Annotated in this window: 55 protein-coding genes (1 of these 55 running past the window's edge); 20 read left to right on the top strand and 35 right to left on the bottom strand. The window is 64.1% G+C overall.

What is annotated here, in order from left to right; genetic code table 11:
* The 5 genes in view from OU426_RS14605 to OU426_RS14585 are tightly spaced (at most 24 nt apart) and all read left to right on the top strand, a layout consistent with a single transcriptional unit that may run on beyond the window.
* Positions 1 to 734 carry the 3' portion of an ABC transporter ATP-binding protein gene (locus tag OU426_RS14605; RefSeq protein ID WP_267634775.1) on the top strand. It extends 406 nt beyond the left edge of the window, so only the last 734 of its 1,140 coding nucleotides appear in the window; its start codon lies beyond the left edge, outside the window; its stop codon occupies positions 732 to 734.
* Between the two features lie 8 nt (positions 735 to 742).
* On the top strand, positions 743 to 1,708 hold the full coding sequence (locus tag OU426_RS14600; RefSeq protein ID WP_267634774.1) for an ABC transporter permease: 966 nt from the start codon (positions 743 to 745) through the stop codon (positions 1,706 to 1,708).
* Positions 1,705 to 2,556 (top strand): ABC transporter permease subunit, encoded by an 852-nt coding sequence (locus tag OU426_RS14595; protein ID WP_267634773.1) that lies wholly within the window; start codon positions 1,705 to 1,707, stop codon positions 2,554 to 2,556. The genes OU426_RS14600 and OU426_RS14595 overlap by 4 nt, the downstream gene beginning before the upstream one ends.
* A 4-nt stretch (positions 2,557 to 2,560) precedes the next feature.
* Complete coding sequence (locus OU426_RS14590; protein ID WP_267634772.1) at positions 2,561 to 3,454, top strand: dimethylsulfonioproprionate lyase family protein; 894 nt, start codon at positions 2,561 to 2,563, stop codon at positions 3,452 to 3,454.
* A 24-nt stretch (positions 3,455 to 3,478) separates the two neighbouring features.
* Positions 3,479 to 4,264, top strand: a complete 786-nt coding sequence (locus OU426_RS14585) for a methyltransferase domain-containing protein (RefSeq protein ID WP_267634771.1) — start codon at positions 3,479 to 3,481, stop codon at positions 4,262 to 4,264.
* Between the two features lie 10 nt (positions 4,265 to 4,274).
* Here the strand turns inward: OU426_RS14585 and OU426_RS14580 are convergent, their stop codons facing one another.
* From OU426_RS14580 to pncA, 7 genes are all read right to left on the bottom strand, one after another.
* Positions 4,275 to 5,372, bottom strand: a complete 1,098-nt coding sequence (locus tag OU426_RS14580; RefSeq protein ID WP_267634770.1) for a flagellar basal body P-ring protein FlgI — start codon at positions 5,370 to 5,372, stop codon at positions 4,275 to 4,277.
* Positions 5,369 to 6,385: a flagellin gene (locus tag OU426_RS14575; RefSeq protein WP_267634769.1), complete on the bottom strand. Its 1,017-nt coding sequence runs from the start codon at positions 6,383 to 6,385 to the stop codon at positions 5,369 to 5,371. The genes OU426_RS14580 and OU426_RS14575 overlap by 4 nt, the downstream gene beginning before the upstream one ends.
* Before the next feature lie 3 nt (positions 6,386 to 6,388).
* On the bottom strand, positions 6,389 to 7,843 hold the full coding sequence (gene flgK / locus OU426_RS14570; RefSeq protein ID WP_267634768.1) for a flagellar hook-associated protein FlgK: 1,455 nt from the start codon (positions 7,841 to 7,843) through the stop codon (positions 6,389 to 6,391).
* 43 nt (positions 7,844 to 7,886) lie between these two features.
* Positions 7,887 to 9,194 carry a flagellar hook protein FlgE gene (locus tag OU426_RS14565; RefSeq protein WP_267634767.1) on the bottom strand — a complete coding sequence of 436 codons (1,308 nt, stop codon included), beginning with the start codon at positions 9,192 to 9,194 and terminating at the stop codon, positions 7,887 to 7,889.
* A 111-nt stretch (positions 9,195 to 9,305) separates the two neighbouring features.
* Positions 9,306 to 10,157: a flagellar motor protein MotB gene (locus tag OU426_RS14560; protein ID WP_267634766.1), complete on the bottom strand. Its 852-nt coding sequence runs from the start codon at positions 10,155 to 10,157 to the stop codon at positions 9,306 to 9,308.
* 68 nt (positions 10,158 to 10,225) lie between these two features.
* Entirely contained in the window at positions 10,226 to 11,518 is a 1,293-nt protein-coding gene (gene pncB, locus OU426_RS14555) for a nicotinate phosphoribosyltransferase (protein ID WP_267634765.1), read from the bottom strand.
* A gap of 1 nt (position 11,519) precedes the next feature.
* Positions 11,520 to 12,128, bottom strand: coding sequence for a bifunctional nicotinamidase/pyrazinamidase (pncA, locus tag OU426_RS14550; protein WP_267634764.1), 609 nt, complete (start codon positions 12,126 to 12,128; stop codon positions 11,520 to 11,522).
* 117 nt (positions 12,129 to 12,245) lie between these two features.
* Here pncA and OU426_RS14545 point away from each other — a divergent pair, with 117 nt between their 5' ends.
* A complete protein-coding gene (locus OU426_RS14545; RefSeq protein WP_267634763.1) occupies positions 12,246 to 13,478 on the top strand; it encodes an Hsp70 family protein in 1,233 nt (410 codons plus the stop codon).
* Between the two features lie 42 nt (positions 13,479 to 13,520).
* The gene (gene trhO, locus OU426_RS14540; protein ID WP_267634762.1) at positions 13,521 to 14,426 is read left to right on the top strand and encodes an oxygen-dependent tRNA uridine(34) hydroxylase TrhO; all 906 of its coding nucleotides are present in this window, start codon (positions 13,521 to 13,523) and stop codon (positions 14,424 to 14,426) included.
* On the opposite strand, the gene OU426_RS14535 is transcribed toward trhO, so the two are convergent.
* Positions 14,423 to 15,610 carry a glycosyltransferase family 4 protein gene (locus OU426_RS14535; RefSeq protein ID WP_267634761.1) on the bottom strand — a complete coding sequence of 396 codons (1,188 nt, stop codon included), beginning with the start codon at positions 15,608 to 15,610 and terminating at the stop codon, positions 14,423 to 14,425. The genes trhO and OU426_RS14535 overlap by 4 nt on opposite strands.
* 820 nt (positions 15,611 to 16,430) lie before the next feature.
* Between OU426_RS14535 and OU426_RS14530 the strand changes: the two genes are divergently transcribed.
* Positions 16,431 to 16,775, top strand: coding sequence for a hypothetical protein (locus OU426_RS14530; protein WP_267634760.1), 345 nt, complete (start codon positions 16,431 to 16,433; stop codon positions 16,773 to 16,775).
* A 198-nt stretch (positions 16,776 to 16,973) separates the two neighbouring features.
* Positions 16,974 to 18,104, top strand: coding sequence for a hypothetical protein (locus OU426_RS14525; RefSeq protein ID WP_267634759.1), 1,131 nt, complete (start codon positions 16,974 to 16,976; stop codon positions 18,102 to 18,104).
* Between the two features lie 214 nt (positions 18,105 to 18,318).
* On the opposite strand, the gene OU426_RS14520 is transcribed toward OU426_RS14525, so the two are convergent.
* Positions 18,319 to 18,579, bottom strand: a complete 261-nt coding sequence (locus OU426_RS14520; RefSeq protein WP_267634758.1) for a spike base protein, RCAP_Rcc01079 family — start codon at positions 18,577 to 18,579, stop codon at positions 18,319 to 18,321.
* A 313-nt stretch (positions 18,580 to 18,892) separates the two neighbouring features.
* Here OU426_RS14520 and OU426_RS14515 point away from each other — a divergent pair, with 313 nt between their 5' ends.
* Together OU426_RS14515 and OU426_RS14510 are read left to right on the top strand one after the other, a co-directional pair.
* Positions 18,893 to 20,452 (top strand): right-handed parallel beta-helix repeat-containing protein, encoded by a 1,560-nt coding sequence (locus OU426_RS14515; RefSeq protein WP_267634757.1) that lies wholly within the window; start codon positions 18,893 to 18,895, stop codon positions 20,450 to 20,452.
* 452 nt (positions 20,453 to 20,904) lie between these two features.
* Complete coding sequence (locus tag OU426_RS14510; protein ID WP_267634756.1) at positions 20,905 to 21,516, top strand: VPLPA-CTERM sorting domain-containing protein; 612 nt, start codon at positions 20,905 to 20,907, stop codon at positions 21,514 to 21,516.
* 95 nt (positions 21,517 to 21,611) lie between these two features.
* Here the strand turns inward: OU426_RS14510 and OU426_RS14505 are convergent, their stop codons facing one another.
* From OU426_RS14505 to OU426_RS14495, 3 genes are read right to left on the bottom strand one after another with little or no spacing between them, the layout of a single operon-like run.
* Positions 21,612 to 22,445, bottom strand: coding sequence for a CpsD/CapB family tyrosine-protein kinase (locus OU426_RS14505; RefSeq protein WP_267634755.1), 834 nt, complete (start codon positions 22,443 to 22,445; stop codon positions 21,612 to 21,614).
* Between the two features lie 38 nt (positions 22,446 to 22,483).
* Positions 22,484 to 24,019 carry a GumC family protein gene (locus OU426_RS14500; RefSeq protein ID WP_267634754.1) on the bottom strand — a complete coding sequence of 512 codons (1,536 nt, stop codon included), beginning with the start codon at positions 24,017 to 24,019 and terminating at the stop codon, positions 22,484 to 22,486.
* Entirely contained in the window at positions 24,016 to 24,906 is an 891-nt protein-coding gene (locus OU426_RS14495) for an ExeA family protein (RefSeq protein WP_267634753.1), read from the bottom strand. Before OU426_RS14495 ends, OU426_RS14500 begins: the two co-directional genes overlap by 4 nt.
* A 479-nt stretch (positions 24,907 to 25,385) precedes the next feature.
* Between OU426_RS14495 and OU426_RS14490 the strand changes: the two genes are divergently transcribed.
* The 6 genes from OU426_RS14490 (at position 25,386) to OU426_RS14465 (ending at position 33,192) form a co-directional block, all read left to right on the top strand.
* Complete coding sequence (locus OU426_RS14490; protein ID WP_267634752.1) at positions 25,386 to 26,054, top strand: sugar transferase; 669 nt, start codon at positions 25,386 to 25,388, stop codon at positions 26,052 to 26,054.
* Between the two features lie 104 nt (positions 26,055 to 26,158).
* On the top strand, positions 26,159 to 28,609 hold the full coding sequence (locus tag OU426_RS14485) for a tetratricopeptide repeat protein (protein WP_267634751.1): 2,451 nt from the start codon (positions 26,159 to 26,161) through the stop codon (positions 28,607 to 28,609).
* Positions 28,610 to 28,732: 123 nt separating this feature from the next.
* Positions 28,733 to 29,365, top strand: coding sequence for a polysaccharide biosynthesis/export family protein (locus OU426_RS14480; protein WP_267634750.1), 633 nt, complete (start codon positions 28,733 to 28,735; stop codon positions 29,363 to 29,365).
* Positions 29,366 to 29,380: 15 nt separating this feature from the next.
* Positions 29,381 to 30,778, top strand: coding sequence for a putative outer membrane beta-barrel protein (locus OU426_RS14475; protein ID WP_267634749.1), 1,398 nt, complete (start codon positions 29,381 to 29,383; stop codon positions 30,776 to 30,778).
* A gap of 133 nt (positions 30,779 to 30,911) precedes the next feature.
* Entirely contained in the window at positions 30,912 to 32,519 is a 1,608-nt protein-coding gene (gene xrtD / locus OU426_RS14470) for a VPLPA-CTERM-specific exosortase XrtD (protein WP_267634748.1), read from the top strand.
* A gap of 61 nt (positions 32,520 to 32,580) precedes the next feature.
* The gene (locus OU426_RS14465) at positions 32,581 to 33,192 is read left to right on the top strand and encodes a rhomboid family intramembrane serine protease (RefSeq protein ID WP_267634747.1); all 612 of its coding nucleotides are present in this window, start codon (positions 32,581 to 32,583) and stop codon (positions 33,190 to 33,192) included.
* On the opposite strand, the gene OU426_RS14460 is transcribed toward OU426_RS14465, so the two are convergent.
* The 19 genes from OU426_RS14460 to OU426_RS14370 form a co-directional block, all read right to left on the bottom strand.
* Positions 33,159 to 34,367, bottom strand: coding sequence for a glycosyltransferase family 4 protein (locus OU426_RS14460; RefSeq protein ID WP_267634746.1), 1,209 nt, complete (start codon positions 34,365 to 34,367; stop codon positions 33,159 to 33,161). The two genes, OU426_RS14465 and OU426_RS14460, sit on opposite strands and share 34 nt — an antisense overlap.
* A gap of 37 nt (positions 34,368 to 34,404) precedes the next feature.
* On the bottom strand, positions 34,405 to 35,229 hold the full coding sequence (locus OU426_RS14455; RefSeq protein WP_267634745.1) for an esterase-like activity of phytase family protein: 825 nt from the start codon (positions 35,227 to 35,229) through the stop codon (positions 34,405 to 34,407).
* A gap of 76 nt (positions 35,230 to 35,305) precedes the next feature.
* Positions 35,306 to 35,473: a hypothetical protein gene (locus OU426_RS14450; RefSeq protein ID WP_267634744.1), complete on the bottom strand. Its 168-nt coding sequence runs from the start codon at positions 35,471 to 35,473 to the stop codon at positions 35,306 to 35,308.
* Complete coding sequence (locus OU426_RS14445) at positions 35,470 to 36,882, bottom strand: oligosaccharide flippase family protein (RefSeq protein ID WP_267634743.1); 1,413 nt, start codon at positions 36,880 to 36,882, stop codon at positions 35,470 to 35,472. Before OU426_RS14445 ends, OU426_RS14450 begins: the two co-directional genes overlap by 4 nt.
* A gap of 160 nt (positions 36,883 to 37,042) precedes the next feature.
* On the bottom strand, positions 37,043 to 38,023 hold the full coding sequence (locus tag OU426_RS14440) for a phosphotransferase enzyme family protein (protein WP_267634742.1): 981 nt from the start codon (positions 38,021 to 38,023) through the stop codon (positions 37,043 to 37,045).
* Complete coding sequence (locus tag OU426_RS14435) at positions 38,020 to 39,270, bottom strand: aspartate aminotransferase family protein (protein ID WP_267634741.1); 1,251 nt, start codon at positions 39,268 to 39,270, stop codon at positions 38,020 to 38,022. Before OU426_RS14435 ends, OU426_RS14440 begins: the two co-directional genes overlap by 4 nt.
* Positions 39,263 to 39,682, bottom strand: a complete 420-nt coding sequence (arfB, locus tag OU426_RS14430; protein ID WP_267634740.1) for an alternative ribosome rescue aminoacyl-tRNA hydrolase ArfB — start codon at positions 39,680 to 39,682, stop codon at positions 39,263 to 39,265. Before arfB ends, OU426_RS14435 begins: the two co-directional genes overlap by 8 nt.
* Positions 39,683 to 39,808: 126 nt before the next feature.
* Complete coding sequence (trmD, locus tag OU426_RS14425) at positions 39,809 to 40,615, bottom strand: tRNA (guanosine(37)-N1)-methyltransferase TrmD (protein WP_267634739.1); 807 nt, start codon at positions 40,613 to 40,615, stop codon at positions 39,809 to 39,811.
* Positions 40,608 to 41,126 (bottom strand): ribosome maturation factor RimM, encoded by a 519-nt coding sequence (gene rimM, locus OU426_RS14420; RefSeq protein ID WP_267634738.1) that lies wholly within the window; start codon positions 41,124 to 41,126, stop codon positions 40,608 to 40,610. Before rimM ends, trmD begins: the two co-directional genes overlap by 8 nt.
* Before the next feature lies 1 nt (position 41,127).
* A complete protein-coding gene (locus OU426_RS14415; RefSeq protein ID WP_267634737.1) occupies positions 41,128 to 41,259 on the bottom strand; it encodes a hypothetical protein in 132 nt (43 codons plus the stop codon).
* Positions 41,260 to 41,265: 6 nt separating this feature from the next.
* Positions 41,266 to 41,616, bottom strand: a complete 351-nt coding sequence (rpsP, locus tag OU426_RS14410; protein ID WP_267634736.1) for a 30S ribosomal protein S16 — start codon at positions 41,614 to 41,616, stop codon at positions 41,266 to 41,268.
* Between the two features lie 45 nt (positions 41,617 to 41,661).
* Complete coding sequence (locus tag OU426_RS14405; RefSeq protein WP_267634735.1) at positions 41,662 to 41,955, bottom strand: chorismate mutase; 294 nt, start codon at positions 41,953 to 41,955, stop codon at positions 41,662 to 41,664.
* An 85-nt stretch (positions 41,956 to 42,040) separates the two neighbouring features.
* Positions 42,041 to 42,619, bottom strand: a complete 579-nt coding sequence (locus OU426_RS14400; protein ID WP_267634734.1) for a GNAT family N-acetyltransferase — start codon at positions 42,617 to 42,619, stop codon at positions 42,041 to 42,043.
* Positions 42,616 to 43,155, bottom strand: a complete 540-nt coding sequence (locus tag OU426_RS14395; RefSeq protein WP_267634733.1) for a GNAT family N-acetyltransferase — start codon at positions 43,153 to 43,155, stop codon at positions 42,616 to 42,618. The genes OU426_RS14400 and OU426_RS14395 overlap by 4 nt, the downstream gene beginning before the upstream one ends.
* Entirely contained in the window at positions 43,152 to 43,661 is a 510-nt protein-coding gene (locus OU426_RS14390; protein WP_267634732.1) for a GNAT family N-acetyltransferase, read from the bottom strand. The genes OU426_RS14395 and OU426_RS14390 overlap by 4 nt, the downstream gene beginning before the upstream one ends.
* Positions 43,658 to 44,203: a GNAT family N-acetyltransferase gene (locus OU426_RS14385; protein ID WP_267634731.1), complete on the bottom strand. Its 546-nt coding sequence runs from the start codon at positions 44,201 to 44,203 to the stop codon at positions 43,658 to 43,660. The genes OU426_RS14390 and OU426_RS14385 overlap by 4 nt, the downstream gene beginning before the upstream one ends.
* The gene (gene ffh, locus OU426_RS14380) at positions 44,200 to 45,723 is read right to left on the bottom strand and encodes a signal recognition particle protein (RefSeq protein ID WP_267634730.1); all 1,524 of its coding nucleotides are present in this window, start codon (positions 45,721 to 45,723) and stop codon (positions 44,200 to 44,202) included. The genes OU426_RS14385 and ffh overlap by 4 nt, the downstream gene beginning before the upstream one ends.
* A 203-nt stretch (positions 45,724 to 45,926) precedes the next feature.
* Positions 45,927 to 46,355, bottom strand: a complete 429-nt coding sequence (locus OU426_RS14375) for a hypothetical protein (protein ID WP_267634729.1) — start codon at positions 46,353 to 46,355, stop codon at positions 45,927 to 45,929.
* 278 nt (positions 46,356 to 46,633) lie between these two features.
* Positions 46,634 to 47,218, bottom strand: coding sequence for an FMN-dependent NADH-azoreductase (locus OU426_RS14370; RefSeq protein WP_267634728.1), 585 nt, complete (start codon positions 47,216 to 47,218; stop codon positions 46,634 to 46,636).
* Between the two features lie 102 nt (positions 47,219 to 47,320).
* Here OU426_RS14370 and OU426_RS14365 point away from each other — a divergent pair, with 102 nt between their 5' ends.
* Together OU426_RS14365 and OU426_RS14360 are read left to right on the top strand one after the other, a co-directional pair.
* Positions 47,321 to 48,208, top strand: coding sequence for a LysR family transcriptional regulator (locus OU426_RS14365; RefSeq protein ID WP_267634727.1), 888 nt, complete (start codon positions 47,321 to 47,323; stop codon positions 48,206 to 48,208).
* On the top strand, positions 48,205 to 49,104 hold the full coding sequence (locus OU426_RS14360) for a DMT family transporter (RefSeq protein ID WP_267634726.1): 900 nt from the start codon (positions 48,205 to 48,207) through the stop codon (positions 49,102 to 49,104). Before OU426_RS14365 ends, OU426_RS14360 begins: the two co-directional genes overlap by 4 nt.
* A gap of 27 nt (positions 49,105 to 49,131) precedes the next feature.
* On the opposite strand, the gene OU426_RS14355 is transcribed toward OU426_RS14360, so the two are convergent.
* The 4 genes from OU426_RS14355 to OU426_RS14340 form a co-directional block, all read right to left on the bottom strand.
* A complete protein-coding gene (locus OU426_RS14355) occupies positions 49,132 to 51,084 on the bottom strand; it encodes a glycoside hydrolase family 99-like domain-containing protein (RefSeq protein WP_267634725.1) in 1,953 nt (650 codons plus the stop codon).
* A gap of 309 nt (positions 51,085 to 51,393) precedes the next feature.
* Complete coding sequence (gene metG / locus OU426_RS14350) at positions 51,394 to 53,112, bottom strand: methionine--tRNA ligase (protein WP_267634724.1); 1,719 nt, start codon at positions 53,110 to 53,112, stop codon at positions 51,394 to 51,396.
* Between the two features lie 75 nt (positions 53,113 to 53,187).
* Positions 53,188 to 54,408, bottom strand: coding sequence for an MFS transporter (locus OU426_RS14345; RefSeq protein ID WP_267634723.1), 1,221 nt, complete (start codon positions 54,406 to 54,408; stop codon positions 53,188 to 53,190).
* A 75-nt stretch (positions 54,409 to 54,483) separates the two neighbouring features.
* Positions 54,484 to 55,056, bottom strand: a complete 573-nt coding sequence (locus OU426_RS14340; protein WP_267634722.1) for a YceI family protein — start codon at positions 55,054 to 55,056, stop codon at positions 54,484 to 54,486.
* A 125-nt stretch (positions 55,057 to 55,181) separates the two neighbouring features.
* On the opposite strand from OU426_RS14340, the gene OU426_RS14335 reads away from it, so the two are divergent.
* Complete coding sequence (locus OU426_RS14335) at positions 55,182 to 56,222, top strand: aldo/keto reductase (RefSeq protein ID WP_267634721.1); 1,041 nt, start codon at positions 55,182 to 55,184, stop codon at positions 56,220 to 56,222.
* Positions 56,223 to 56,333: the final 111 nt, after the last annotated feature.

Below are 56,333 nucleotides of genomic sequence, written 5' to 3'. Positions count from 1 at the left end.
AACTGGTGCAGCTTTCGCAGTTCGCCCATCGCAAGCCGCACCAGATTTCCGGCGGCCAGCGGCAGCGCGTGGCGCTGGCCCGCGCGCTGGCGCGGCAGCCGAAGCTTCTGCTCTTGGACGAACCGCTGGCCGCACTCGACAAGAAACTGCGCGAACATACCCAATTTGAGCTGATGGACATCCAGCACAAGACCGGCACGACTTTCATCGTCGTCACCCACGACCAGGAAGAGGCAATGATCCTGTCGGACCGGATGGCGGTGATGGACAAGGGCGAGGTCAAGCAGGTCGGATCGCCGACCGAGGTCTATGAATATCCGACCAATCGCTTTGTTGCGGGCTTCATCGGCTCGATCAATTTCGCCGAGGCGTCAGTGGTTTCGGTCGCGGGCGATCTGGCCCAGGTCGAGGTTCCGGCCTTTGGCGGGCGGATGAGCGCGCGTGCCGTGCCGGGGCTGGCGGCAGGACAGGCGCTGACGCTTGCCGTGCGCCCCGAGAAACTAACCATCAGCCGTGGCCGCCCCGATTTGCCCAATGCGGTGCAGGGGGTGGTCAGCGACGTGGGCTATTTCGGTAAGGATTCGCTTTACAAGGTGCGCTTGCCGTCCGGTGCCGTCCTGACCGCCCATTCCGCCAACGCCCGCCGCGCCGCCGAGGCCGAACGTGTTGCCACCTGGGAGGACGACGTCTGGCTCAGCTTCGACCCGTCGGCCGCCATCCTTCTGACGGCGTGAGACAGACGATGACCGAGATTTCCGCCGCCAACACCGCACCGCCCAAGCCACGCACCGCGCGCCTCCGGCGTTGGTTCCACCGCCGGGGCTGGGCGGATCTTACGATCGCCACGCCCTATGTCTGGTTGACGATCTTCTTCCTCCTGCCGTTCATGATCGTCACTGCGATGAGCTTTGCCTCGCGCACCCCGACCTCGCCGCCCTTTTCCTTCGGGGTCGATGGCAGCTTCCTCAATTTCGAGAATTTCGCCCGGCTCTTGGAAGACGACCTCTATCGCCGCGCCTTCCTGATCTCGATCCGGAACGCGGCGCTGGCGACGCTTCTGTGCCTCCTGATCGGCTATCCGATGGCACTCGGCCTCACGCGCGTATCGCGGTCGGCGCGCAATGTCCTTCTGATGTTGGTGATCCTGCCGTTCTGGACCTCGTTCCTGCTGCGCGTCTATGCCTGGATGGGGCTCATGGGCACCAACAGCTGGTTCAACCGGCTTCTGACCTCGATCTACAACGGCCTCGTGCCCGACGACTGGGCGATCCGGTCGATCCAGATGATGCACACCAATTTCGCGGTCGTGCTGGTCACGGTCTATTCCTATCTGCCCTTCATGATCCTGCCGCTCTACGCGAACCTCGAGAAACTTGACCTGACGCTTGACGAGGCCGCGATGGACCTCGGCTCTCGCCCCTTCCGGGTCTTTCTCGACGTGACCTTGCCGCTGTCGATCCCGGGGATCATTGCGGGCGCAATGCTGGTTTTCATCCCGGCCTGTGGCGAACTGATCATTCCTGGCCTTGTCGGAAACCCGTCGCAACCGATGATCGGGCGGGTAATCTCAGACGAATTCGCCTCGGCGCGCGACTGGCCGATGGCGTCGGCCGTGTCGGTGGCGCTGCTCTTCCTCATGGTCGGGCCGATGATGCTCTACACCCATTTCGAGGCGAAGGCGCAGGAGAAGAAGGCGATGGAGCCATGAACCGCCGCCCCGTCTTCCTGATGTCGGTCCTCGCCTTCGGCTTTGCCTTCTTCTACGTGCCGATCCTTTCGATGATCGTCTTCTCCTTCAACAACGCGCGTCTTGCGACGGTCTGGGGCGGCTTTTCGACGAAATGGTACGCGAAGCTTTTCGCGAACGATCAGGTGCTCGATGCCGCCTGGCTTTCGGTCAGGATCGCGTTGACGAGCGCGACTGTGGCGACGATCCTCGGCACGATGGCCGGGATCGCGCTTGCCCGCTTCAGGCGCTTTCGCGGACGCACCTTCTTTTCCGGTCTGGTGACGGCGCCGCTCATCATGCCCGAGGTCATCACCGGCATTTCGACTCTGATCTTCTTCATCCTCATCTCGAACCTGCTGGAGGCCGCTTTCGGCTGGAAGACCCAGCGCGGCTTCACCACGATCACGCTGGCCCATATCACCTTCTCGCTCACCTTCGTGACAGCCATCATCCAGTCGCGGCTGCGCGACGCCGACATCGCGGTCGAGGAGGCGGCGATGGATCTCGGCTCACGCCCCTGGCAGGTGATGAAGGACATCACCTTGCCCATCATCTCGCCAGCGATCCTGTCGGGCTGGCTCTTGGCCTTCACCATCTCGCTTGATGATGTGGTGATCACCAGCTTCACCACCGGCCCGGGATCGACGACCTTGCCGATCCTCATCTGGTCGAAGGTCAAGCTCGGCGTTACGCCAGACATCAACGCGCTCGCCACGATCACCGTCTGTGTCGTGGGCCTCGGCGTGATCATCGCAGGCATTCTCCTCAACCGGGCCGAGCGGCGGCGCGATCTCGATGCGCAGATGGCCTACCGGGCGAATGAGTGAGGCGATGAGCGACGCGGAGGAGGATCAGCGGCAGTTCCTGCATCTGACGGCTACACTGGGCGAGCCCGGGTCGGGCCGCCGCCGCTATGCAGCCGCAATGCATTTCAACCGGCGGGGCCTTCTGTCGGACGGGGCGCTGGAGGTCTACCGCATCTGTTCGGCGCGAGACGGTGAGGATCCGGGCGCGCTCCTGAAGGCGCGCGGGCTCCTGGGCGAGGTTCCGGTTCAAAGCCGTTCAGATGGCGCTTTGGCAATCCGTCGCCTGATCGCCGAGGCTGATCACTACCTCGCGGGTCTCGATGGCCCGGGCCTCGCGGAAGTGCGCCAAGGCCTAGCTCATTGGCGCGATTATGTGCCCCGCGCCCGACCGGGGCCCGCCAATAAGATCGTCGATCGTTGGCTGGCGCCGGCACTCGGTTCCCTGACGGCAGACTTTCCCGGCCTGTCGGCGGCGATTGCCGCTGCCGCGCCGCATCTCGATTGGATCACTTATGACCTCTACGACCCGGAACTGATCGGCGCGGACTTCATGCAAGGCCATGCCTTTGCCTCGCTGGTGGGCGAGGCGGCGCCGGTCAAGGCGGAGGACTGGGATATGGGTCTCTTCCTCATCGCACCGCATGTCCTTTACCGCGATCATAGGCACCGGGCGCCCGAACTCTACGCGCCGCTGACCGGCCCGCATGGCTGGCGCTTCGGGGTGGATCGCCCCTTGACGATCCTGCCCGCCCACCGACCGGTCTGGAACGAACCTTTCCGCCCGCATCTGACCAAGGTCGGGCCGGAGCCGTTCCTCTGTCTCTTCGTCTGGACGCGCGATGTGAACGACCCGGCCGAAGTTCTTGCCGCAAGCGACTGGCCGGAGCTTGAGGCGGTCAGGATCAAGGCGACCGAGTAGAGGCTGGAGAGGGGGGCGGAAACAATGGAAGCGGAAGGCGGCGAACTTTATCACGCGCGGATGATTGGCATGCTTGAGGCGATCTGGGGCGAAGGGTTCCTGTCGCCGGGCGGGCCTGCCGAGGTGGCGCGGGTGCTTGAAGGCGCAGATATCGCGGGTATGTCCGTCCTCGACATCGGTTGTGGGGCAGGGGGGATCGACCTTGCGCTCGTGCGTTCCCATGGGGCGGGTTATGTCACCGGCATCGACGTCGAGGACAGCGTTCTGGCCCGGGCCCGGTCGCTGGTCGCGGCGGCGGGGCTTCAGGGCCGGATCGGCTGCGTTAAGGTGGCGCCAGGGCCCTTGCCCTTTCCGCCCGGGACGTTCGATGTGGTCTTTTCCAAGGATTCCATCGTCCATATTCCCGACAAGCACGCCCTGATGCGCGAGGTTTTCCGAGTGCTTAAGCCCGGCGGCTGGTTCATGGCCTCCGACTGGCTGATCGGCCGCGAGGGGCCCCCGTCAGCGGAAATGGCCGCCTATATCGCCGCCGAAGGGCTCGATTTCGGCATGGCCTCGCCCGCGCGCTATCGCGAGGCGATGGCGGAGGCGGGTTTTACTGACATTTCGGTGAAAAGCCGTAACGACTGGTACAAGCAGGTGGCGCGGACCGAGCTTGCGCGTTTGCAGGGCGAGATGGGGGCAGAGGCGGCCCGAATCGTCGGTCAGGGCTTCGTCGACGAGAATATCGGCATCTGGTCGCGGATGATCCCGGTTCTGGACAGCGGCGAACATTGCCCCTCGCATCTGAGGGCACGCAAGCCGGGGTGAGGCGCCCTTTCTATTGCACCACAAACTCCGCATGTAGCGCACCCGCGGCATTGATGCTTTTCAATATGTCGATCATGTCGCGCGGCGAGACGCCAAGCGCGTTAAGTCCTGCGACAACCTCCGACAGCGAGGCCCCGTCCCGGATCTCCGCCATGCCAATCCCCGGCTCTTCGGTGATCGAAGCCGAGGTGCGCGGCACGACCACGGTTTCGCCTTCGGCGAACGGGTTGGGTTGCACCGCGTTCGGCTCTTCCTCCACCCGCAAGGTCAGGTTGCCCTGGCTGACCGCGACCCGGCTGATCCGCACGTCCTGGCCCATCACGATCGTGCCAGAGCGCTGGTCGATCACCACCCGAGCGCGCTGTTCGGGTTCGACCACGATATTTTCGATCTTGCCCAGCACATGGGCGGGCGAGCGGACGCCCGTCGCGGTGATCGACAGGGCAACGGTCCCCGGATCGGTCATCAGCGCGACCGGCTTGCGGAACTCCTTGTTGATTGCCTCTTCTATCCGCGCCGCCGTGGTAAAATCCGGCGTCCGCAGCGCCAGCCGCACCGTGTCGAGGCTGCGCAGGTCGAAGGCGATCTCGCGTTCCACGCGCGCGCCCGAGGGGATGGTGCCTGCCGTGGGCACGCCCTGTGTCACGCTCGCAGCGTCGCCCTGGGCCGAGACGCCACCCGCGATGATCGTGCCCTGCGCGACAGCATAGATTTCACCGTCGGCGGCGTTCAAAGGCGTCATCACCAAAGTTCCGCCGAGCAGGCTCTTCGCGTCGCCGATGGCCGAGACCGTAACATCAATCTGGCTGCCCGCCCGCGCGAACGGCGGTAATGTCGCCGTAACGAACACGGCCGCCACGTTCTTCGGCCGGAACGTCTCGCCGGTCACGTTCACGCCCAGCCGTTCGAGGAGGTTCGACATGATCTCTTCGGTAAAAGGCGCATTCCGGATGCCGTCGCCGGTGCCGTTAAGCCCCACGACAAGCCCGTAGCCCACCAGATCGTTGCCGCGCACCCCGTCGAATTCGACGAGATCCTTGATGCGGATCGGTCCTGCGGCGGCGCCTGCCGCCCAAAGTGCGATCAGGCAGGCCAATAGATATCTCATCTGAGGTAATCCGCGAGCGAAAGGCGCGACAGCCGCGCGGTGATGGCGTAAAGCGTCTCAAGCTGGGTCTGCACTGCCTGTAAGTCGTTCGCCGTCTCGTAAGGGTCGGCGGCGACGATGCGGTTGCGGGCAATCTCCAGCGCCGAGGTTTCGTTTTCGTTCTTCGTCGAGACCGTGGCGATCTGCGCCTCGACCGCGCCGAGGTTGGCGCGGAGCGTGGCAAGATCGGTGCCCGAGCCCATCAGCCTTTGCCCGGCGGTCTTCATCAGCACCCCCTGGCCCACCAGATCGCCCGGCAGCGCGCCTTCCTCGATGATGGCGGCAAGGGCGAGGCCCTTCAGCGTGCCGCGCAATGTATCGTCGGTCGCGGTCAGGGTAAGGCTCGCCTCTTCCCCCTCGCCGATCCGGAAAGGTTGCAGCGGCGTGGCGGCTCCGCCGTAGATCGTGTCGACATAGCCGCCACCGCCCGGCGGCGCGTCGAACCAGGCATCGACCGCGCCGATCACGCCGGTCGCGGTGACCTGGCCGGTAATGGCGATGGCAAGCTCGTCAAGGATGTCCTGTGCGCCGAGGATCGGTTTCTGGTCGGTTGCGGTGCCCGACAGGGCATAGCGGTCGCCGACGCGGAAATTGAGAGCGGAGACGGCCGAGAAAAGCTTTTGCCGCGCGTCATAGGCGGCGGTTGCGATATGGGTGGCGCCGCCGGTCGTGCCAGCCGAATTGAGCGAGGGCGCAAGATCGGTGGTGATCGTCTGCACCGTCTCCAATGCCGTCCGCAGGTTTTCGGTCAGCGTGCCAGCCTCGCGCGCCGCGGTGCGGAATGACGAGAGCACCGATAGGCTGTGTTCGAGCCCCGCGAGTACCTTGAAATCGCCGCCCACGGCCTTCGACAGGTCCTGCTGACGCCCGGAACTCATCTCATAAGTCAGCCGGCTCAGCGCCGTTTTCAGATCGGCATTCTGGCGGCGGAGCAGGAAGGCCTGTGCCATGTCGCCCTGGCTGATGCTGGTCATGGCTTAAAGTCCGATCAGTTTGTTGATGAGGTCATCGACGGTCTGGATCACACGGGCATTGGCCGAAAAGGCCTGCTCGATCAGGAGGAGGTTCTGCAGTTCGGCGTCGGTGTCGACGCCATCCTTCAGTTGCAGGTCGGTGAGGCTGGTCTGGCGCGCGGTCGTGTAGGCCTCGCGCGATTCCGCGTTCTGCCTGTTGCTTGCCACCTGCGACAGGACGTCGGTCGCGAGGCCTCCGGCCGAGCGGCCGGTGCCGATGAAGGGGCCCGAGGCGGGAATGCGTTGGGCAGTTAGCGCGTCGCGCAGGCTGTTGAGCAGCGTGGCATCGCCCACCTGCCCGGGCGTGGCGGCGCCAAGCCCGTCGCGCAAGTGCCAGAGCGCGCCTCCCAGGGCGGGATCAACCAGCGCATTGAGGCGGAGGCGTCCGGCAAGACCTTCCTCGATCAACGGGTCGAAGGGCAATCCTGCGTCGGTAAAAAGCCCAGGCTGGCCCGGTGTCAGCGTGGGATCGACCCCCGGTGCCTCGAACCGTTCCATCAGGTCGCGGGCCAGCGCGTCGATCTGCATCTGGATCTCGGGCGCGAGCTCGTCACGGACCGAGAACTGCGCGCCAAGCGCGCCGCCGCCAAGAACTCCGGTCGGGCCCGAGGGCACTGGCTGGCCGTTGATCGTCAGGCCCGACAGCGCGCCGGACGCGAGCGTCATGTCGGCGGTGATGACGCCAACCGGCGAAAAGCCGATGGTGGCGGGGTTGCCTTCCAGAAGGATCGCACCGCCGGTGGTGAAAAGCGCGATCTGGTCATGGTCGCGCGCGACCTCGCGCACCGGAACGATCTGCGAGATCCGGTCGACAAGGCCCTGCCGCTGGTCCATCAGCGCCGTCGCATCGCGCCCTGAGGCGCGAGTGGCGAGGATGTCGGCATTCAGCTCGTCTGTCTGGATCAGAAGCTTGTTCAGCTCGCCCACCTTGGTCGCGATCGCATCATCGGCGTCCATCCGTGCCTGTTGCAGCGTGCGGGTTAGGCCGTTGAACTTCGTCGCCAGATCGTTTGCGGCATCGACGACCTCCTGCAGCCGCGCCTGCGAATCCGGGCGGCTTGCTGCCTGCACAAGCGCCGCGTCGAACGCGGCGTAAAGCCCGCCGAGCGATCCGGAATCGCCGGGCTGGCCAAGCGCCTGTTCGGCCGCCGTCAGAAATGCAGTGCGTGTGCCCGCCGCCGCCACATCGGCATCGGCAAGGCGGCGGTCGGTCAGAAGCGTCTGGTTGAGCGAGCGGGTCACGCCGTCGATCCAGACGCCCGCGCCCTGGCCGCCGAGCGAGAGCGCCGAGAGGTTCAGCTCGCGCCGCGCATAACCGGGCGTCCGCGCGTTCGAGATGTTCTGTGATACGACATCAGCGCCGCGCGAGGCGGCGTTGAGACCGGAGAGGGCATTCGCAAGCGTTGTCGTCAGGCCCATTTTAAGCCTTTCCGCGCGGGGTCAGCCCCGCCCTGGTTCAGGGTCAGCGTTTGATGTTGGTGGTTTCCTGCAGCATCTCGTCGACGGTCTGGATCACCTTGGCATTCGAGGAATAGGCGCGCTGGGTCTGGATGAGCGCGGTCAGTTCCGCGGCCACGTCGGTCGCAGAGCCCTCGCGCGCATAGCCCTGGATCGGCCCGGTCGGCCCGTCGCCCGCATTCCACAGGAAGAAGGAACCGGAATCGGGCGAGACCTGGAAAGTCTGGTTGTTGAGCGAGATGAGCCCGTTGGGGTTCGGCACATCCACCACCGGGATTTGATAGATGCGGCGGGTAAAGCCCGTGTCATAGGTCGCGGTGATATAGCCGTTGTCATCGACCTCGACGGCGGTGAGGTTGCCCACAGGGGAGCCATCCTTGGTGATCGAGGTCGGCGCGAAACTGTCTGAAAGCTGCGTCAGCCCGTTTGCGTCGCCGAGGGCGCCGATGTGCATGGTGATCGGGCCGCCTGCGACGGTCAGGTCGAGATTGCCGGTCGTGGCGTTATAGGTACCGCCCGCATTCACCGTGACCGAAGCCAACGTGCCGCCGTTGGCGCGGGTGCTGTCAAACACCAGAGTATAGTCCCCAATGACAGCGCCCCCTTGAGCGGAATCACGGATGACCATCGTCCATGTATTCGACGAGCCGGTCGCCGGGATCGTAGGTGTGAAGGAAATGTCGAGCGTTTCGGACGTGCCGAGATTGCCGAAATATTCGATGGAGAGCGGCAATGTGCTGCCGGAGCGCCCCGTCTCGGTCTCGGTCGCCGGCAGGTTCAGGCCGAGGTTCATGGCCGTGGTCGGGTCGCCCGCCGTCTGGTTGGCGTTGATCACCACCGGCTGCAATCCGGCGATCGTGTCGCGCGGCAGGATCGGGATCGAGCCATCCGCATTGGCGGGCCAGCCGAGAAGTACAAGGCCCGATTCCGTCCGCAGGATTCCGTCGGCATCCGGGCGGAAGGCGCCGGTCGTCGTCATCATCAATGGCCGTTCGCCGGTGGTGGCGTTCAGCGACACAGCCGTCGTCACTGGCAGCATGCCGCGCCCTGCTACAGCGATATCAAGCGCATTGCCGGTTCCGACGAGTGGCCCGTGTTCATCGATCAGGCGCGAGGTCGAGGCGCGCACGCCGCCGGCCGAGTAGACACCGGAACCGCGCGCCTGGTTGATCACGAAACTCTCGAAATCGGTCGAGACGCGCTTGTAGCCGTAGGTGCCTGAGTTGGCGATATTGTCGGAAATGGTTGCAAGCCGGGTCGCGTTCGCGCTGAGCCCGGCCACCCCTGCATTGAGGGAGGAAGAGATGGACATCGGTTCGCCGCCTTTCTGCTGCTCAGTCCGTCGATTGGCGGCCAAGTTGCAGCACGGCGGCTTAACATCGCCCTAACGGTTAAAATCCTCAGCGCTTTATCGCGCCTTCGCCTATTTGCCTTTGCGCAGGAGGATGATTTCCAACCGGCTGTTGCGGATGGCGAGCGGGTTCTTCAGCGCGGGCCTGCGGTCGGCGAAGCCGGTCACCCGCTGGATGCGGGCGGGCGGAAAACCCGTCGCCTCGATCAGCTTGCGCATCTGCATGGCCCGTTCGGCTGAAAGATCCCAGGCGGGGTTGTTTTTCAGGACCGCAGGCTGGGCACGGATATGGCCGTTGATCGCGACCTGATTGGTCACTAGGCCGAAGACACGGTTCAGAACGCCCGCAAGCTCGGTCACGATGGGGCGGGGGATGGCGGTGCCCTCTTCGAACAGGGGATCGTTCTCGACATCGAAGAACTCGATGATCAGGCCTTCGTCGGTGAGGCGCGTGGTGATGTGGCGCATGACCTCGTCGCTGACCATGCTTTCGCCGCCGATCCCCATCAAGGCCTCTTCGATCTTGCGGACCTCCTCATCGAACTTGCCTTTGTCGGGCGGGTCCTCGAGCGTCTCTGTCCCGGTCTGGCCGAGCGCCTGATCCTCGGTCGTGGGCTTCAGGCTTGAGGCGCCGGTGCCGTTCTGGGCGATCTGATCCTCGGAAAAGACGCTCTCGCCACCGAACGATCCATCGCCGCCGCCCGAGATGCGCGAAAGCGGGATCGTCGGGCTGAAATAGTCCGCGATGCCTTTCCTCTGCTTTTCGGTCGTCGCGTTCAGCAGCCACATCAACATGAAGAAGGCCATCATCGCGGTCACGAAGTCCGCGTAAGCGACTTTCCAGGCGCCGCCATGATGCCCGTCTCCGCCGCTGACCTTCTTGCGTTTGATGATGACCGGCGCGGCATTCGACTGCCTGGCCATTCCACCACCCTGATCTTTCACCCGGGAACCGTCCTAGCAGAGGCGGCTTAACGGAGGGCTAATGCGGGTCAGACGACGACTTCGCTTGCCTGTTGTGCGCCCACCTCGAAGACCCGCATGTAGCGCGCGACCTCGTCCTTCGGACCCATCGCCTTGTTGGGGTTGTCCGAAAGCTTGACGGTCGGCCGCCCGTTCGCCGCGACGGCCTTGCAGACCAGGCTGAACGGGGCGAGCCTGTCGCCGGAGGCAAGGCCGCGGAAGTCGTTGGTCAGAAGCGTGCCCCAGCCGAAGCTGACCTTCACGCGGCCCCGGAAGCGGGCGTGCAGTTCCTCGATCTTTTCCACATCGAGCCCGTCGGAGAAGATCACCAGTTTCTCGCGCGGATCCTCGCCGCGATCCTTCCACCAGGCGATCGCGGTTTCGGCGCCCGCCGCCGGATCGCCGGAATCGATGCGGATGCCGGTCCATTTCGCCAGCCAGTCGGGCGCGCGCTTGAGGAACCCCGCCGTGCCGTAGGTGTCGGGCAGGATGATGCGCAGGTTGCCGTCATGTTCTTCGTGCCAGTCGGCAAGGACGCGGTAAGGCGCCTGCCTGAGTTCCTCGTCATTGTCGGCGAGCGCCGAATAGACCATCGGCAATTCGTGGGCGTTGGTGCCGATGGCCTCGATGTCGCGGCGCATGGCGATGCGGCAGTTCGAGGTGCCGATGAAGGCAGGGCCGAGCCCCTCGATCATCGCCTGCACGCACCAGTCCTGCCAGAGGAAGGAATGCCGCCGCCTTGTACCGAAGTCCGCGATGCGCAGCCCGTCGATCTTCTTCAGCCGCTCGATCTTTTCCCAGAGCCGGGCCATCGCGCGGGCGTAGAGGACCTGCAGTTCAAACTTGCCCATTTCCTGCAGAACCGCGCGCGAGCGCAGCTCCATCAGCACCGCGAGCGCGGGTATTTCCCACATCATCACCTCGGGCCAGCGGCCCTCGAAGGTCAGCTCATACTGGCCGTCGCGTTTTTCGAGGTGATAGGCGGGCAGTCGCAGCCCCTCGAACCATTCCATGAAATCGGAACGGAACATCTGGCGCTTGCCATAGAAGGTGTTGCCGCGCAGCCAGGTGCTTTCTCCGCGGGTGAGTGACAGGGACCGCACATGGTCAAGCTGTTCGCGCAGCTCGCCCTCGTCGATCAGTTCGGCGAGGCGCACCTTGGACGAGCGGTTGATCAGGCTGAAGGCGACGGTCGTATCCGGGCGGTTGCGGAAAATCGACTGGCACATCAGGAGCTTGTAGAAATCGTCGTCCAGCAGCGACCGGACGATCGGGTCGATCTTCCAGTTGTGATTGTGGACGCGGGTGGCGATATCGACCATCTCAGGCCTCCAGCCGCACGCCCGCCGCGCGCATCTTGTCGCGCGCGTCGGCGAGTGAGCCGTTCAGGTCGATGGCCCGGCAGGCACGCTCCAGCACCGTGACCTTGAAGCCGAGGCCAGCCGCGTCGATGGCCGAATAGGCGACACAGAAGTCAGTTGCGAGGCCGACAAAGGTCAGGTTGGTGACGCCACGGGTCTTCAGATAGCCCTCAAGGCCCGTCGGTGTCTTGTGGTCGTTTTCGAAGAAGGCGGAATAGCTGTCGATCGCGGCGCGGAAGCCCTTGCGGATCACCAGATCGGCGGGATCGGTCCGCAGATCCTTGTGGAAGGCCGCGCCTTGCGAGCCTTGCACGCAATGGGCGGGCCAGAGGACCTGGGGGCCATAGGGCATTTCGGTCAGACTGAAGGGCTGGGCGCCGGGATGGTTCGCGGCGAAAGAGGAATGGTTGGCCGGGTGCCAGTCCTGGGTCAGCACCCTGACCGCGAAGTCGTCTATCAGCGCGTTGACGCGCGGAATGATGGCATCGCCCTCGGCAACAGCCAGCGCGCCGCCCGGGCAGAAATCGTTCTGCACGTCGATGACGATCAGGGCATGGGTCTCTGGGCGCATGGCTCACCTCCGTATCCCGCCCATGGGTAAGGACCGGGGCGGGTGCGGTCAATGGGGCCGGGTTGCGGCGGAGGCGGTCATCTGCTACCTGCGGCGCCTTTCCGAAAGGGAGGCTTCATGGGACCGGCAGCGATTGGTGTGGATTTCGGCACGTCCAATTCGGCAGCGGCGGTCCTGAGCGGGGGACGCGCGGTGATGATCCCGCTCGAGGCTGGGCGCGAAACGCTGCCCACGGCGGTCTTCCTTGATTACGCGGCGCGCGCGACGCTGATCGGCAGCGCGGCGGTGGGCGCGATGATCGAGGGCCGCGACGGGCGTTTCATGCGGGCGTTGAAGTCCATCCTCGGCACACCGCTGGCTCGTGAGAGGCGGCAGTTCCTTAACCGCCGCCTGACACTTCTGGATATCGTCGCGGAATTCCTCACGGAAGTTCGCGCGCGTGCCGAGGCTACGCTTGGCAGGCCGGTGGACCGCGTCGTGGCAGGCCGCCCGGTGCGGTTTCACAGCGCCGATCCGGTGCGCAACGCGAAGGCGGCGGAAGACCTTGCCGAATGCTATGCGATGGCGGGCTTTCGCGAGGTCCGGTTTCTGGCCGAACCCGAAGCCGCCGCGCGGGCAACTGGCGTGGGATCAGGGCTTGGCCTCATCGTCGACATCGGCGGGGGCACCTCGGACTTCACCCTGTTCGAGCCTGCGGAGCGCGGGATCCGCGTGATTGCCAGCCACGGCATTCGCCTTGGCGGCACCGATTTCGACCGGATGCTCAGCCTTGCGCGGGTGATGCCTCTGCTCGGCATGGGCGGCCAGCTGCGCAATGAACTGGGGCCGGGTTTGCACGTCGTGCCGCAGGCCCTGTTTCATGAGCTGGCGAGCTGGGAGAAGATCGCCTTCCTTTACAGCCCGGCCACACTTCGCGAGGTGCGTCTTTGGGCGCGTCAGGCGGTCGAGCCGCGCAGGCTCGGGCGGCTGGTCAGCGTGATCGAGGATGAGATGGGCCATGATGTCGCCTTCGCGGTCGAGGCGGCGAAGCTGGCCGCGAACGACCACGGATCAGGCGCGGTCGATCTTTCGATGGTCGAGACGGGTCTGCGGCCGGTGCTGGCCGCCGCAGACCTTGCCGAGGTGCTTGCCCCGCCCGCCTGGCAGATCGGCCTTGCCATCGGCGAGACGCTGGGAACGGCCGGGGTTTCACCACAGGACGTCGCGCGCGTGATCTTTGTTGGCGGGTCCAGCCTTCTGGGCGCGGTTGACCGACAGGTGCGCGCCCTTTTCCCGGCGGCAGCCTTCGAACGGTCCGACGTCTTCACCGCCGTCGTGCGCGGGCTAGCGCTGGCGGCGGCGGAGACTTGATCGCGCCTTGCGTGCGCGCAAGGGCTTTTCTATGACCGGTTCATGATCACAGTGGCCGCCCTCTATCAGTTCACAGCCTTTCCCGATCCCGCTTCGCTGCGCGGGCCGCTTTTGGCCGCCTGCGAGGCGGGTGGTGTCAGGGGCACGCTGCTTCTGGCGCGCGAGGGGATCAACGGCACCATCGCCGGATCGCGCGAGGGGATCGACAGGGTCCTGGCCCACATAAGAACCTTGCCGGGCTGTGCCGAGATCGAATGGAAGGAAAGCCGCGCCGAGACGATGCCTTTTGGCCGGATGAAGGTGCGGCTGAAGCGGGAGATCGTGACGATGGGACAGCCGGATGTCGATCCGTTGGCCCGCGTTGGTAATTATGTCGCGCCTCAGGACTGGAACGCGCTGATCACGGCGCCGGATGTGGTCGTGATCGACACGCGCAACGACTACGAGGTGGCGATCGGGACGTTCGAGGGCGCGGTCGATCCCGGCATTCGTACCTTCCGTGATTTTCCTGACTGGTGGCGCGCACATTCGGCGGAATTTGAGGGCAAGCGGGTTGCGATGTTCTGCACCGGTGGTATTCGCTGCGAAAAGTCCACGAACTTCCTTCTGGGAGAGGGCTTCGAGGATGTCTTTCACCTGAAGGGGGGCATCCTGAGATATCTCGAGGAGGTGCCCGAGGCCGAGAGCCGCTGGAATGGCGCCTGTTTCGTCTTCGACCAGCGGGTGTCGGTGGGGCACGGGCTCGCTCCCGGCGATCATGCAATGTGCTACGCCTGCCGCCGCCCGCTGTCAGCGGAAGATCGTGCGCGGCCGGAATTTGAGGAAGGCGCCGCCTGCCACCGCTGCGCAGACGAATATTCCGATGCGCAGCGTAACGGGTTCCGCGAACGGCACAGGCAGATGACAGCGGCAGCGCGCGCCGGGCGCGCCCATTCGAAACTCGGCTAGGCGGTTGAGCCGAAGGTTTCCCCAAGCGCGCTGAAACGCCGTTCTGCCACGTCGGTCCAGCCGTAGGATCGGACGGCAGCAAAGGCGCGCTCACCCCAATGCCGGCGCAGGTCGACATCGGCGGTGAAGGCCGCGATGCGGTCACGCAATTGCGCAATGTCGCGGGTGTCGAAAGCCACGACCGCGCCGGTATCGGCGCCGATGCGGCCCGCACCAAAAGGCGACGCGAGTATCGGCAGGCCGGCGGCGGCGGCCTCATAGGTGACCCGAGGGTCGCCTTCTTCCAGAGAGGGCAGGACGAAGACATCGGCCGCCGAGTATTCGGCGGCTATGTCCGTGGCAAACCCCGTCGCGCTGACGTTCGGCATTTGGAGCACGTCGCTGTAAAGCCGCTGAAGCTCGCGCTCGCGCAGGCCCACGATGCGCAGATGGGCATTCGCGGGCAGGTCGCGCCAGGCCGCGAGCAGATCCTGAAGGCCCTTTCGAATGCAGGAAAGGCCCACGAACAGGAAGCGGACCGGCGCGCCGGGCTGCTTGTTCGGGCAGAGCCGCAGGGTCTGGCGCAGTTCCGTGCCGTAGCTTGCGGGAAGGACGCGCAGCGATCCGCCAAGGGCCGCGAGACTACGGTCGGTCGCCGGGCTTGGGCTGAAGATCGCGTCTGTGAGCGCGAGGCGCGCCTCCTCGTCGGCGATCCGGGTGTCGGTGATCCGGTGAGTTGGCGGCAGGCCGAGACGGTCGTATTCGGCGTCGAGGATCGGCTTGGCGTGCCGCATCAGCGTATTGATCGCCTCGGTCACGACGATCACGTCGCGGGCGCGCAGTTCCGCGAAGATGCGCCAGGGCACCGAGGGCCAGAGATAGGCGATGTCGCCGGGGCGAAGCGTCTGAAGATAGGCGCGGTGGGCGCGTGGCACGCTGTAGCGCCGGGTGATCCGGTGCGGCAGATGCGCCAAGGGACCAGAGATGAAACTGTGGAGCGGAAAACCCGCCTCTGACCGGCTGTCGGAGCGGCTGGTATGAAGATCGACCTCATAGCCGAGCGCGGCGGCCGCGCGCATGAGCGAGCGGCAGGTGTTGCCGACGCCCACATCGGCGCAGGGCATGCTCATCAGCGCGCGGACGGGCCGAATGCGAGAGAGCCCGAGCGCGGATGTCCCGGACTGCGGTGGCGGCTGGATCAGCATGTTCCCGCCCCGCTTCGGGACAGCGGTCCTCGCGTGCCGATGGGGTGCAAGGGCCGGGCTAAGTATGGCGCACGCGCTCCCCCTGTTCTTGGTCTGGTATCGCTCCAAACTGCTCGGTTGCAGCGATGGCCGGCGTCGGGCTGCGGGCAGGCCCGGACGGAGCCGACCTGCGCAGCCGCGTCTGGCGCTACGGTAGGCATCTGGCGCGCATATGTGGTCGTCGATGACAACAGGCAATCCCGTTTCACGTGCGTAGGCCCGCCTTGGCAAGATAGTGTAGTTGATTAGCGCAGGCGAGACTTGTCGGCACGGGCGACGCGCCTATTGTTTCACATCGGCGCTTACTGTTGGTCACTGATGATGATTTTCGCGTAATTGCAGACGTTGCGTCGGCGATTCGTCAGGTCTTGACGCCGACTACCCCTGGCGTGCGCGACTTGCGGCGCAAACGCAAAGCCAACGACACTCGTGGTACTTCTGGGAACACGATTGTCGCGACGCGAGGAATCCGGGCCGCGCCCGATCGCCATGGCGGCCCGAGTCATCCGGGAAGATGCCGTTAACCGCTCCGCTCGGGGCTGGTTGTTGTGAGGCTAATCCCTGCGCCCAACAGCGGGATCCTGAATGTTCAACCTTTCTCTCTCCTTCCAGATGCACCGTCATCAGCAGAACGCGGGGGCCACCCAGCGGTTTCGTCACCGTTAGTGCTCTTACGCGCGACAAGGTGCTTTTCGACAGCGGTTTTGTTTTCGGAGGGTCGAGCACGACCGTGGCCTTGAGTGGCACCGGTGTGGCGGGTGAACCTGTTCAGGCGCGTTCCGTGTCTCTCAACGACGGCGGCGCGACGACGACAGCGTGGGCCGATATCGGCACGATCTCGGTGGGCGGGACCTGGTCGGGCCAGATCACAGCGCCGCACAGGGCCTCGTGGTTCCGGCCCGAGGTCAGGCCTAAAAACCAACCGGGCGTGGTAGCGCAGGGCGCGAACCGGTTCGGTGTGGGCCATGTGATCGCGATCTGGGGCCAGTCGGAGCCGGAGCGGATCATCAATAGCTCTTGCAACGGCACAACGGCGCCATCGGTCAGCGACCCCGAGGTGGTGCAGATCCTCGTCGGCGCCCCCACGACACCGCAGCGCTTCGTGATTTGTGACAGCCAGCCCTAAACGGCCGCTGTCGCCGCGATTGCCGCGACGCTGATCGCCGCGCGCCGGGGCGAGAAATTCGCTGTCATCTTCCAGACGATTGCGGGCACCGATACACGCGCGCTGGTAAATGATTCCGACCCGAGCCGCCTTCGGTCGGCCGACAAAGCGCTGCATGACTTCGCGACCGCCGACGGTCAGAAGGTCGGGATTGCCGCCATGTCTTGTTACGCCTCGCCGGGCAATCTGGCTGGAAACTACGGTCAGGCACTTTTTCCGCTCATCTCCGGCAAGGACACGGCGGGGGCGACAGTCACCTTCCCGGCCACGATCAATTACGGGTCCGGCCAGTCCTATCATGCTGATCACTGGTTCGGCGAATTCTACGATTATGCGGAGACCAAATGGGTGATCTTTGGCCCACACCGGTTCGATATCGACGCCGACATGCAGGATGCGACGCATTATGCTGGTGGTGCGCCCAACACCAACCTCGAGAACAAGCAGCTTGTCCGCGAGAGCGTGCGCGCGATGCTTTCACTGCCGTCCGCGACGATGTTCCTGCCGCAGGGGATCGAGCCCGCAACCTGCGTGAACGGCCATGATGGCGATGCGGGTGGCTGGGCCGAACTTTCCGACCGCGCCGGGAACACGCCCGGCGGCGTCCAGGCGCTCGCCCGGCTGACCGCGCACGCGTTCCTGAGGGCGTCGGGCCTGTCGAACTGGCCGGTGCCGGTCTTCGACAATTGTCTTTGGGAACTGACCGGGGCATATGTCGATGCCTGGTCGTCGGCCGGACCGATTACCACCACAAGGCTCGCCCGCGCAGAAGCGGCTCTGCCCGCTACCTTCCTGCACTGGACCTCGGTGATGGGCTCTCAGGTCAACGGCGCTCCCGCTCAGAATGCTCAGCTTGTGGCGGGCCGCATGCGCATCTTCAAGAACGGCGGCGGGAACTTCACCGCCTTGGACACGATCCAATTCGGCGAAGGGGGCACCAGCGGCCAGATCCAGTTCCCGGAGGACCACGCAAACAACATCTGGAAGAACCTGCCCATCGTTGCCGTCGGCGCGGCGGGTGTGAATGGCATTACGGTTCGCCCGCTGCCGTCAGACGCAGTATTTACCAACACTTTACCGGCCGTGGCGCTGACATTCACCACTTCGGCGACTGGCCCCTATTTTGTTTCACCGACGAATGTCCCTGCAGGTACGGCGGCGATCATCTTCTCGGGTCGCTTCCGGTTGCTTTCCTTGCCCGTTACGACGCAGGCCATAGCAACCGCTCTGCAGGATTTCTCGCGCGGAAGTCGGCGACGCTGCAGATTGTCGGCCATGTCGAATATGTAAAGTCTTGGTACTCCGCGACCGGCAGCGCGACCGAACCTGCAACGACGCCGGTCAGGCATGTTACGGGCCCGCATCTGTGGCGAATGCCGACAGCTGGAAGCGCGGCTCCGACGCATCCTGATGCCGCTGCCGAATGCTCTCGCCCACACCGGAAGAGAAAAAGCGCAGAACCGATCCCCTGTCCTGCGTTTTCTGTTTCTCGCGGGCTATTGGGTTACCAGAGTGCGACGATAGCGCTGGCGGTTGTCCCGGTTGCGTTGATGCCGAGTGCGCGCAGCGGCAGAAAGCTTCCGCCCTGTGCGTTGGCAAAGACTACGGTTCCGCCGCCGGGCATTCTGAGGGATACATGCCCGCCCTGGCCGATGTAGAGCGCGCGCGGCAGTTGTGCCAGGTCGTTGGTGTCATGCGGCACGACGGTGGAAGCGTCGCGTGCGGGCGCAGTCAATGTCGTTGGATATTCGGAAAACTTGTCCATGTCGGATCCTGTCATGTTGGCCGAGTGAGTTCGTCCAGGTGGGCGCCGCGCGGGACGCGGGCCCTATTGGCCGTCACTGCCGCATGATTTTCGACCCGTCTTAACATCGGCGGAATGCTGCGCGCGGAGGTACTGTTTACAACTTTTGGATAGTGCTACTATCCGTTTGGCGGACAATGATTAACGAATGATTGGATATTCGCGTCAGATTTGGCTCGACTGACATAACCAAACTCCATTTGCGCCGCATCTTTGCCACGTTCGGATTCATTGTTGATGGCGGGGATACACTCGCGACCGGAAGGACAATTCGATGAAGCTGCTTGGTTCCATGCTGATCGCCAGCCTGGCCCTCGGGGTCAGCGCGACCGCATTGTCAGCTGCCGACTATTATATCATGCCGGTGAGGCCCGGCCCGGTCGCAGGCACGCCGTTGGCCGCCATTTCGCTGAAGGCGACGAAGCGCGTGAGCCGCATGAAGCTGAACGTGAACGAGCGCGGCAACACAGCGGGCAAGTGGGTGAGTGTGGGGGAACCCACCACGACGACGACAACCGAGACGACCAAGAGCGCCACTTCTTCGAGCGCAGAGCAGCCCCTCGGCACGACCACGGAGACCACGACGACCGGGGCAACCAGCCCGACGGCGATCAGCCCGACGGCGATCAGCCCGACGACGACACCAGCGGCCGGGGCGACGTATCCGACCGTTGCCGCGCTTCTCAAGTCCGGGCAACTGCAGGGAGGGGACCGGGTCTTCCTGATGGACGGCTATCACGGCCCGATCAACATATCGGGCTACCGGTTCTCGAGCGCCGTGACGTTCCAACCCATGCCAGGACAGACCGCTCAGGTTGACTCGATCCTGATCGGCAATTCCGCGAACGTGACGATGCGAGATATCAAGGTCTGGGCCACGTCGGCGAACGCGGGTTCCGGCGCGCTTGTCCGCACCTACACGAATTCGAGCGACATTGCCTTCTACGGCCTGGATGTTCGGTCGGTTCCGGACGCAGCAAAGTACCTTTCCTGGGATGTCACCGCCTGGAGAGCCAACAAACGTTCGGGCTTTCAGCTGCAGGGCGCGCGCAACATCGTGGTCGGGAGCCGCGTGACGGGTATCTACCATGGCATTCAGGTCGAGGGCCCGCAGAGCCAGTTGGTCGACAATATTGTCGATGGTTTCGCCGGCGATGCGATGCGCGCGCTCGGCGACGATTCTCTGGTGCGCCGCAACAAGGTCCAGAACTGCTTCCAGATCGATGCTAACCACGCGGACGGGTTCCAGTCCTTCTCGCGCGGCCCGACGGGCGCGCCCGGGGCCGGGACCGTCTACAACCTCGTGATCGAAAACAACAAGATCCTCGAATGGACCGCATCCAGCACCAATTCGCTCAGATGCAAGCTGCAGGGCATCGGCATGTTCGATGGCATGTATGACGGCACGCAGATCCGCAATAACGTGATTTCGGTGACCGGTTACCACGGGATCACCATCGCTGGCGCGCTAAACACCACGATCGCCCAGAACACGGTGATCAACGCGCTGGGGCAGGGGACTAATTATCCTTGGATTGCGGTGAACAGGCACAAGAACGGCACCATGTCCCGGAACGTCGTAATCGGCAACAACGCCTCGAACCTGATCAAGAATACATCCAAGGCGGCCAACAACATCGTCGTGTCCAACAATGTTGTGGTGAGGAATATGGCCTCCGAGTTTACAGCCTACCGCAGCCAGGACTACAGTTTGCTGCCCGGTGCGCTCTCGGCGAATGCCGGAAGCAAGGCCTACCAGACGCCCTCGGATATAGTTGGCGCGCCGCGACCGAAGGGCAACGCACCCGACGCAGGGGCCTACGAAAGCCAGTAAGACCTACAGGTCAAGATCTGCACCAAATCCGCCGGCATCGCTGCCGGCGGATTTGTGTTTGAAATGTGGCGACGCCTGCCGAACAACGAATCGTCGAACATCTAAGGGCCGCCTCGAGAGCGGCGTCGTCTGCAATTCTTGCGACGAATCCGCGCTTCGACCGGGGCACTGAAGCGGGTGTGGCGAGGCCGCGCCACAAATCATATCCATTTTTGTCAACCAATAGGAAACTGTCGCGCTGCAATCTCGGTATGGTTTCCTGATTGCCATCCTACTCGATCGGATTGCTGCGTAGACGCCTGAATCGGCATAATTTGTTCAAATCGAGGCGAAACATCGTTCCAATCCCGATGAAATGTGGTAAAAGTGTGACAAAGGGTGCGGAATACTGAAGTGGGGTTTTCACGATGTACTTGAAGTCTTTGGTTCGTGGGCTGTGCGCGAGCGCCGTGATGGCGCTGGGCGCAGTCGGTGCGAACGCAGCAGTTATCGACTTTACCGCCGCGTCGACCGGAACTTCCGGTTCGGTCATGGGCGGGGCCGTCACTTGGACGATGACCGGTAGTGGCTATTTGAACAATTCGCAACTGTTCGACGGCAACAGCAAGCCGACTGGCACGGGCCTCGCGTTTGAGCGTGACGGCTACGGCGTCGGGCTGAACGACGACGAGATCACTACGACGCCGATGCGTCAGGAGTGGATCGAGATCGCTTTCAGCTCGCCCGTCATGGTCAGCGCCTTCTACTTCCTTGACCTGTTCCAGGCACGGACGGGCGGGACGCTTGAAGTCGGCCAGGCCTCGATTGACGGCGGCGCGCCGGTTTCTCTGGTCGCGGTCGATGTTGCCGGAACTGGTGCGGCGGGCTTCGTCGCTGCTGCCTTCCAGCCGATCTACGCTTCGGTCATCCGCTTCACCGTCCTGAACAGCAACGACAGCCTCGGCTATGCCGACGGTGCGCTTGCCGGGATCGAACTCGCTCCGGTGCCAGTGCCGGCGGCGGGTCTGATGCTGCTCGGTGGCCTTGGCGGTCTGGCGATGTTCCGCCGCCGCGCGCGTGCCTGACGCTCGCATCCGAGTGTGAAATAGCGATAAGGCCGGGCGAGAGCCCGGCCTTTGTTTTTTGTTCATACCGCGTTGCAGGGAGATCGCGCCCGGATCTACTCGTAGGCCTCGTAACCGTAGCCTGCAGACGGATCTTCGTAGCGGCACTTGTTCAGGACAACACCAAGCACATTGGTCAGTTGCGCCAGTTCCTTCTCGCAGACATCAATATTGGGCAGGGTCGTGCTTTCCGCCGCCACGACGAGAAGCGAGCAATCGACATTGCCAAGGAAGCCAACATTATCGTCACTGGCCAGCATCGGCGACATGTCGAAGATCATGATATCGGGCTGCCAGGCCGCCTCTATCGCCTTCAGTACCTCGCGGCTGCGATCGCTGTGCAGCACCTCTGCGGGGTGGCGCGAGGGCGTCGCGTTCGTGGCGATGATCAGGTTGGTGCCGACACGGACGCAGGCCTCGACCACGTTTGCCTTCTCCTCAAGCACTTCGTGAAACGACCGCGCGGGCTGATAGCCGATCAGCTTGTGCAGGGCAGGCCGCCTGAGGTCGAGGTCAATGAGCATGACACGCAGGTCACGCTGCCGCGCGAGGCTGAGGGCGAGATTCAGCGACACCGTCGTTTTGCCGCAGGCCGCGTTGGGCGAGGTCACGGCAAGCCGCTTCCAACCTGCGTCCTTCATCAGCCGGATCGTGCGCGAGCGCAGCATGTCGTAGGGTGTCGCATCCTTGCCGCCCAGCAACGAGCCAAGGCGCCCACTGCGCGCCTGTTCGGTCGTGATCGACAGCTCGGGCAGGGCCGACCAGTCGGCACCGCCCTGCGCTGCCCGCGGCTCCGACTGTCGCGGCGCAAGAGGCGCGGCAATATCGTCACCCAGAGATGCTTTTCGCGCCTCGCGGGCCTTCGCCAATGCTGCTTCGAGCTTTTCCATCCTGAGTCTCGCTAATTCTTACCTGTCCGCCGTCAACGTCAGAGACGGATACCAAATTGACGCGCCACCCGGTCGAGAAGGATATCGAGCGGCTGGTAGAAAACATGTACCGCGTAGATCATCGCGGGAATCCCGACCACCGCCATGAACATCATGCCGATGAACATTGACCGGCGCTGCAATGTCTCGGCCGGGGTGCGCATATAGGGGATGGTCACCAAAGGCGTTATGCCGAAGGCCGACACGATATCTTTCGGACGGCGGACCGCACGATTGAGAAGCTCGGTCAGGAAAATCGTGCCAAGCCCGAGTAACATGCCCATCGCCATGCCGCCGACCGCGATAAGCGGCCGGTTCGGCTTGGCTGGGCGGTTGGGAACCGTCGCGGCGTCAAGAACCGAAAGCTTCTCGCCCTTCGACAGGATCTCGATCCTTTCCCCGGCCGAGGCTTTCGACAGGTTGCCGACCGCGGCGTTATACTGCTGCTGAATGTTCGAATAGTCCCGGTTCAGCGCATCGAGCGCGATCTGGTTGGCGGGCGTCCGGTCGATCGTTTCCTGCAGCGCCTTCATCTGCTCGGCGATCTGGTCGCGGCTTTGGGTTTCCAACGCGATCTTTGAATCGATGTCGGCAAGCTGCACATCGAACATCGTGGCGGTTGGGTTCGCCGCGTCGGCGGGCGGCGCGGTCTGATTCTTCACGATCTCTTCGAGCTGGGCAATCTGGACTTGCAACAGCTTGACCTTGGGATGATCGGGCGCCAGCACTGCGAGCGTCTGGCGCAACTGATCGTTCAGCGTGGCGAGCTGCTTGGCCTCGGGCGTCTGCGGCGCGACCGCATTACCGACCTGACCGGTCGATTCATAGAGTGCCTTCAGACGCTCCCGCTGATCCTGCAGCTGGCGGATGTTCTGCTCGGCAGTGTCGAGCTTGCCCTGCAGCGTCGTCTGCTGGCTAAGCCGGAATGCCAGTGTCGAGGGCAGGGCGTCGGAGTTCTTGTTCTGGAAATCGAGGATCTTGGCGCTCAGCTGATCAAGCTCGGCACTCAGCCGCTTCACTTCCTGCTCAAAGAAATCGACGGTCGCCTCAGCGCTCTTGGTGCGCTGGTCGACATCTTCCTTCAGGATTTGCGTGACATATTCGTTGACCACCGCGGCGGCGACCTTGCCGGTGTCTGACGAGAACGTCAGGTTCATGATCGTCGCTTCGCCCTTGTTGGCACTCTTCTTGATCGTGGTCGAATCGCGCATTGCCTTCACCACCTCGTCGGGCGTCATCTTCTTGATATCCTTGAAGACATTCAGACGGTTGGCGATGTCGATCAGGTTCTGCCGCGTCATCAGCTTGTTCTCGATCAGCTGCAACTTTTCAAGGGCGGCGGCCTGAACGGTCGGCGCCGCGAGCGCGCCAGGGATGGTCGAGGATTCAAGCACGAGAAGCGAGGTCGCCTGGTAGACCGAGGGCAGAAGGAACGCAGCCGCGATCGCAGCGGCTGACACCAGTGCGGTGATGATGATGAAATAGTGAATCCGGCGGAGGAATACCGCGAAATAGAAGGACAGATCGAAGTTCATTTCCGTTTCTCTTCCTCAGCCGCGATCTGCGCGGCGAAAAACACGCCATCATCCAGCACAGATTGTACCACCTGCGCGTCGACATGATGATGATCCGTGCTCCATGCGTAAAGCAATGCCATGTCACACAATTGATTGATGAGCCGCGGCACGCCGCGCGTCGCCTTGTGGATCAGCGCCGCCGCTTCGGGCGTGATTTCCGCCCCGGTCCCGCCAGCGGCGCGCAGCCGGTAAGAGATCAGCTCGCCCACTGCCTTTTCATCGAGCGGCATGAGATGGAAGCTCGCCGCGATGCGCTGTGCCAGCTGGCGCAGGGACGGGTCGAGCACCATGTCGCGCAGTTCCGGCTGACCGACCAGCACGAGCTGGATCACCTCATCCTTGCCGGAGTTGATGTTGGTCAGCATCCTGAGTTCTTCGAGGCTTTCAGGCGACAGGTTCTGTGCCTCGTCGAAGATCAGGACGACCCTTCGACCGGCGGCGTATTCGTCGATCAGAAAATCCTGCAATTGCTGAAACAGCTGCACATAGCCGACCACCGGGTTGAAGCGCACGCCGAGTGCGTTCAGGACCCACTGGATCAGCTCGCCCCGGCCACCTTGTGCGTTCGAGATCAGGCCGACCGTGACCTTGGCGCCGAACTGGCGCAAAAGCTCGCGCAGTAGCGTGGTCTTGCCGCAACCGACGCCACCGGTCACCAGTGTAATGGGTGCGCGCGACAGGATACCGAATTCGAGAACCGAATAGGCGCGCCGATGTTGCGCCGACCAGAACAGGAAATCCGGATCGGGGACGAGCGTGAACGGCCTCTCCCGGAATCCGAAGAAATCCATGTAGAAGCCGATGTTGCCCGCGTCTTCTGCTCTGGTCTCCACGACCTTGTTCATCCGATCTTCCACCGTCGCCGCATCTACCCTGCGCGCTGTCACCCGGCAAAGCAAGGTCACAGAAGGGCTTACGTCTCCCTGCTCACATCAGTTCGTCAACTTGATGGCGATCCTATGCAAGCCTGCCCGGACATATGGCGAGCCGCTCTTGATTCGGCCACGATTGCTGACTTTCCGGCCCTTCCCCGCGCAAGAAGCCACATTGATGCCGTCATTGTTTCCAATCGGCAGCCTATTCGTGCTGCGCGTTGGCGTTTTGCGCCCTGGCGCTGGCAAAGTCCATCGGAATTGGCGGGAATCCTCCCGGGCCTGCTACACATGGCCAAATCTTCTTTTGTCGGTGGCGGCGAAGGTGTATCAAAAAGGTGGGAGGGGGCTCTCCCGTCAGTTTTCAACTTTCCACGGCCCTGGGGCCGCCAAAGATATTGTTTCGATCAAGCTGGGAACCAGTGCGACTTATGACCATGCAGTTTAATGACATGACCGACGAAATTCATTCGGCCTCGGCGCCGCTGGGGCAGGTTGCTCTCCCGGCGCGGCAAGGAGCTTATCGCAGGTTCTTCAAGCGCTTTCTCGATGTGACGATTGTGCTGGCTTCGGCTATCATCGTGGCGCCGCTCGTGGCGCTTCTTGCGCTGATCGTGATGATGGACGGCGAGAACCCGTTCTATGCCAGCGACCGGGTCGGCAAAGGCGGGCGCAGTTTCCGGATGATCAAGCTCCGGACCATGGTCGCGGGTGCCGACAAGCGGCTGGAGGGGTATCTGGCGGCGAACCCCGAGGCGCGGCGCGAATGGGATGCGACGCAGAAACTGAAGTACGATCCGCGGGTGACGATGCTCGGCCGCTTCCTTCGCAAATCCTCGCTCGATGAACTGCCGCAACTGTGGAACGTGCTCATGGGCCAGATGTCGCTCGTAGGCCCAAGGCCCATGATGCCCGAGCAGCGCGAGCTTTACCCCGGCCTTGCCTATTATGGGCTGCGCCCGGGCATTTCCGGTCTCTGGCAGATCTCCGACCGCAACAGCTGCACCTTCGCCAAGCGCGCGGAATTCGACAATGACTATGATCGCGTCTTGTCTTTCCGTACCGATCTGGCGATCCTTCTGAAGACTTTCGGTGCGGTTGCGAAGGGGACTGGGTACTAGTTCAATCTTGTTATCGTGAAGCAGAGAGCGCTATGCCCTTGCGTGAAACTGCTGAGTGTGGTTTCGGCGTGCCGGTCGCGCTGGCAAGGTGAGCTGAATCCGTGATGAGACGACGCCTGTCCCTTACCCTCGCCCTTGTCGCGACAATGGCGCTGCTCGCAGCCTGCGACACCGCAGAACAGCGGGCGGAGCGGCATTTCAATGCGGGGCTTGAATATCTGCAGGCGGGCGATATCGACCGCGCGCTTGTCGAATTTCGCAATGTCTTCAAACTGAACGGCGAACATCACGATGCCCGTCTCGCCTATGCCGAGGCAGAACGCGGGCGCGGCAACCTGCGCGAGGCCTACAGCCAGTATCTGCGACTGATCGAGCAATATCCCAACGATGTCGCCGGGTTGAAGGCGTTGTCGGAGATGGCCGCGGACAGCGGTGAATGGGTCGATGCCGAGACTTTCGTGACGCGCGCGCTTGCTGCGGCGCCGGACGACCTTGCCCTGCAGGCGACGCGGCTGCTCGTGACCTACGGTCAGGCAGTGGAGCGCAGCGACAGCGCGGCGATCCTCAAGTCGGTCGACGCAGCGCGCGCGCTGCGCGAAAAGACGCCGGAAAACCTGACGCTTTACAAAGTCATCATCGACGACCTTATCCGCGGCCAGTCACTGTCTGAGGCACTTGGTGAGTTGAACAAGGCTATCGCCATCGCACCGACGGAGAAGCTGTTTTACGCACAACGTTTATCGGTCAACGCGGCGCTGCAAGACAATGCTGCGGTGGAGCGCGGCCTGATCGAGATGATCGAGGTCTTTCCCAAGGCGCCCGAGATGCCCGAGGCGCTGTTGCGGTGGTATCTCTCGCGCAAGGATTTTGACAAGGCCGAAGCCTTCCTGCGCCAAAGATCGACCGACTTTCCCGATGACTTGCAGAACCTCACCTCGCTGGTCAGGTTCCTCGGCGAGTATCGTGGGGCCGACGCCGCCCTCGCCGAGCTCGACCGGCTGATCGAGAGCGGTCAGCAGGCCACCGTTTTCCGCTCGGCCCGCGCCGGTTTCCATTTCGACCAGGGCGACCGCGATGGCGCAATCGCCGAGATGGAAGCTTTGCTCGATGATGTGGACGATGCCGACGAGGCACGTTCGGTCAGGGTCGCGCTCGCACGGATGAAGCTTGCGGTTGGCGACAGCGACGGGGCACGGGCGCTGGTTGACGAGGTATTGTCCGAGGATTCCGGGAATGTCGAGGCGATCAAGCTGAGGGCCACCTGGCAGATCATGGATGACGATGCCAGTGACGCAGTTGCCATTCTCAGGGATGCAGTCGATCAGAACCCGCGTGACGCATCACTTCTGACGCTGATGGCACAGGCATATGAGCGCGATGGCCAGCGTGACCTGATGCGCGACACGCTTGCTCAGGCCGTCGGGGCGTCCGGTCGCGCTCCTGCGGAATCTCTGCGGTATGCGCAGCTCCTCGCGTCCGAGAACAAGCTTCTGCCGGCCGAGGGCGTCCTGGTCGAGGCCCTGCGCCTGTCACCGGGAAACGCCGCTTTGCTGGTGCCGCTCGGACAGCTCTATGTCGCGCTGCAGGATTGGCCGCGCGCCGAGGCGGTCGTGCGAGAATTGGAGAAGCAGAAGGATCCGCGGCTGGCCAACGACATCGGTGCGATCCGCGCCTCCATTCTGCAGGGGCAGCAAAAGGCGGGCGACGCGCTCGACTATCTGGAACGTCTGGCCAGCACCGAAGGCAAGCGTACCGACGCAAAGGTCGCCGTCCTGCGCAACCATCTGGCCAACGGCCGCAATGCCGAAGCGCTGGCCTATGCCGCGAAGATCCTCGCCGAGGATCCCGACAACAAGGATGTGCAGTTCATTCATGCGACGGTCCTGGCGCTGACCGGCGATCAAAAGGGTGCCGAGAGTGAATATCGTGCACTCCTCGTCCAGTCGCCCGACCGCACCGATATTTGGATGGCGCTGGTCCGGGCAGTGGCGCTCGATCCGGTCCGCCGTGAGGAAGCACTGGCGCTGCTCGATCAGGCTTTGACCATCAACCCCAGCTCGGGCGAACTGCGGTGGGCCAAGGCGGGCATCCTGGAAGGCAAGGGCGATATCGAAGGCGCGATCGCCATATACGAAGCGCTCTATCAGGAGAATTCGGCGAACCCGATCGTCGCCAACAACCTCGCGAGCCTTCTGTCCAGTTATCGTACGGACGCCGACAGTCTGCGGCGGGCCGAAATTATCGCGCGGCGTCTGCGCTCCAGCGACGTACCCGCCTATCAGGACACTTATGGCTGGATCGCATATCTCAACGGCAATTTCGCGGATGCGCTGCGCGAGCTGGAGAAGGCCGCGGCGGGACTGCCTAGAGACCCGATGGTGCAGTATCATCTGGCGATGACCTATAAGGCCGCCGGCGCGAATGCAGACGCTGCGAACAGATTCGCCGCCGCGCTGGCACTTGTCTCCGAAGACGATTCGCGGACTTTCGTGATTTCGGCGAAAGAAGAACTCGAAAGGCTCAAAGCCGCCGGATTTGCCCCCGATAAGCCATAAAGGTGTTGCAGCGCGGGCACGAACGTTGCGATCGAGGTTACGAACCGTTTCGAGTCCCGTTAATGTTTTGAAAAAGAACGGCCCGCTTCTAATCTGGGTCCGATCAAAAGATAGGGTGCCAAAATGCTCAGAACCCTCTTCGGCCTTCTCCTGGCCCTCATGCTCGCGCCGATGGCGCTTGCCCAGACCTATAGAATCCAGTCCGGCGATGTGCTGAACATGGAAATCCTTGAGGATCCGAGCCTCAACCGGAACCTCCTGGTGCTGCCCGACGGCACGGTCAGCCTGCCGCTTGTCGGCGCGATCAAGGCCAGCGGCCAGTCGATCGACAGCATGCGTTCCGCGATCTCTGCGGCGCTCGCGTCAAAATTCGCCGCTCCGCCCACGGTGTTCCTGTCGGTCGGACAGCTCAACCCGACGACGCAGGCCGTTGCCAATGCGGCGGCCGGTCTTGCGGCGCAGAATGTCACGCAATCGGGCACGATGTCGGTCTATGCGATGGGCGAATTCAACAAGCCCGGCCGGCTGGACGTGGTTCCCGGGACCACGCTTCTGCAGTTCCTGGCCGAAAACGGCGGCCTGACGCGCTTTGCGGCAACAAAGCGCATTCAACTGCGCCGGGCGGATTCCAAAACCGGCAAGGAAACGGTATACAACTATAACTACAAGGCAGTGCAGCAGGGTGCGAGTGCGCCGGTCATCGTTCTGCGTCAGGGCGATGTGATCGTGGTACCGGAGCGTCGCCTCTTCGAATAACAGGCAGGATATCGGGTGGGATCAACGACGAGCAGACTGGCGGTCATCGCCGCACTCGCAACACTCTGGCCGACCTACGCCTCCCCTCAACAGGGAGGCGCAGGTGCATCCGGAGGGCTTCAGGTCGACATAGGCGTCAGTACGACGCTTAAGTATGACGACAATTTCTCGATGACGCCCGGTGGCGGCACCGGCGATACCGTGATCTCCGATACCAAGCTGAGCTTCGGCCTCACCAGCAAGAATTCGGCCCACGATCTGTCGATCCTCGCGACGGGTGTCCTGCGCTTTGCCGATATTCCTGGCCGTTCGGTCCGCGGGTTTGAAGACCCCACGCTGAAGCTGCGCTATGTCACCGACAGCGTGAACAGCCGCCTGACCCTGACCGGCAGCTACCGTGACGTCGACCGCGACTTTCTCAATCCTTTCCAAGTCGAGCGAGAAGAGCAGCAGTTCGGAACGCTGGTCGGCAATGGCGGCTCTTTGCGCGACACGAACCTCGGCCTGAAATACGAGGTCGGCCTGACCGCGCCGCTTGGCTTCACGCTCGACCTCAAGCACGCCGAGAAGGATTACAGCAACGTCGTCAATCCGCGCATCTTCGACACAGAGACCAACAGCGCGACCGGCACGCTGAGCTTCCGGCTGAGCCCGGTCGCGACCGCGCGCCTTGTCGCGGGCCTATCGCGCTATGAGGCGAACGACGCATTCCAGACCGAGCGGACAACGAAGGACCTGTCGCTGGGCCTGGCATATGAGATCAATTCGGTGCTGACTTTTGACGGCCAGATCGGCCTGACGGATGTGGAAACCGTCCGCAATACCGGCACGAACAACCGAGATGGCGTGTCAAGCGATCTGAGGCTGACCAAGGCGCTGCCGAACGGTTCTGCCTTCGGGGCCTTCAGATCTTCCGTCAACCAGAACGGCCGCCGCTCCACCCTGACCTTCGGGCGTGACCTGCAACTGCCACGCGGCAATCTCCGCGCCTCGCTTGGCGTCACAGACGGCGATATCGGCGATATGGGCTGGATCGCTTCGGTCGCCTACAGCATCCAGATGCCGTCCGACACGCTGACACTGTCGCTCGACCGAACCGCCTCGACGAACAACAATGACCAGGAGGTGGTCGATACCAGGATCGGCGTCAATTACACACATCCGATCGATACGCTGTCGCGCCTCCGGCTCAGCCTCGACTGGGGTGAGCAGGACACGAGCACCAGCATTTTCGCAGCGGGTGACACGGTCGAACTGACGACGCTTCAGGCGACCTACAGCCGCGACCTGACCGCCGACTGGAACCTGACGGGGGGCGTCGAGTACCGTCTGCGCAAGGAAACCGGGCTCGCCGACGCGGATTCGACATCGCTCTTCGTGACGCTAGGCCGGAATTTCAGCTACCGCCCGTGAAACGGAATATCGACCCCGGCCCCGATTGTTTCGGGGCACGGCCTGTCCGCCCCTCTCTGGCCCTCGCGCGCGGATTTGATTACCGCCGCATAGGGTTTTGGCCTATAAGCCTTAGCGTAATTTGCGGATTCTGATGACAGAGACTTCCGGCATAGGCAGCCCGTCCACTTGCCCCGGATCGGCCTTCGCGCTGAACCCGGCGGGCTTTGGCCTGTTCGTGCTTCTTTGCCTCGTCTCGCTGCCGATCTTCTGGATCGGCTTCCGCTCGCTTGCTGCCGCCTGGTCAACCGCCGAATACAGCCACGGCCCGCTTATCCCGCTGATCTCGCTTTATCTCTTCTTGCGCGAATTGCGACGCGAGCCCCCGTCCGCGACTCAAGCACGCGATGGCTGGCCGGGTCTTCTTCTGATCGCCGCGTCGCTTCTGTTGGCGCTTCTGGGCAATTTCATGCGCGTGCCCGACATCGTGACCTACGCATTCATCTTCTGGGTCTCGGGCGTGGTGATCGCAATCTTCGGCTGGCGGCGCGGGCGGCGCCATCAGCTGCCGGTCTTTCATCTGGTCTTCATGCTGCCTCTGCCGCAGATCCTCTACTGGAAGCTTACGATCTTTCTGCAATGGATATCTTCGGCGATCGGGGTCTGGTTCGTCAGCCTCGCAGGCGTCGCCGTCTATCTGGAAGGCAATGTGATCGACCTCGGGGTCTACAAGCTCCAGGTGGCCGAAGCCTGTTCGGGCCTGCGCTACCTCTTTCCGATCCTCAGCTTTTCCTACCTCTTCTCGATCCTCTATCGTGGTCCCCTTTGGCACAAGATCGTGCTTCTTCTGTCGGCCGCGCCGATAACCGTCCTGATGAATTCGTTCCGTATCGGGGTGATTGGGATCCTCGTCGACCGCTACGGGATCGAACAGGCCGAAGGTTTCCTGCATTTCTTCGAAGGCTGGGTGGTTTTCCTCCTCTGCGTCCTCATCCTCTTCGGCATGGCTATCGCGCTGCAGCGGCTGACGCCCAATCCGAAGCCCCTCTCAGAGGCGATTGACCTCGACTTCGAAGGGTTCGGCCGGATCCTTGCACGGGTGCTGACACTACGCCCCACATTGTTCCTTGCTGGCGCGGTGATGCTTACGGGCGCTGTCTCGGGCGCCTGGCACTTCGCTCCCGCGAAGGCGGTGATCGAGCCCGCGCGCACCAACTTGTCGCTATACCCGCGCGAGATCGCGGGTTGGTCTGGCTATAGCCAGCGGCTTGAGCCGGATATCGAAAAGGTGCTCGCCGCCGACGATTACGTGAACACGGTCTACAAGGCGCCCGCAGAGAAGGACGTCGTGGCGATGTTCGTCGCCTATTACCGCAAGCAGACCGAAGGGCAGGGCATCCATTCGCCTGAGGTCTGCCTGCCGTCGGGCGGTTGGGAAATCTTCAGCCTGCAATCGGTGCCGGTGGACATGACGGCGGCGGGCTACGGCACCTTCGCCGCCAACCGCGCAATCATCCAGAAAGGGCTGATGAAGCAGCTGGTCTATTACTGGTTCGAGGGGCGCGGAGCGCGCGAGACCAACGATTTCCGCGCCAAGCTGAACGTGCTTTACGACAGCCTCGCCAAGGGGCGCACCGACGGCGCGCTCGTGCGCTATGTCACGCCGATCAACCCGGGCGAGACCGAGGCTGAGGCCGAGGCGCGCCTTCTGCGTTTCATGGCCGAAAGCCTGAAACCTCTGCCGAAATACGTGCCTTTCTGATTTGACCCAGGTTCCGGTAACCGGGCGGGGAAGGGGGCCGGGCGGCCGGCCCGGTCCGGGCGTGCTTTGGCTGATCCTGATCCTCTGCCTCTTGCCGGAGCTCGCGGCCAGTGCGTCGGACTTCGGCCTTCTGCCGGTGCGCTACCTGCGCCTGATGCTTGCCGACCGGTTCGCCTTCTGGCCAGCGCCGCCGCAGTGGGCAGCCTATCCCGGGCAGACCGTCCTGATCTATCTCAGCTATGCTTTCCTGCACGCCAACCCGCTGCATCTTCTGATGAACATGCTGGCGCTTTTCCCGCTTGGCCGCTCGCCTGCCGCGCGGCTCGGGCGCTGGCGTTTCCTCGCCCTCTATCTTGCCCTCGCGGTGGCGGGCGGGCTCGGCTATGCGCTCTTGCAACGCGACGGCCAGCCGATGGTCGGCGCCTCCGGTGCGCTCTTCGGCCTCTACGCGCTTGTTCTGGGCTGGCGCTTCCGCCTTTTCGCCGACCGGCGCCGCGCACAGCGCTGGATGGTGCGGCAGCTTGCCCTGATCGCCCTTCTGAATGGCGCGCTCACGCTGGCGATCCCTGAAACCATCGCCTGGCAGGCCCATCTCGGCGGCTTTCTTGCCGGGCTCGTCTTCGCCTGGGTCCTGCCGCCTCAGCGGCCGAGCTTGGCGAATATCCGGTCATAGGCGGCCAGCAGCTTCGGTGACGAATGGGCCCAGCTCAACTCCCGCAACACCCGTTCCCGGCCAGTCCGCCCCATCTCGCGCCGCCGTTCGGGCGCGTCCATCAGAAGGGCGATCTTCGCGGCGAAATCGACCGGATCGTTCGCACTTGCGTAGACCGACGCCTCGCCTGCTGAGGCACGGCCTTCCTTCAGGTCGAACTGTACCACCGGCTTTTCCAGCGTCATATATTCCATGACCTTGTTCATGGTGGAAATGTCGTTCATCTCATTCTTCGGGTCGGGGCTGACGCCGATGTCGCAGGAATTGAGCGCGCGCAGCAGGTCATCGCCATAGAGCGCCCCGGTGAAGGTGAAATGTTCCGACAGGCCCCGCGCTGCGACATCAGCCTCGACGTTCGGCAATTCCGGCCCGAAACCGACGATCAGGAAATGCACGTCCGCGCGCCCCATCGCCCGGATCAGATGGTCGGCGGCGGCCACCAGAAGGTCCATCCCCTCCTGCTGGCCGATCACGCCCACATAGCCCAGAACCGTGCCCGCCCCCTTGCGCATCGCGGGGTCGGCGGGGCGGATCTCGAACTTCTCGATCTTGGGCGCCGAGCGGACGACAAACACGTCCTCCGCCGCCATCCGCCCGCGCCTCAGCGCGATCTCACGGAAACTTTCATTGGTGGCGATCGAGACCGAGGCGGTCCAGAAGGTCATCTTCTCCCAGATCAGCATGACCGTGTAGAGAAGCCCCTTCTTGCCGAATTTCGCCTCGAACAGTTCCGGGCAGACATCGTGATGGTCGAACAGGTACCGCACGCCCCTTGGCCGGTACCACCAGGCCAGAAGGAAGATCAGGTCGGGCGGGTTGCAGCCTTGGATCACATCGAACCCGCGCTCGCGCCGCACCTTGCGGGCCAGCCGAAACCAGTGGACCAGCGAATGCAGATATTCCCGCGCATAGGCGACGGCGCCGGAATGGGCCTCGACCGGCTCGGGATAGCGGTAGATATGGATGCCCTCGATTTCTTCATACTGCTTGTCCCAGCCGCGCCCGGTGGGGCAGATCACGCTGACCTCATAACCCGCTGCCTTCAGTGTCGTGGCTTCCAGCCAGACGCGCCGGTCCAAAGGCACGGGCAGGTTTTCGACGACGATCAGGATGCGCCGCCCGTTCGGTGAAGTCATCTCAAGGGCTCCGGTTTCACTCGTCCAACGCAGTACCTCACGGGCTTTGCCCCTGCAAAGCCCCAACGGGCAATTCGAACTCTGCGATGACGGTCGGGATCAAAGAGATGAAATTGTTGTCCGAAATCAGCGTGGCGATCATGCGCCCCGCCGGATCACGCCAGACATCCATTCCTTCGAAGTCGCCAAACGCGCCCGCTTCGGTCTGCAGAAGAACCTCGGGCGCTCCGAACCGCTCGCCCTCTGCCGCGTAGGCGGAAATCCGGGTCTGATAGCCCGACAGGATCGAATAGGCTCGTTCCAGCACATAGAGCCGCCCGTCGGGGCCGAAATCAGCGTCAACCGCATCGAAAGCGCCATCCGTAGAAAGCACCGGGCCCGCCACCCAAGTTCGCCCACCACGATAGGCAAAGGTCGCATAGCCATCGGCGGCGGGCACCTCAAGAAGCGTCATCACCCGCCCGTCCCCGCTCAGGGCGAGCGACTCCATGCTCTTGTTTCCCCAGTTCGCTCGAAACCGGTCCCAGTCGTTCAGCGGCTCGGGCTGCATCGCAGGCGGACGGAAGCGTGCGACACGGGCATAGCTTTCGAAGGCGACGAGGATCGCGCCGTCCGGCTCTACCCGCACCGCCTCGGCGTCGCCATGAAAGCCGCGCGCAGGCTGGCCGTGGTTGTCAATGAAGCGCGCCGCATCGGTTGCCTCGAAGCCGGAGATCACGCCAGCCATGTCCCGCAGGATGCGGCCGCTGACCAGTACGCCGTGATCGCTGACAGCGAAGAAATCCCGTCCGGGTTCCCTGAAGGCAAATCCCGACAGCCCGCCGAACTCGGGCGAATTGTCGGTCCAGTTGACAAAGCCCATAAGCCGCGCCTCCCCGGCGCCATCGGCTCCGGCGGCGCGGGCCGCCGCCCAAATAAATGCCGCGATGAGGCTGCGCTTAGTGCCCGTGCTTGGCAAAGGCGTTCTCCGGTGCCTCCGGCGGCAGCCGGTCGAGCGCCATGGGCGGCGTTGGCAGTCCGCTGACCGCTACGACGATTGTCATCGCCTGACGGTCGATCGCGACCGAGACCGCGCGCGGCCCTAGCAGGTCTCGCGGACGGTTCACCGGCGCCCCCGCCACCATTCGACTGCGAAATGCCTGAGCCCCGTCATGGTCAGAAGTGAGATGATCCCGAGCAGGAACGTCACCAGAAGCCCCCAATGCAGATGGTCCAGCATAGAACTCACCGGCGGATGGGCAAAGCCGTCATAGATGGCAAAGCCGGTCAGTGCCGCGCTCAGACAGACCGGGATGGTCAGGGGGCCGAGGCGTATCCCTGCCCATTTCTTCGCGAGCGACATCGAGAGTGCAAAGGCCAGCGCCTCGGCCACGCAGACGATCCAGATGATGGTAAATATGTCCCCGGTCCGGATCGCCACCCACCAGGACAAGGGCAGAGAAGCGACGCGGATCAGGTTGCACCACATCGAACTTTGCGACTTGCCGATCGCCAGCGCCACGATATTCGCGCCGTTCTTGGCAATGCGTATCGCCTGCAGCGCGGCGATCGGCACCAGCACACCGAGGATCGACAGATATTTGGGCCCGAGCAGCAGGTAAGTGAGCGGCCCGCCGACGATGGCCGCCCCCATCATCAAAAGCACGGCGATGGCGATATTGGATTCGATTGCAGCGATCGACAGGCGCTGGAAAGAGGCGCGATCCTCCCGCGCCGCGGTCAGCTGCGGCAGAAACAGCGACTGGAACGAGTTTGCCAGAACGATCGTCGGGGTCAGCGTCAACGTGAAGGCCATCGAGAAAAAGGCGAACTGCGTCACTCCCAGTTCCCTCAGCACGATCAGCCGCTCGCCGTTGAAAGCGCCGAAGATCAGTGCGCCGTCCAGAAGCAGCGGCCAGCCGAAGAGCGCCGCATGTTTCATCAGTCCGAAATCGAACGTCAGCCTGTAGGGCCGCTTTGCCGTCAGATGCGTTGTCGCCACCATGGCAATCGCCTGGGCGAACAGCGCAAAGAGCATGATCCGGTAATCGCCGAACATCAGCGCCAGCGGCCAGAGCGACAGGACCGAGACAAAGGCCGGGACCGAGTTCACCAGAACCGTCGGCGTGAAGTTCATATGCCGCCGCTCACGGTGCACGTCATAATGCTGAAAGCCGTTGATGAACGGGATCAGCGCCAGAATCTCATAACTCCAGGCCACTCGCTCAACGCCTAGAAACTGCGCATAAGGGTAAGCGATGAGGAAGAGGATGATGGCGGAAAACGTGCCGCGCAGAACCTGAAAGCCCTGCATCGCCGCCTGGAAATGCGGATTGTCGCCATCCTTGTCGACCACCATCAACTGGTTGAGGCCGAGGTAGGACAACATCTCCACCACCGACATCGAGATCGCATAGGTCGAGGCGATCCCATAATTCTCCGGGCTCATCAGCCGCGCGACGATCAGGTTGCGCAGGAGGAGGAAGATCGAGGCAAAGGCATTGCCCGACACCACCAGGATTGCTTTCTTCAGCATGATCGGGGGTGGGGCCTTTGTATCATCGGAGGTTGCCAAAGGTTTTCAACGCATTCGGCCCTGTTCGCAAGCAGGGATCGCGGGCGCGCGGGTGACCTTTTCGAATTTGTGCAAAGACTTGCCTAAAAGGCACGCTTCGGGCGGCCCTCGCGAACAATCCTCAGGCCCAGCCCGGCAGGGCCCGCTCGACCAATGTGGCGAGCCGAACGGCACGTGTCACGTACAGGCCCTGCCGTGGATCGTCCGGCGCCGCCCGGCTCTGTATCCAGCCGCAGGAGGCAAGCGCGCGAAGGAGCACACCGATCCGGAGGTCCTCCTCGGAAAAAGGTATCGGCTGCACACGTTCGCCGTTGTACCCGTCAAGCAGCGCGCAGGAGAGATCTGGAAGAGCCGCCTCCTCAAGGCTTTGTACAAGGGCTGTGCCGAGATCATAGATGCGGTAGCCGTAGCCACTGTCATCGAAATCGATCAGCGATAGGTTTCCGTCGGCGAGAAGCAGGTTTTCGCGCAGCACATCGGCATGGATCAGGCCGAAATCGGCGGCATATCCGTCTCCACGCGCCAGCCTCTCGTAAAGGGATGCCCGCACCCCATGAAGCAGCGCGCTCGCCTCGCTATCTAGGCCGGGGTGCCGCCAGAACGGCCCCCAAAGCGGCGCCGCACCCAAAAGACCTTCCGCATCCCAACGCGGTCGCGGCAGCACGGGCAACAGGTCCAGACAGTCCGTCATATTGTGCAGCCGCGCAATCAGTCGGCCGATATCCCGATGTAGGTCGGCCTGAACGGTGCGGCTTCCGCAGAGAGGCAGGGCCGCGCGCCCGACCGGTTCACCCTGGATCCATTCTGTCGCGCTGACGGTCCGACCGCCGACGTCGACCGACACCTCGCCGCCCGGAAGGGGAACCGGCCCCGGTGTCGGAAAACCGTGCGCGGCGAGCGCCCCGGTCCACAATAGCTCTGCCTCGATCGCCGCGCGGCTCTGATATCCCACGCGGTGTAGCCTGAGGGCGGCGCGGCGCCCTTGGGAAAGCTCCATCCGGTAAACGATGTTCTCGCGTGCAACGATCAGCTCAGGCGCGGCCACGGCCCCCCAAAGCCGCGCCGCCTTGGCCGCGATCGCCGCCGTACCTTCGTCGGTCACGCTGCGACCTCGGCGAGACTGTCTGCCAGCGCTTCGGCCACGAAATCTGCCTCGGCGGCGCCGAACGGCATAGGCGGGCGCAGCTTCAGGATATGCTGGGCGCGCCCGATCCGCCCGATCAGGATGCCGCGCGCCTTCATCTTCTCCACCACTGCTTCGGCTGCCTCCGGCGCGCGCTTGCCGTCCTGCGCTAGTTCGACCGCGAAGAAGAGGCCCCGCGCCCGGGTGCCCGCGATCAACGGGTGCGAGAGGCGGACAAGATGTCCGGCCATCCGGTCGCTCACCCTCGCCGCATGGGCCATAAGCCCCTCTTCCTCGATCACATCGAGAACGGCGCTGGCTGCGGCACAGGCCACCGGATTGCCGCCGAACGTGTTGAAATAGCCAAATGCCTCGCGGAAAGCCGCCATCACGTCGGGCCGCGCCACGACGCCCGCGACCGGATAGCCATTGCCCATTGGCTTGCCCATTGTCGCCACATCCGGCGCGAAGCCCAGCCACTCATGCCCCCACCAGTGCCGACCGAGTCGACCGAACCCCGGCTGCACCTCATCCGAAAGGATCAGCCCGCCCGCCTTGCGGACGGCAGCGACCGCCTGATCAAGGAACCCCGGCGCCACATCCGGCAGGCCTTCGTTTGCAAAGATCGGGCAAAGGATCAGGGCGGCGCAGCCGTAGCCTGCCACCTCCAGTTCGCGGATCGCGCGGGTGACGTGACCGGCGAAGACCGCCCCATCAAGACCGTTCGGCGCAAGCCAGTCCGGCGCGGGGACGCGCCGGATATGGGGCGGCCAGCCGCCGATCGGCGGGCGGCGGGTATTGAGCGCGGACACCGCGGCCGTGTTGCCGTGATAGGTATTGTCGGTCGCGATCAGCCCGGTCTTGCCGGTCGCCGCTTGTGCCATGCGCAGCGCGATATCGTTGGCTTCCGACCCGGTGCAGACCATGATCGACTGGGAAAGGCCATGTCCGAAGGTCGCCGTCAGCCGGTCCAGATAATCGAGGATGCCGGTATGCAGATAGCGGGTATGGGTGTTCAGAAGCGCCGACTGCCGGGCGATCGCCTCGACCACTTTCGGGTGGCAGTGACCGACATGGGGGACATTGTTGTAGCAATCCAGATAGCGGCGGCCGTCGGCATCATAAAGCCAGACGCCTTCGCCCCGGACGATCTGCACGGGCTCTCGGTAAAAGGTCGGGACATTCGGGCCAAGCCGCGCCGCCCGCCGCTCCAGCAGATCACTCATCGTCCACTTTTCCTCGCATGGCCTTCACCTCGGACCGCTCCGCCTTGGACTTCAACCGCCGCTGCTGGCTGCCGTATGTGGGTTTTGTCGCGACCCTCCGCTTCGGCGCGACGAGCGCAGCGCGGATCAGCTCGGTGAGCCGTTCACGCGCGATCTCGCGGTTCTGCGCCTGGCTGCGGGTTTCTTCTGCCCGGATCAGGATCGCCCCATCAGCAGTCCAGCGCCGCCCCGCAAGCCGTTTCAGCCGCGCCTTGACGGGCGCGGGCAGATGCGGGCTGCGCTCGGCCTCGAAGCGCAGATCGACCGCGGTCGAGACCTTGTTCACATTCTGCCCGCCAGGGCCGGACGAGCGGGAAAAGCTTTCCGAAAGCTCCCAGTCGGCGATGGAGACTGTGTCGGTGATCCAGAGCATGAACCGGGTTCTCGCCCGGCCCGTGCGCGCGGTCAAGGACTGCGCGGTGCGGCCGGGTGCGGGGCAAATTTTTTCGCGAAATAATTTGCCAAAATCCTTCGCGAAGGATTTTGGTCGCGCGTGGGTTCAGCGCCTGCGCTTTTCCTCTGCCGCCCAAAGGTCGGGCCGCCGTTCCCGCGTGATCCGCTCTGCCTCTGCCCGCCGCCATTTCGCGATCTCGCCATGGTGGCCGGACATGAGGACAGGCGGAATTTCCCGACCCTGCCAGACCTGCGGTCTGGTGTACTGCGGATACTCCAGCAGCCCTGCCGAGAAGCTCTCTTCCTCGGTCGAAGCGGCATTGCCGAGAACGCCGGGAAGAAGCCGGACAGTAGCGTCGAGAAGCGCCTGCGCCGCGATCTCGCCGCCGGTCAGGACGAAATCACCAAGGCTCACTTCCTCGATCCGGTAGGCCTCGATCACCCGCTCATCCACGCCTTCGAAGCGACCGCACAGAAGCGTCATGCCTTCTGCCGTCGCGAAACGCCGGGCCATGGCCTGATCGAATGGCCGCCCGCGCGGTGAAAGATAAAGAACCGGCCAGCGCGCCCTGTCGTCCGGTGCGCCACGCGAGGCCTCGTCGAGCGCGCGTGCGACGACGTCTGGGCGGAGCACCATGCCCGCCCCGCCGCCCGCGGGCGTATCGTCGACATTGCGGTGACGCCCCTCGCCGAACGGCCGAAGGTCGATGGTCTCAAGCGCCCATTTGCCTTCGGCGAGCGCCTTGCCGGTGAGACTGAGGCCGAGCGTGCCGGGGAAGGCTTCGGGGAAAAGCGTGATGATCCGGGCCGTCCAGGCGCCCTTCAGGCGCGGCGTGTCAGTCATCAGTTCGCGCGGGCGCAGCGCCTGGGAAATCGCGATGCGACCGTGCGATTTCGGTTTTTCGTCACTCATCGCCCGGATCCTCGGCGCCCGGATCTTCGGGCGGATCGGCGATGATGCGGCCGGCCGTCAGGTCGACGGTCGGGACGGCGGCCTTGGTGAAGGGCAAGAGGATCCCGCCGCCCGGCGCCGTGATTTCCAGGAAATCGCCCGCCCCGTGGTTATGGACTGCCTTCACCCGGCCCAGCGGGCGGCCGGATGTGTCCAGGACCTCGAGCCCGATGAGGTCGGCGTGATAGAATTCGTCGTCGGGAAGATTGGGCAGCTTGTCGCGGTCGGCATAAAGCTCGAACCCGCGCAGCGCATCCGCCTCTTCCTTGGTGGTGATGCCCGACAGCCGGGCCGTGAGCCCGCCGCCGGAGCCGCGGGTCAGACGGAGGGTGAAGCTGCGGCTGCCGTCCTTCGACCAGAGCGGTGCATAGGCGGCAATCGCCTCGGGCTGGGCGCAGAAGCTTTTCAGCCTGACCTCGCCCTTGACCCCGAAAGCCCCCGCGATGGCGCCGACGCAGATACGATCCGCCATGTCAGCCCTCCGCGCAGTCAGCCGCCGGGGCAGGGGCCCCGGCGAACAGGTTGTCGGCCTTCACGCCCGCCCAGAAGGCCGCCGCGCAAAGCGTGACCGTCACGATGCGGCGCAGGAAAAAGCCAACCAACATAGCGGCTTACTCGGTAGCCGCTTCGGACTTGGCCGCCTTTTCCTCGGCGCGCTTCTTGGCCTTGTCGCCCGGTTCGGCCTTTTTCATGTTAGCGCGGGTGGTCTTGGGCTTGGCGCCCGAGGCTTCGAGGAAGCGGGCGACGCGGTCGGTTGGCTGGGCGCCCTGGGCGAGCCAGTGGTTCACGCGCTCCATGTTCATCACGACGCGCTTCTCGTCATCCTTGGCCAGAAGCGGGTTGTAGGTGCCGAGCTTCTCGATGAAGCGGCCGTCGCGCGGCATGCGGCTGTCGGATGCAACGATCGAATAGAACGGGCGCTTCTTGGAACCGCCGCGTGCCAGACGGATTTTCATAGCCATGTTATATACTCCTTTGGATGGCTGTTAAACCGGGGCAAGCCCCTGTTATTTCTGCAGTTTCTCGTGATGCCTGATGACTTCGGAGATGATGAAGGTCAGGAATTTCTTGGCCAGTTCGGGGTCGAGGTCGGCCGCCTTGGCCAGCTCCTCAAGCCGTGCCATCTGGGTTGCCTCGCGCACCGGATCGGCGGGCGGCAGGTCATGCGACGCCTTCAGCCGCCCCACCGCCTGGGTCTGCTTGAAGCGCTCGGCGAGCGTGTAGACGAGGATCGCGTCCAGCCGGTCGATGGCGTCGCGATGCTCCCTCAAAAGCTCCGCCGCGCGGGTTGTCGTGTCCATCAAAGGCCCCTCCCCATACGTCTGGCAGGCGTCGGTCTTCCGTCCCGCACCCGTCCCGCATCCGTCCCGACACGCATTAGGCATTTCATAGGCATTTCCCCGGGTTCGGATGGCGGTAGACCAGGCATTCATTCCCGATGTCGACTTCGGCCGCCGTGTCCCGCGCGGCGCCCAGCCGTTCCGCGAGCCGGATCGAGCGGTCGTTGTCCGGGGCGATATAGCTGACGATCGTCACGAAGCCGAGCGCGCCGAACGCATGGGCGCGAGCGGCCTTGGCCGCCTCGAACGCATAGCCCTGGCCTTCGGCGGCTTCGGTGAACAGGAAGCCGAGTTCGGGTTCCTGATCGCCGGGCTCGAAGCCGATGAGGACGAAACCCAGAAGTGCGCCGGTATTGCGGCTTTCGACTGACCACAGGCCATGGCCACGCAGAAGCCAGGTGGCGGTGGCCTGGGCGAAGTCGAGCCAGGAGTCCGCACGGCTCATCGGACCGCCGATGCCGACGCCACGGTCGCCGCATTCGATCCCGGCCCAGGCGTCGAAATCGCCGATCCCGGGCGCGCGCAGCCGCAGTCTTTCGGTCTCGATCACCGGGACGAGGGCCGCGAACGCGGCGGCGGCGTCGGCCGTCCGGCCGTTCGGGGGCTGTTCCCAGAGGTTGGTCATACCAGCGCCTCCGGGCCGGGATGTCGGTAGACAAGGCAGGGCTTATCGCCCGCCGGATGGGCCGCACCTGCATCGAGCCGCGCGCCCAGCCGTTCCGCCAACGCGATGGAGCGGTGGTTCGACGGGTCGATGTAACTGACGGCGGTCGTCCAGCCGAGCCTGTCATAGGCGAAACGGCGAGCAGCAGAGGCAGCTTCGGCCGCATAGCCCTTGCCCTCGGCTTCGCCCGACCAGACAGTCCAGCCGATCTCCTGTTCCGGCCAGCCCGCCGGGAACCAGGGGCCAGCCATGCCGAGCGGTCGGTCCTCGCCCCTAAGCGTGAAGACGAAATTGCCAAAACCCCGCATCACCCAATGGCCGATCACATGGCCGAAGGCACGCCAGGTTTCGCGGATGCCATAGTCGCCCGAACGGATGAAGGTGGCGCGCGGCGTGGCGAGGAAGGCATCGAAGGCGGACCAGTCCGCGCTTGAGGGTGCGCGGAGCGTCAGGCGCTCGGTCTGCAAGACCGGGGTGTTGGCGAGCGTGATCGTCATGCTCGTCCCCTCAGGTCATGGCGGATCACCACGTCGCCCGGATCGACGCCCGGAAGGGTCGAGTCGATCACGCCGCCGAGGCGGAGGCCGAGGGCGATGGAGCGGTCGTTCGCGGGGTCGATGATGTTGGTGACATGGGGCCAGTCGAAGGTGACGCGGACCCAGTCGAGGACGGCGCGGGCGGCCTCGGCAGCATAGCCCTTGCCTTCGGCTTCGGGCACCACGAACCAGCCAAGCTCGGGGGCAGGGAAATCGTCGCCGTGGTAGATGCCGACTTCGCCGACATAGGCGCCGGTTTCGCGGTCATCCATGCCGAAGGGGCCGTAGCCCTTCAGCTGCCAGATCGCCACGTCGGAAGCCCAGGTGCGCCAGGCGTCGATGCGGCTCATCATGCCGCGTTCGTGGATCGAGCGGGGCGAGGCGAAGAAGGTGGCCCAATGTTCGAAATCGGCGAGCCGGGGCGCGCGCAGGATCAGGCGTTCGGTGTGGAGCACGGGGATCGTCATGCGCGGCCCCCGGCGTGATGGCGGTAGGTCAGCGTCGGTTCGTCGCCGTAGGGGTGCGGCGCGTCCGGATCGACGGTGGCGCCCATGCGTTCGCAGAGCCGGTGCGAGCGGGTGTTGGCCGGGTCGGTATAGCTGACAGCGGTCGTGTGGCCGCTGGTCGCAAAGAACCAGTCGCGGGCGGCGAGGGCCGCCTCGAGTGCGAGACCCTTGCCCTCGTGCTCGGCCGACCAGAGGCTCCAGCCGAGTTCGGGTTCGGGGTGGGTTTCGGGGAGATAGGGGCCGATGCCGCCGATTGGTTCTCCCGTGTCGCGGAGCGTCACGGTGAAGAGGCTGAAGCCGTGTCGGTTCCATTGGTCGAGGATATCCACGAAGCCATCGCGGGTTTTCTCATAGGTCCAGGGGCCGCCCATCATGTGCGACCGCTCCGAGGCCCAGAAGCGGGCCGAGGGGACCACATCGCCGTCCGCAGGCACGCGCAGGCAAAGCCGCTCGGTCCAGAGGACCGGCTTGCCGTGCATATCCTGGGCCAGGCGATGGGTCACTTTTTCTTCCCGAACCCCAGACCGCCAAGGCCCGAAAGCCCGCCCGGCAGTTTCAGCCCGCCCAAGCCGCCGAGGCCGGGGAGCTTGCCGCCCAAGCCTTCCTGCATACCCTTGGCCATCGCTTCCATCTCGGCGGGGCTCATCGACGACAGGTCCTTGGGCATGTCGCCGCCTTTCCCCATCATCTGCATCGCGGCTTTCATCATGCCGCCTTTGCCCATCTTGCCCATCTTCTTCATCATGTCGGCCATCTGCCGGTGCTGTTTCAGAAGGCGGTTCAGTTCGGCCACGTCGAGGCCGGCGCCCGCCGCGACGCGGCGCTTGCGCGAGGCGGCCATCAGGTCGGGGTTGGCGCGTTCCTTCTTCGTCATCGAGTTGATGAGCGCGATCTGGCGGCGCAGCATGCGGTCGTCGAAGCCCGCGGTTTCGGCGGCCTTGGCCATCTTGCCCATGCCGGGCATCATGCCCATCAGGCCCTGCATGCCGCCCATCTTCAGCATCTGCTCAAGCTGGCCCTTGAGGTCGTTCATGTTGAACAGGCCCTTGGCAAAGCGCTTGGCCATGCGCTCGGCCTCGGCCAGTTCCATCGTCTCGCGGGCCTTTTCGACCAGCGCGACGATGTCGCCCATGCCGAGGATGCGGCCGGCGATCCGTTCGGCTTCGAACGCGTCGATGGCGTCCATCTTTTCGCCGAGGCCCACGAAGCGGATGGGCTTGCCGGTGACGGCGCGCATCGAAAGGGCGGCACCGCCGCGGCCGTCGCCGTCCATCCGGGTCAGAACGACGCCGGAGATGCCGACTTTCGCCTCGAATTCGGTGGCGACGTTCACGGCGTCCTGGCCGGTGAGGCCGTCGACGACGAGGAGGGTCTCGCGTGGGCTGACCGCGTCGCGGACCGCCTGGACTTCGGCCATCAGCGCCTCGTCGATATGGAGGCGGCCGGCGGTGTCGAGCATGTAGACGTCATAGCCGCCGAGCGTGGCCTGCTGCTTGGCGCGCTTCGCGATCTGGACGGCGCTTTCACCCTTCACGATCGGTAGCGTATCGACGCCGATCTGGGTGCCGAGGATCTGCAGCTGTTCCATCGCCGCTGGGCGGTTGGTGTCGAGCGACGCCATCAGCACGCGCTTGCCGTTCTTGTCGGTCAGGCGCTTGGCGAGTTTGGCGGTCGTCGTGGTCTTGCCCGAGCCTTGCAGGCCGACCATCAGGACCGGCGCGGGCGGGTTGTCGATCTTCAGCGCCTCGGGTTCGCCGTCGCCGGCGAGCACGCGGACAAGCTCGTCATGGACGATCTTCACGACCTGCTGGCCGGGGGTGACGGATTTCGTGACCGCCTGGCCGGTGGCCTTGGCCTCGACCGCCTTCACGAAATCCTGCACGACCGGCAGCGAGACGTCGGCTTCCAGAAGTGCCACGCGCACCTCGCGGAGCGCAGTCTTGACGTCGGCTTCCGAGAGCGCGCCCTGCTTGGTCAGGCGCTCGAAAACACCGCCAAGGCGTTCTGACAGGCTCTCGAACATCGTCTTTCTCCTTCGCCGGTTGCCCGGCTGATATAGTCCAGCTTCGCCCATGCCCCAAGCCAAAGCAGAATGACACCTGTGGGCGCAACGCGCTGACAGATGGCGATCCCGGCCTTGAGCCTCAGGACCGGAAGCGACAAACTTCCGGGGGTTTGGGAGGGCGCATACGCCGCTTGGGCGCGGGTGTCAAGGAAAGCGGGCGGTCAGTAGTCGCCGGTCGTGCCGTCGCAGGTGGTTTCCTGGGCGCCGCAGATGCCGCGCACCCAGATCGGCGCGTCGGTCTTCTGATCCGCGAGCCTGAGCGCGACCCAGTCGCCCTCGCAGGCCACGAGTTGCGCGATCCTGTCAGGATAGATCCAGTCCTCGTCCTGCCAGATCACATCCGCGGTCGGGTCGGGCGCAGTGAAGCCCTTCTGGGTCTGGGCGACGAAGGCCAGATCGGCGACATTGACCCAGCCGTCCGGCGCTGTCTGGTCGGGATTGCCCCAGGCGTGGACGCCAGTGACGGCTGCATAGCCGTCACGGATGTCGGTGATGGTAAGTTCGCCGCTCATCCTGCCGTGATCGGGATCGTCCACCATTGGCACGGTGCCGATCCGCACGGCGGCTGCGTCGGGTCCGGCCAGGATCACGGGGGCTCCGGGTGCCTCGCTGCGGACGAAGACCGGAATAGTGCAGTCCGCGGCGGCCGTGTTTGGAAACACGATCAAAAGCACCAGAGTGTAGCGCAACATCATCGACAAGAGCACCCGGCAAACGACAAATTCGGGAGAGTGGTCGGATATTCAACCTCTGGCGTCAATCGGAACTTCGAGAGAGCGCGCGCGTCAGCGGACGCGCGCGGCATGGGATCAACGGGTAAGAGGCAGAAGCTGTAGGCAAACGGGATGGCTCCTGCCGCCACGCGGGGTCAGGCGGCGATCTGTTCGATGGCTGCTTCGGCGCGGGCGACGGCGGCGCTTTCGTCGCGGGCCACGCCCTCGGCGGCGATGAAGGTGACATCGGTCAGACCGATGAAGGCGAGGACCTGCTTGAGATAGGCAGAGGCAAAATCAACCGCCGAGCCCATCGGCACACCGCCCGAGGCATAGGCCACATAGACGGGCTTGCTTGCCACGAGCCCCTCGGGCCCGGTCTCGCCGTAGCGGAAGGTTTCGCCGACCCGGCAGACGAGGTCGATCCAGGCTTTCAGCGGGCCGGTGACGCCGAAATTGTAGACCGGGGCGCCGATGACGATCACATCGGCTGCTTTCAGTTCGGCGATGAGCCTGTCGGAGAGGGCGAGCGCCTCGGCCTGTTCGGCGCTGCGCGCCTCTGCGGGCGTATAGGCCGCGCCGATCCAGGCGCCGTCGATCGCGGGCAGGCCTTGTGTGTCGCGTTCGGTCACCTGGCCGCCGATCTGGGCGATAAGCCGGTCGGTCAGCCGGTCGGTGAGGCGGCGGGTCACCGAAGCGCCGCCCTTGATGGAGCTGTCGATACGAAGAATGCGGGTCATTTGATCACCTATGCGTGAGTCTGCGGATGACCTTGAATCTAGGGCTTGCACGCCTTTCGAAAACTGCACATGCATAACAGGCAATGTTTGTGAGCGCACAGAATGAGTTTTGAAACCTGGGATGAAATCCGCACTGCCTATCAGGTCGCGCGCCTTGGCACCGTGTCCGGCGCCGCCGACGTGCTTGGCGTTCATCATGCGACCGTGATCCGCCATATTGACGCGCTGGAGGGGCGACTTGGCTCGAAACTCTTCCAGCGCCATGCGCGCGGCTATACGCCGACCGATGCGGGGCGCGAGCTTCTGGAGGTGGCGCAGGGCGCCTCCGACCGGTTCGACCAGCTCGCCGCCCGCATCAAGGGCCAAAGTGAAACGGTTTCAGGCGAACTGATCATCACCGCGATCTCGGGCATTCCGCGCCTGCTCGCCCCGTCGATCGCTTCCTTCCAGAAGGAACATCCCGGCCTGCATATCCGTTTCCTGACCGACATGCGGCTGTTCCGGCTGAATTCCGGCGAGGCGCATGTGGCGATCCGAGCGGGTGCGCGGCCGGAGGATCCGGATTATGTCGTGCAGAAATTCATCCAGCTGCGGAACGGCATGTACGCGGCGAAATGCTATGCCGACCGCCATGGCCTGCCGAAGACCGAGGCGGAACTCTCGCGCCACTGGTTCGTCGGGCCGGACGATCCGCAGGCGCGGGCGCCTTTCTATCAATGGCTGCGTGGCGCGGTTCCGGCCGAGCGGGTGGTCTTCCGCACCTCCGAAGCGGCGGCGACCGAGGCGGCGGTGCGCGCGGGCGCGGGGATCGGCTTCATGACCCTGCGCGAGGCGGCGCGCGATCCCGACCTGATCGAGGTGATGGCGCCCCGGCCGGAATGGACCTCGCCCTTGTGGCTCGTCACCCATGTCGACCTGCACCGGACACTGAAGGTCCAGAAGTTCCTCGCCCATATCAAGAAGGCGTCGGAGGGCTGGACGGACATATGACGGGCGCGACCGCCACCGGCCTGTCGCCCGCGCTGAGGGGCCATCTGGCGATGCTGGCCTTCTCGGCGCTTATCGCTGGGTCCTTCTCGCTTGGGGGGCAGATGGCGAACCTCGTCTCGCCGGTCGCCTTTTCGGCCGTCAGGTTTCTGCTGGCGGCGCTGTTCGTCGGCGCGGCCGCGCTGGCGACCGGCGCCTTCCGGGCGGGCGACGGGAGGGCGCCCTGGCGCTACCTCCTGCTCGGCCTCTGCCTTGCGGCCTACTTTGTCCTGATGTTCGAAGGGTTGAAGACCGCACCGCCGGTTTCGACGGCGGCGGTCTTTACGTTGACGCCCCTGATTGCGGCGGGGTTCGGCTGGCTGCTTCTGCGCCAGATCACCACGCCGCGGATCGCCGCAGCACTTCTGATCGGCGGCCTTGGCGCGGTCTGGGTGATCTTCCGCGCCGACTGGGGCGCGCTGATGCGGTTCGAGATCGGCAAGGGCGAGGTCATTTATTTCTGGGGCTGCGTTGCGCACGCACTTTATACGCCCATGGTCCGCAAGCTGAACCGGGGTGAAAGCCCGACGGTCTTTTCCTTCGGCGTGCTGGTGACCGGGTTCGTCGTCCTGACGCTCTGGGGCTGGGGCGACATCCGCGCGACCGACTGGACGAACCTGCCCGCTATCGTCTGGATCACGCTCTTCTACACCGCCTTCTTCGCGAGCGCGGTGACCTTCGTCCTTCTGCAATATGCCGCCCTCAGGCTGCCTGCATCGAAGGTGATGGCCTATACCTATCTCACGCCCAGCTGGGTGATCCTGTGGGAGATCGGCTTTGGCAACCCGGCGCCCGCCCCGCTCATCCTGATCGGTGTGGGTGCGACGATCCTCGCGCTCGTTGCGCTGATCCAAGACTAGACTCTGGCGCGGCAATCACCGCGCCGCTCAGGCAGTTGTTTCAATCACGTGATAACCCGCGTGCTGCGCCGCGACCGCAAAGATCCGCTCGATCGCATGCGCCCAGGTGCCATCCGCGAGGCCATTCTCGACCCCCCAGCAGGCGTCGAGATCGATCTTGTCGAGCACCTCAAGTGCCTCAGGCCGGAACCAGAACATCGAGCCCGCCGGAAAACGATCGCGCTTGAAGGGGAAGCCAAGCACCTGCGACAGGGCCGCTACATTCGCCCCGTTGTAGGTTTCGCTCTTGTCGGTGTGCGGAATGTAGGAGCCTTTGGGCGCAACAAGGCCGAGGCGCGGATCTGCGGCGAACAGGTTGGGGCAATTGCCGGAAACGAGACTGTCGATGATCGCTTGGCGCAGAGCTTCCCCGTCGGCCCTATAGGCGCTTTTCTTGGAATGCAGCTTGCAGATCGACCGGTAGCCAAGCGGGCGGATGCGCCGCAGCACCGAAAGGAAGGGGCGGATGTCGCGTCCGCGATTCTCGACAAGCTCGACCCAAGCGTCGGGCCTGTCGGCGCGGATGCGTTCGGCGATGGCGGTGCTTGTCGTGGTCACATAGAGATCATGCGGCCCAATGCGATCAAGCTGGGTTTTCAGCTCGGGCCAGGTTTCTTCGTAGTGGACATGCAGGATCACGCCCGTGTCGTGGCGCCGCGTCGCAGGAAGTTCCTGAATGTTCCAACCCACCGGCCCCAGTGACGCCACCGTATCGTAGGTTGCCTGAAGATAGCCGAAGCCATGCTTGCGGTCGGGCTCGAGGTGCGTGCCTTCAGCCCATTCGTTCCAGGCGTTGATGAAGACGAGCTTCTCGTCATCGGAATATTTCGGGTTTGCCGCGGCACGATGGCAGAGTGCGGAAAGCCACTGCGCATATTTGGTTACGCTGAACCGCGCCATGATGTGGGACGCGTTCTGCCTGCGGGCCGTATTGTCCCAGGACAGCATCGCGGTTCGGAACAGTTTGTAGCTCGGTTCCGGGCGGGTGACGGCATTGTCGACGATCTGCTCGTAGTTGTAGATCGGTCCGGTGTAGTCGGGATTGACGATCTCGACCTCATGCCGGATCGAATCCGACGCCATGCCATGCGGCGGAAACTCGACCGCCGCGTCGAAACCATACGGTCGGGGGTCGGTGACGCCGAAGCTTTGCGCTCCGACAATATAGAGCCCCTTGAAGCCGAGCCGTTTCGCTTCCTCGCGCCAGGCGGCGACAATGTTCTTGAGATCGGGAATGATATCCGCGCGATAAACGATGAACAAAGGCTTGTCGTCGACACGGATATAGCGAGGGTCGGCGAAATAGACCGCAAAATGGCGCAGAAGTGCGAGAGAATCCTCGATCGAATGTTTCTGGGCGATCAGGACGTTTTCTTCCGCCCCGTCCCAGCGGCGTGTCCAGTTCTCGTTGGCCCAGGTGAAGCAGAAAGGCGCGTCCGCCTTGGGATTGTCGAGCATCGCCTTCAGCGGCGTCTCCATCAGGATCTTTCCGCCAAACCAATAGAAATAATAGGAGAATCCGTGAAGGCCGTATTCTTTTAGGACACGAGCCTGGTCTTCCATGACTTGGGGGACGCGGAGGTCATAGTAGCCGAAATGGATCGGGCAATGTGGTTGGTAGTGGCCGACGAAGTTCGGGACGGCTTTGCCGACATTGGTCCACTCGGTGAAGCCTTTGCCCCACCATTCGTCATTCTCGGGAAACGGGTGATATTGCGGGAGATAGAATGCGATGAGTTTCACCCGCGGGGACATTTTCTGCGGCGGTGCGTACGGCACGAAATCTTCCCGTACCGCTGAGAAATCGACATTCGCGATGTCCGTCCGCGTGACAGAACGCGCGCGTTTCAGAACTTCGCTGGCCATCTCCGGTTGAGCCAGAAAGTCCTCGCGGCGCTTGGGATCGCGCTTATCCAGCGACCGGCGGAAGCGCTCTGCCATTCGTTTTGGCAACAGGGGGCCGAGAGACAGGACTGCCGAAAGAATGCGAAAAGTTAGCTTGTCGTTCATCATCCGTCGCTATCAATAGGTACACATTGCTGCTGTTATCGCTGCGCTTGTGTCGGTTGCATTTCTGCCGCTCATCCCCGGCACCGCGATCGTGTGCTCGCGCGGCGCAGAGCTTGCCCCGAAGCTGCACCGGGGTGGCGTTACTGTACCCTTTCATGTCTGTAAAGCCGCAAAAAAGCCGAAATAGGCCTGTCCGCGGATAATCGCGTGTGTGGGTTTCCGTAGCTCGCGCGCCGGTGTCTAGCCGCGCGTTCCGGCGAAACGCTTGGACCATTCCTCGCGTTCTTCGTCGGCGATCTTGCGGAAGAGGACTTCCGGAACGGCGAACGCGTGACCGGATGGCAGGGCCTCCAGCGCCTCGGCCACCGGGCCGGGCCAGGTGCGGTTGTCTGTTCCCATGTCCTTGAGCATCGTCGCGGCGGCGTCGGGGATGAAGGGCTCAGACAGGACCGCGTAGAGGCGGACGAGGTTGAGGGAGAGGCGGACGATGGCGGCGGCGGCCTCGGGGTCGGTCTTGAAGGCGGTCCAGGGGGCAGCGGATTGCAGATATTCGTTGCCGGCGACCCAGATGGCGCGGAGCTCAGAGGCGGCCTTGCGGACCTCCATTTCCTGCATGTGCGTCTCGTAGGCGCGGACGCGGGTTTCGAGGTCGGCGATCAGCGCCAGCGCGCGGTCGTCGTAGCTGCCGCCTGCGGGGATGGCGGGGCCGAACTTGGCGGCGCAGAACTTGGTGATGCGGCTGACGAAATTGCCAAGGACATCGGCGAGGTCCTTGTTCACCGATCCTTGGAAATTCTCCCAGGTGAATTCGCTGTCTGAGGATTCCGGGGCGTGGGAGAGGAGCCACCAGCGCCAGTAATCGGACGGCAGGATTGACAGGGCCTGATCCATGAAGACGCCCCGCCCGCGCGAGGTCGAGAACTGGCCGCCGTCGTAATTCAGGTAGTTGAACGATTTCAGATAATCGACGAGCTTCCAGGGCTCGCCCGAGCCGAGGATGGTCGCGGGGAAGGAAAGCGTGTGGAAGGGGACGTTGTCCTTGCCCATGAACTGGTAATAGGTGACGTCCGAGGCGCCCTTGTCGGTGCGCCACCAGCGTTCCCATTCCGCGTCGGGTTTGCCGTGGGCGTCGGCCCATTCGGCGGTGCCGGCGATATATTCGATGGGCGCGTCGAACCAGACGTAGAAGACCTTGCCCTCCATTCCCGGCCAGGGCTGATCGCCCTTTTTCACCGGAATGCCCCAGAAGAGGTCGCGGGTGATGCCGCGATCCTGCAGGCCGTCGCCGTCGTGGAGCCATTTCTTGGCGATCGAGGTGGTCAGGACGGGCCAGTCGGTCTTTGAATCGATCCAGGCCTCGAGCTTGTCCTTCAAGGACCGCTGCATCAGGTAGAGGTGCTTAGTTTCCCGCACCTCAAGGTTTGTCGACCCCGAGATGGTCGAATGCGGGTTGATGAGGTCGGTGGGATCAAGCTGCTTGGTGCAATTGTCGCACTGATCGCCCCGCGCACTGTCATAGCCGCAGTTGGGGCAGGTGCCTTCGATATAGCGGTCGGGCAGGAAGCGGTTGTCGTCGATGGAAAAGACCATCTTTTCCGTGACTTCGCGGATCAGGCCGTTGTCGGCCAGCTTGCCCGCGAAATGCTGGGTCAGGCGGTGGTTGCGCTGGCTGGAGGACCGGCCGAAATGGTCGAACGAGAGGCGGAAGCCCTTCGCGAGGTCTTTCTGTACCTCGTGCATCTCGGCGCAGTAGACATCGACGGGCTGGCCGGCCTTGGCGGCGGCAAGCTCGGCCGGTGTGCCATGTTCGTCGGTCGCGCAGATGAACATGACCTCGTGCCCGCGGGCGCGCATGTAGCGGGCGAAGAGGTCGGCGGGCAGCTGGGAACCCACCAGGTTGCCCAGATGCTTGATGCCGTTGATGTAGGGGATCGCCGAGGTGATGAGAATCCGCGCCATTCGTTCCGTCCCGAGAAGTCCGCCGCCCCGTTTAGCGTCATCGCGGCGCGAGGGCCAGAGGCCAATGGCCCGCGCTCAGCCGCGGCGCGAGCGGCCGAAGAGCTGGCCGATGGTGAAGGAGGTGCGCGGAACGACGACATAGGCGGTGCGGTCGGTCGGCGCGGGGCGGGCGCGCATGCGGATGACACTGAAGAGGACGAGCGCTGCATGGGTCGTGCCGATGAAGAGGAACATGGCCGAGGCGCCGTAGGCCTCGATCAGGCCGGAGGCGACGAGCGGCGAGGCGATGGCGCCGACGGCATAGAGGAACATGAAGGCGGCGGAGAGTTCCACCCGCTCGCTGTCGTCGGCGAAGTCGTGGCCGTGGGCGGTGGAGACGGAATAGATCGGCATGGTGGCGGCGCCGAAGATCGCAGCCGACAGGTAGGCGGGCCAGGGGCCGAGGCCGGAGAAGCCGATGGTCATGAGGCAGGAGAGGGCGGCGAGCACGGAGAGGCCGATCAGCACATGGCGCCGGTCGAACCGGTCGGCGAGCCAGCCGAGCGGGAATTGCGCGAGGCCGCCACCGATGACGTAGGCTGCAAGGAAAATGGCGATCCGGTCGGCGGAAAGCCCGATCTCGATCCCGTAGACGGGGCCGACCATGCGGAAGGCCGCGCCAGTGACGCCCGAGGTCACGACGCCGAGGGCAGCGAGCGGCGAGCGTGCCCAGGCGAGACCGGGCCTGAGGCGGGGTGCGGCGGGGGTGGGCGGTTCCTCGGCCTTCGACACGACGACGGGCAAGAGGGCCGCGCAGCAGAGGATGGCGAGCAGGTTGTAGGAAAAATACTGCGCCGGTTCGAGGAAACCGATGACGAGCTGCGCGGCGAGCGAGCCGCCGATATCGACGATCCGGTAGACGCCCATCGCCCGGCCGCGCGTCTCGTTCGTCAGTTTCGACTGCAGCCAGGCCTCAATGATCGTGTAGCAGCCCGCGACGCACATGCCCGAGAGGAGCCGGAGGAGCGCCCAGGCCAGGGGGCTGACGACCATCATATGGGCGATGATGCCGATGGTGCCGGCGGCGGTGAAGGCCGCGAAGGCCCGGGAATGGCCGACCGTGCCCAGAAGCCGCGGCGCCCACCAGCAGCCGATGAAGAACCCGAGGAAATGCGAGGAGCCGAGCGTGCCGATCTCGGTCTTGGTGAAGGAAAGCGAGACGCCGGACAGCGCGTCGAGCGGCGCCACACCCCCGGTGCCGAGTTGCAGGAAGATGACCGACAGGAAGAGGGCGGCGAAGGAAATCAGCAGGCGCATGACGGCGGGCTTTGTGGAACGGGGCCAACATGGCGCCACGGGCAGGGAAAGCCCAGAGCAAAAAACCGCCAGCCGTCAGTTCTGCAACAGGATCCGCGCGGAAATGTTCAGCTCGACCCGGTCGCCCACCATATCGGCGAAGCCGGTGGCGCCGAATTCCGACCGGTTCACCGCGCCCGACAGCTTGACCGTCAGCGCCTCTCGCGTGCCCTCGGCGCTGCCCTCAGGGCGGAAGAGCCGGGCCTGAAGCGTGATCGGCCGCGTCACATCACGGATGGTGATCCTGCCCTCAACCTCGGCGCCACTGTCGGTCGGGCGGACGCGGATGCTTTCGAAGCTGATCGCCGGAAAGCGCGCTGTATCAAGCACTTCGGGGCTTTTCATCGCGCCGGTGGCGAAGGGCAGGCCCATTTGCGCGCCGCCGGGGCTGAGCGTCACGCGGATGCGGCTGGCGGCGGCCTTGTCGAAGTCGAGGATCAGATCGGCGCTTGCGACCGGCATGCGGCCTTTCAGCGGCGACTGCCCGACATCGACCGAAAAACCCACCTCGGACTGGCTCGGGTCGAGCAGGTAATGCAGCGGTTTCGCGGCCGCGGGGGCGGCGGTCATGAGCAGCAAGGTGAGTGCAGTTACGCTCGGGCGCGGCATGCCAGTCCCCATTTCCGCACAGCCTAGCACAAGACCCCCGGGCCCCCGTGTCATTTTGCCGTGACTTGCCCTTGACCCCCACGGGGACAGACGTTCTAGCTGGCCGGGTGGAAAGGGAGGGGCGGATGCGGACGGTCACACTCGGACGGAGCGATCTGAAAGTCTCCGAAATCTGCCTTGGCACCATGACCTGGGGCACGCAGAACAGCGAGGCTGAGGGCCATTCCCAGATGGACCAGGCGCTGGCGGCGGGGGTGAACTTTCTCGACACGGCCGAAATGTATCCGGTGAACCCGGTCCGGGCCGAGACCATCGGACGCACCGAGGAGATCATCGGCAGCTGGAACCGCAGGACCGGGCGACGGGGCGACTGGATCATTGCGACGAAGATCACCGGCGAGGATGGCAAGGCGCGGGGCGACGAGCCGATCAGCGGCGATGCGGTCGGCCGGGCGCTGGAGGGCTCATTGAAGCGGTTGGCGACGGACTATGTTGACCTTTACCAGCTGCACTGGCCGAACCGTGATGTCTATCATTTCCGCGCGGGCTGGCATTTCGATCCGCGCTCGCATGACAAGGCGGCGATCCTTGCACATATGGAAGATGTGCTTCAGGCGCTCGACCGGGCGATGACGGCGGGCAAGATCCGGCACTGGGGCCTGTCGAACGAGACGTGCTGGGGCACGGCCATGTGGCTGCAGCTGGCCGACCGGATGGGCGTGGCGCGGCCCCTGACCCATCAGAACGAATATTCGCTGCTCTGCCGCCTCTGGGACCTCGATCTGGCAGAGCTTTCGCACAATGAGGGGATGGCGCTTCTGGCCTTCTCGCCGGTGGCGACCGGGCTTCTGACCGGGAAATATCAGGGCGACGTGATCCCGCCCGGCTCGCGCCGGTCGCTGAACCCGACGCTGTCGGGCCGGGTGACGGAACGGGTCTGGGGGGCGGTCGAAGCCTATCTGGCGATCGCGCGGGCGGCGGGGCTCGATCCGGCGGCGATGGCGGTGGCCTGGACGATGACCCGGCCGGTGCAGACCTTGCCGATCATCGGCGCGACGACGCCCGGACAGCTTGCCATCGCGCTGTCGGCGGCCGAGCTGCGTCTGCCGCCAGAGGTGCTGGCGGCGATCGAGGGGGCGCACAAGGCCCACCCCTGGCCCTACTAAAGTTTCGTCCCGCGCTTTGCGCGGGCCGACCCGTGGGGGGGGGGGGGGGGGGGGGGGGGGGGGGGGGGGGGGGGGGGGGGGGGGGGGGGGGGGGGGGGGGGGGGGGGGGGG

It is taken from the genome of Frigidibacter sp. RF13 (assembly GCF_026626305.1).
Taxonomy (GTDB): domain Bacteria; phylum Pseudomonadota; class Alphaproteobacteria; order Rhodobacterales; family Rhodobacteraceae; genus TMP-24.
This window is presented reverse-complemented; position numbering and strand designations above follow the sequence as displayed.

Coding starts and splice junctions, on each gene's coding strand:
- OU426_RS14600 (WP_267634774.1), top strand. CDS start 743: ATGACCGAGATTTCCGCCGCCAACACCGCACCGCCCAAGCCACGCACC.
- OU426_RS14595 (WP_267634773.1), top strand. CDS start 1,705: ATGAACCGCCGCCCCGTCTTCCTGATGTCGGTCCTCGCCTTCGGCTTT.
- OU426_RS14590 (WP_267634772.1), top strand. CDS start 2,561: ATGAGCGACGCGGAGGAGGATCAGCGGCAGTTCCTGCATCTGACGGCT.
- OU426_RS14585 (WP_267634771.1), top strand. CDS start 3,479: ATGGAAGCGGAAGGCGGCGAACTTTATCACGCGCGGATGATTGGCATG.
- OU426_RS14580 (WP_267634770.1), bottom strand. CDS start 5,372: ATGAGATATCTATTGGCCTGCCTGATCGCACTTTGGGCGGCAGGCGCC.
- OU426_RS14575 (WP_267634769.1), bottom strand. CDS start 6,385: ATGACCAGCATCAGCCAGGGCGACATGGCACAGGCCTTCCTGCTCCGC.
- flgK (WP_267634768.1), bottom strand. CDS start 7,843: ATGGGCCTGACGACAACGCTTGCGAATGCCCTCTCCGGTCTCAACGCC.
- OU426_RS14565 (WP_267634767.1), bottom strand. CDS start 9,194: ATGTCCATCTCTTCCTCCCTCAATGCAGGGGTGGCCGGGCTCAGCGCG.
- OU426_RS14560 (WP_267634766.1), bottom strand. CDS start 10,157: ATGGCCAGGCAGTCGAATGCCGCGCCGGTCATCATCAAACGCAAGAAG.
- pncB (WP_267634765.1), bottom strand. CDS start 11,518: ATGGTCGATATCGCCACCCGCGTCCACAATCACAACTGGAAGATCGAC.
- pncA (WP_267634764.1), bottom strand. CDS start 12,128: ATGCGCCCAGAGACCCATGCCCTGATCGTCATCGACGTGCAGAACGAT.
- OU426_RS14545 (WP_267634763.1), top strand. CDS start 12,246: ATGGGACCGGCAGCGATTGGTGTGGATTTCGGCACGTCCAATTCGGCA.
- trhO (WP_267634762.1), top strand. CDS start 13,521: ATGATCACAGTGGCCGCCCTCTATCAGTTCACAGCCTTTCCCGATCCC.
- OU426_RS14535 (WP_267634761.1), bottom strand. CDS start 15,610: ATGCTGATCCAGCCGCCACCGCAGTCCGGGACATCCGCGCTCGGGCTC.
- OU426_RS14525 (WP_267634759.1), top strand. CDS start 16,974: ATGTCTTGTTACGCCTCGCCGGGCAATCTGGCTGGAAACTACGGTCAG.
- OU426_RS14520 (WP_267634758.1), bottom strand. CDS start 18,579: ATGGACAAGTTTTCCGAATATCCAACGACATTGACTGCGCCCGCACGC.
- OU426_RS14515 (WP_267634757.1), top strand. CDS start 18,893: ATGAAGCTGCTTGGTTCCATGCTGATCGCCAGCCTGGCCCTCGGGGTC.
- OU426_RS14510 (WP_267634756.1), top strand. CDS start 20,905: ATGGCGCTGGGCGCAGTCGGTGCGAACGCAGCAGTTATCGACTTTACC.
- OU426_RS14505 (WP_267634755.1), bottom strand. CDS start 22,445: ATGGAAAAGCTCGAAGCAGCATTGGCGAAGGCCCGCGAGGCGCGAAAA.
- OU426_RS14500 (WP_267634754.1), bottom strand. CDS start 24,019: ATGAACTTCGATCTGTCCTTCTATTTCGCGGTATTCCTCCGCCGGATT.
- OU426_RS14495 (WP_267634753.1), bottom strand. CDS start 24,906: ATGAACAAGGTCGTGGAGACCAGAGCAGAAGACGCGGGCAACATCGGC.
- OU426_RS14490 (WP_267634752.1), top strand. CDS start 25,386: ATGACCGACGAAATTCATTCGGCCTCGGCGCCGCTGGGGCAGGTTGCT.
- OU426_RS14485 (WP_267634751.1), top strand. CDS start 26,159: ATGAGACGACGCCTGTCCCTTACCCTCGCCCTTGTCGCGACAATGGCG.
- OU426_RS14480 (WP_267634750.1), top strand. CDS start 28,733: ATGCTCAGAACCCTCTTCGGCCTTCTCCTGGCCCTCATGCTCGCGCCG.
- xrtD (WP_267634748.1), top strand. CDS start 30,912: ATGACAGAGACTTCCGGCATAGGCAGCCCGTCCACTTGCCCCGGATCG.
- OU426_RS14460 (WP_267634746.1), bottom strand. CDS start 34,367: ATGACTTCACCGAACGGGCGGCGCATCCTGATCGTCGTCGAAAACCTG.
- OU426_RS14455 (WP_267634745.1), bottom strand. CDS start 35,229: ATGGGCTTTGTCAACTGGACCGACAATTCGCCCGAGTTCGGCGGGCTG.
- OU426_RS14445 (WP_267634743.1), bottom strand. CDS start 36,882: ATGCTGAAGAAAGCAATCCTGGTGGTGTCGGGCAATGCCTTTGCCTCG.
- OU426_RS14435 (WP_267634741.1), bottom strand. CDS start 39,270: ATGAGTGATCTGCTGGAGCGGCGGGCGGCGCGGCTTGGCCCGAATGTC.
- arfB (WP_267634740.1), bottom strand. CDS start 39,682: ATGCTCTGGATCACCGACACAGTCTCCATCGCCGACTGGGAGCTTTCG.
- trmD (WP_267634739.1), bottom strand. CDS start 40,615: ATGAGTGACGAAAAACCGAAATCGCACGGTCGCATCGCGATTTCCCAG.
- rimM (WP_267634738.1), bottom strand. CDS start 41,126: ATGGCGGATCGTATCTGCGTCGGCGCCATCGCGGGGGCTTTCGGGGTC.
- OU426_RS14415 (WP_267634737.1), bottom strand. CDS start 41,259: ATGTTGGTTGGCTTTTTCCTGCGCCGCATCGTGACGGTCACGCTTTGC.
- rpsP (WP_267634736.1), bottom strand. CDS start 41,616: ATGGCTATGAAAATCCGTCTGGCACGCGGCGGTTCCAAGAAGCGCCCG.
- OU426_RS14405 (WP_267634735.1), bottom strand. CDS start 41,955: ATGGACACGACAACCCGCGCGGCGGAGCTTTTGAGGGAGCATCGCGAC.
- OU426_RS14400 (WP_267634734.1), bottom strand. CDS start 42,619: ATGACCAACCTCTGGGAACAGCCCCCGAACGGCCGGACGGCCGACGCC.
- OU426_RS14395 (WP_267634733.1), bottom strand. CDS start 43,155: ATGACGATCACGCTCGCCAACACCCCGGTCTTGCAGACCGAGCGCCTG.
- OU426_RS14390 (WP_267634732.1), bottom strand. CDS start 43,661: ATGACGATCCCCGTGCTCCACACCGAACGCCTGATCCTGCGCGCGCCC.
- ffh (WP_267634730.1), bottom strand. CDS start 45,723: ATGTTCGAGAGCCTGTCAGAACGCCTTGGCGGTGTTTTCGAGCGCCTG.
- OU426_RS14370 (WP_267634728.1), bottom strand. CDS start 47,218: ATGACCCGCATTCTTCGTATCGACAGCTCCATCAAGGGCGGCGCTTCG.
- OU426_RS14365 (WP_267634727.1), top strand. CDS start 47,321: ATGAGTTTTGAAACCTGGGATGAAATCCGCACTGCCTATCAGGTCGCG.
- OU426_RS14360 (WP_267634726.1), top strand. CDS start 48,205: ATGACGGGCGCGACCGCCACCGGCCTGTCGCCCGCGCTGAGGGGCCAT.
- OU426_RS14355 (WP_267634725.1), bottom strand. CDS start 51,084: ATGGCAGAGCGCTTCCGCCGGTCGCTGGATAAGCGCGATCCCAAGCGC.
- metG (WP_267634724.1), bottom strand. CDS start 53,112: ATGGCGCGGATTCTCATCACCTCGGCGATCCCCTACATCAACGGCATC.
- OU426_RS14345 (WP_267634723.1), bottom strand. CDS start 54,408: ATGCGCCTGCTGATTTCCTTCGCCGCCCTCTTCCTGTCGGTCATCTTC.
- OU426_RS14340 (WP_267634722.1), bottom strand. CDS start 55,056: ATGCCGCGCCCGAGCGTAACTGCACTCACCTTGCTGCTCATGACCGCC.
- OU426_RS14335 (WP_267634721.1), top strand. CDS start 55,182: ATGCGGACGGTCACACTCGGACGGAGCGATCTGAAAGTCTCCGAAATC.